The sequence below is a fragment of the Arthrobacter sedimenti genome, from assembly GCF_042652025.1.
In the GTDB taxonomy this organism is placed as follows: domain Bacteria; phylum Actinomycetota; class Actinomycetes; order Actinomycetales; family Micrococcaceae; genus Arthrobacter; species Arthrobacter sedimenti.
In genome coordinates, this window is sequence record NZ_JBHSDQ010000013.1 from 1 (window position 1) to 55,811 (window position 55,811).

Below are 55,811 nucleotides of genomic sequence, written 5' to 3' on the forward strand. Positions count from 1 at the left end.
CTTTTGCCTTAGCCACAGACGCCAAGCTTGCAGCGGTGACAGCGGGCGTCGTTACGCTCGAGTCGGAATTCCTTGCCCATGTCGTTCTCCCCGGTAACCGAACCGTCCTCGACGAACTCGAACCCGTCATCGCATCCGCCTATCGGTCCGGCCAGCGCCCCTCAATCCGTGCTGCCACGTCCCTGATTGATTAGGAAATTACCTCCCATCTACATCATCTGCAGGGACACCAGGAACTTTCGTCTTGACTGAACTCGAACCAGTCATCGCGTCCGCCTACCGGTCCGGACAGGGTCCCTCAATCGGCAATGCTGCTGTGCGGGGCGCCGATTAGATCTACTGGTCGGAGGATGATGACACTAATGGCTTCATGGTTTTCGGGCACCAGCAGGCCCGGGGTAGTAGTCCCAGCTCTTTCGCCGGTCCGGGGTCATCAAACCGGCCGCTACATCCGAGCGAGGTCGAACAACCGCGCGCCCAAGGCCGGCAACAGGGTGATGTAGCCTTCAGGCGGGCCGTGGGAAGTGCGGGTAGTCCGGTTCCCGTTGCTGGAACTGCAGCACGTCCTGGTTCAGGATCACGCCGTCGCGGATTTCGATCGCGCGGCTGATGGTTTCGTTTCCTGTCCAGGCCGTGGGGCCGGTGATCACGGTTTCCAGGAAGGGCAGCAGGGCTTCGCTGATTTCCCAACTGGAGGACTTCCAGAGGTAGGAGGGGCTGTGGTCCACCGCGTAGTAATCGATGTGGTCACCCACGGTGAACATTGGCTCAGCGAAAGTGGTGGTCTTCGCCCAGCTAAAGCCCATTCCCTCATCGCAGGAGACATCCACGATCAGGGTGCCGGGCCGGAAAGCGTCCAGGTCCTCGGTCCGCAGGTAGGTCAAGGGTGCGTTGGGGTTTTGCAGGGTGCAGTTGACCACGATGTCGCTTTCGGCCAGGAACGGCGCCAACGGGACCCGCCCGCGTTCGGTGATGACCTCGCTGAGGAACGGCGCTTGGGGGTCGTGATCGAACTGGACAATCCGCACCGAATGGATGGGCGAACCCACGGCGGCCACCCCGCGGTTGGTCAGGACCTGGACGTCATGGATGCCGTGGGCGTTGAGGGCGGTGATGGCACCGCGTGCGGTCGCGCCGAAGCCTATGACGACGGCGCTGAGTCTCGGGCCGTAGTCTCCGGTAGAGCCGGTCAGGGCCAGTGAGTGCAGCACGGAGCAGTAACCAGCCAGTTCATTGTTCTTGTGGAACACGTGCAACCCGAATCCGCCGTCGCTGGCCCAGTGGTTCATCGCCTCGAAGGCGATCAGCGTGAGTTTCTTATCGATCGCCAGCTGTGTGATTGCGCGGTCCTGGACGCAGTGCGGCCAACCCCAGAGGACCTGACCGTCGCGGAGCTCGGCGAGGTCTTCGGGCTGAGGTTTGGGCAGGAGGACGACGTCGGCCTCTGCCAGCAATTGCGCCCGCGGGACAACGCGCCCCACAAGTGGCGATAGATTGGAGTCCGAGACGCCGAAACGCTCGCCGTAGCCTTCCTCAAAAATGAGGTGTTGCCTAAGTTCGGGGGCAATGCGCTTCAAATGCAGGGGGTGTATGGGCAGGCGCCGCTCGTCAGGCTTTCGGGTGCTGGAAAGGACGCCGAGGGTGAGGTGATCGGTCATGCCGGTCACTTCTTTTTCGGGCTCGTCGACTTGGCCGCGGTGGCCTTGTCTCCTGAGCTGGGGGGTGCCGCGGCGGCCTTCTTGTCGGCGCGTTTTTCCTTGATGGTCTTGGCGGATTTCTTGGATGCTGTTTGGCGGGGGGATTTGTCAGCCATGATTGCTCCTGTAGCGGAACCGAAGGGTTCCTGACTTTGAACGATACAGGTAGCGGACCACCCCGGCCTCCCCGTCGAGCGGATCCCTCTATGCGTCCAGACCCGTGGGCGGCCGCGGCGGCAGGCTGGGCAGAGGCTACGTCGTCGCCGGCGGAGATTCCCAGGGTGCTGTGCTGCCCGCTGAGCAGATGTAAGGGCGGCGAGGATCAGAGAACCGCCAGGGCACTTTTCGCGCTTTCCACAAGAACATGGGTGGCGGCGGGAAGATGTCTGACCTCGCCGTCGATCTGGCAAGGAACAGCGTCGCGCGTACTGAATTCGTAGCTGCTGACGCTTGGCTGGTTCCCGAGTCCCAGCGTCACGGCCCGAAGAGTCATCAGGGCCATCTTCCAGCGCCCGGAGTGGGGGAGCGTCACGACCTCGAAACGGCCGTCATCGGGGCCCGCCGTCTCGCTGACCGTCCCATACTTGGCCATCCGCGAAATATTGGCCAGGATCAGGCTGTCGAAGCGGGCGATCGCCCCGTCTGCCCGGACGAGCTCGAACGGGCTCAGGTGGGAGAGCGTGCGCGCAACGGACACAAGTTCGAGGATTTTGCCCTTTCCCCCGCTCTCGATTCCGATCGCCATCAGAGGTGTCAGTCCAAAACCGATGTAGGAGTGGGCGTAGTGAACCTGTGCCTGCGGCTCCTCCCCAAACGTTATGCGCAACAGGTCGATGCGCCGGACCGGCTGGTCCCGGACCGCCTCGGGCAACGGTCTTGCCGGCATGCTGCGGTGGTGGTCGTTGGCGTTACCTGCTGCGACGACGGTGCACACCGCCTTGCTGCCCGGGACGTCCATCACCCCGTTGACAACCTCGTTGTACCCGCCGTCGCCGCTGATCGAAACAATGAGCGGGGATCCTGTGGCCGCGACGGTCCGTGCAAGGTCCCGTGCGTGCCCGGCGAATTCGGTCGGCAGTAAATCAACCTGCAGGTCCGGTGTTCCGGCGCCGAGCTCGCGTCGCAGCTCGCTAATCCTGGCGGTCATACCAGGCTTGCCGGGATTGAAGACCAGCACAATCCGATCAAAACGTGCTTCGGGCGCCCCGTTAGGGCCACTCGCTGTCATCGGCGTTTCAGCCCTGTCATTCCCCCAGGTCGTCCGCTACGCGGCGAAGGTCCTGAACCCAGCCGGTTGAACGGCTGGGCGCTCCCGAACTGGCCTCAAAGTTGCCAAGAGCTTCCGCTATGCGCTCCAGTGCTTCCGAGATATTGACCTTGACCGCCGCGTAGCCTTCCTCCGAGCGGGGGTCAGAAGACGCCGCCGACAGCTGCTCAGCTCCGGACCTAATGACCAATGAAGCCTCATACTCGTTCACACCTGTACCTCGCAGCTTCCTTGGATAGGACGTGCGGACTCTACGAGCACCACCCTACATCCGTGGTACACCGACTCCGTCGTTGGAGGCAGCACCAGCTAGTAGTTCCTGCGCGGAAATCGAAAACAGTACCGGCGGCAAAAAGTTGGAGGCCAGGGGCAGCAGCTGCCATCAGGAAGACGAGGATATTTCGGGTTTCCCATCGGGGCTTCCCGAGGAGCAGGGGCGGTGGGACCATTCCCATATGAGCGACCAACACAGCAAGGACCGGCAGGACCTAAGCCTGCATCAGCACGGGCAGTCGGCGCCAAGTACGCGGCCGATGCGTACCATCGGGCAACGTCGGCGGGAATCAGAAGAGAAGCTCGGCTCTCACCTTCGTGAAGCGCGTCAGAAAAATGAACAGCATCAAGCCGCTGAATCAGAAGGAGCCGTCACAAATGTCCGGGCTGAGGAAACAGACTCCAGTAACCTTGCCGCCATCCATAAACGATGACCAGACCCGGCGGTCGGCGTTAAGGAACAGCCCGGTGCGAGGCAGGGAAGCGCGAAGACCCTCCACAGCGAAAGTCCGACGAAGTTGGAGGTCAACCACCCGACCGCTGTGCGCCGACTCAAAGGCAAATGCGTTCCCGTGGTCGCTTTACCCAGTTGCCCGACCGGTACCGGACTGTCAATGCACGGAAGCCGTCGACGAACTCTACGATCTTGCGGTACTTGCCTCTTTTGAGCGAGGAGTTCCTTGTTTGCGAGGGGTAGGTGTGGGTGTTTCAGTTGTCGAAATGCATCAGCAGTTGAGGATCATTGGAGACGGACGCAATGGCAGCCGGCTGCTGTGAGATCAAGGTGGGTGTTGGTGATGCGGTCAGACCCTGGGGGTAGTCTCAGGACATGTCAATGACCGGCGCCGGAAGCGGCAGCCAACCCGAACCTCCCGAGACTGCCGGGACCACCGCCGGGGCGGAAGCCGCCTCGGACGTGGCAAACGAATACGGGCCCCCGGTCTGGACCGACTTGTGGGATGCAATGGGGCGCACTCGGACGAAAATCGCGAACGGGTATGAGAGGGGTTCGGATCCGGAAACCCTGAAGGCAGACATGATGGTCTTTTTTATCCTGTGCTGGAACCTTCGGGACTGGATCATGACCGATGACACGGTTCCCTTCGGTAAGGACCTGATGGGCATCGAGACTAAGGTGCCCTGCATGCGCCGGTGCTGGGCGGTGGCGAATACCGCCAACCAACGCGCAACGGCAGGGGTTCAGGGCACGGTGATCCATCACAACTCCAGGGCCAGTATCCGTTTCACTGAGGACCCGACCGATACGGTCGATGCGTTGGAACTGGCGGACGAGTGCCTGCTGTGGTGGCGCACTTACCTCAGAGCACATGGACTTACAGCACGCTGAGGGCAGTCCAACGAATTTTGGGAAGGCGTAATCGAGCGGTTTCGATCCGATTCACATCGATCCTGCTCCCGTAACTGGTTATCTCCTTGACTCATCTATCTCGCCTTTCCTTTGGCAACAGGGCGCGGTTTAGTCAAGGGTGGCCGGTGGTAAGGAATAGCCTTGATGGACACGGCGGAGCACGGCAAGCCACGATCGGCTGCGTAGCCCTCTTTGAATGGGGCGTAGCCAGGGGCTGGCCGGAGTTTGGAAGCGGACAGAACTGATTTGTAGGTTTTCACCTTTGGCGGTGCACGAGGGCGTACAGTCGGAGTATCGGGACGCCGTGACTGGACATCCGGTTTCCCGAGCAATGAAACCGACTCCGCCTCCGCGGCCGGCAAACCGGCGACTGTGACATCCCGTCACTGTAATGAACATGTGGTGATGAGTTGGGACAACGAGGGCGGCCCTGACCGTCTGCTCCGCAGGCCGGTCTCTCCGGCCCATGCCCTCCCCTTATAAGGGGCCCGGTCTCGGGTCCCTTGAACCCCAGTCACCGTCGATCCGCCCGTTTCTGCGGTTCTGACAGTGCATCTTCAAGAAACGTTGGCGCAATGCCATGACCACCACCCAAGAACAGCCGGTCCACGTTGAGGGGCGCCTTGCGCTCAGCGGCGTTCTCGCCACCGCCCTGCCTCACGACCTCGGCACGGCCACGGCCGCCTCTCGTTACACCGTCCCTGTCGTTTTCTCCCGCAGGCCCCAGCCCCGGGAACTCGATTTGCTGCATGACAAGAGCGTCACCCGGCGCTTGGCGGAGGAAGGATACAGCGACGTCGAACTGCGAGTCTCTGACCGCCGCCTCCTGATCACCAACACCAATCTGCAGGACCTTAAGTCAGGGCTTGCCCACCTTGTCGGCACGATCCTGAGCGACATTTCCGTTCAGGCCGAAGCCGAGCGCGCCCACAGGTCTGAAGAACTGGAAGCCCTGGGAATGCTGGAGGAACAACGACTCGAAGTTATCCGTCAATCCGCGGCCGAAATCCACTTCGACTAACACCCGTACCCAGCACCGGGCGTCGACACTACGGACCCTTGTTGTTCCCTTCCGGGCCGGCGCAGACTAGCAGGCTGCATCGCCTGTTCTTCCGGCTGACCGCTTAACGGCCCGGCGACCATGGGGATCATGGTGCTTCCTCGGCACGTACTTAGGGACGAGGAAGCACCACCGCCACACGGCAACCATCGGGGCCCGTTACGCGGCCAAAATTCTGGAAGTTCCGGACCCATACGCGCCCATACGCGCGCCTACTTACAGTCCCAACAAGAACCCAAAACCGGAAAGGAAACAATGACTTCCATGCACCTTGAGAAGCACTGGCACCGGCTGTCTCCGGCCAGCAAGCAGTGGCTCATCGACAACCTTGGTTGTGTAATTCTGCCCCGGACCATCTCGGCAGAAATAAATGCCGAATCCGGAGAGGACGCTGATTCTGATAGTCACGGCGAAACTGTCCTGTCAGAAGAAAACATCGATTTCATCCGATCCAAAGCACACCAGGAAAAACCGTCCTCGGCACAGCCGAGCTACCGGTTCTTCGACTCTGTACAGCCCTAAACCCCACGCCCCCGGGCCACCCAAACCCGGGCCCGGGCCGGTGTCCCAGTCACTAACGTTCGTCTCTGTTCACCGCCTCGTGGCTAGGGCTTCGAGAAAGCACTTCTGCATCGGCGCACATACGCGCCCCCGACAATACCCCCCGATCCAGAAGCGCAAATGAAACGAGCGCGCGTCAGGGTGCCCGCCGTACTCTGAGCCCATGAGCGAACGAAAAGTAACCTGGCACAGCCAACACAAGGCGGGGTTGAGCGCTGGAGAGCGGGCTGCAGATACCCTTCGCAACGGGATGGGCAGCTGGACTTTCGTGGGTGTTTTCATGGCCTTAATGGGCCTTTGGGCGTTGTTGAATCCCTTTCTCCTTGCCGGGCAGGCTTGGGATCCTTACCCCTATATCCTGCTCAACCTTTTCCTGTCGATGTTGGCCGGTTTGCAGGGGGCGATCCTCGCTGCGAAACGTCAGGATGCGATAGCGTCCGCAATGGCACAGCACGACTACGAAACGGACGTGCGAGCGGAAAATACAAATCCAGACCCTCATGGCCATTAACAGCGAACAGTTGGAGATATTGCGGGAACTGCGAGGCATCTAGGAAAGCCCTACCTCAACAGGGGACACACGAAAACCTGGAGCGTGATCCTGGCCCGCATAGTTCAGTGCACGTCCCCAGGTGCGGGCGCCATCGATGACTCGACCTGGCCGGATCCGAACGGAAGGGTCATCCCGCGACGCCCGTGATTTTTCGGTCGCGGTTACCCTGTGGGGGAGCGGGCGTCGCAGGTTCGGGCCGGACCTGCAGTAGCACCAGGTTTGCCCGGTTGATCCCGCAGTGGTCGCCATGGGCCGCCCTTGAGTCCGGCCCGCTTGGCCCCCTTGCCGGAAATGCGGCCTGGCGGGGGCATAGTTGGAGTATGGCAACCTACGATTCCCGGAGTTTTTACACGCGCGGTGACTCTTTCAGTGTTGGAGCTTCACGGGAACATATCGAACGCTCGCTTCTGGACTTTGGGGCAACCGATGTTCTTTTGAGCCAACGTGGCCACCTCAATGCCATCTCGTTCAGGGCGCGCGGAAGGCAATTTCGGATCGTCGTCTCTTTGCCGCAGCCTGAGGAAAGCCCTACTGTTCCGGGTGGAGCTTCCGGGGTGCCCGGCAGAGAAGTTACGGCGAAAGTGCTCGAACTCGATGCCCGTCGATTCTGGCATGCCTTCGCCCTGTCGACAGACGCCAAACTCGCAGCGGCGGCAGCTGGTGTTGCAACACTCGAATCCGAATTTCTGGCCCATGTGGTGCTCCCCGGGAACCATAAGGTAATGGACGAACTCGAGCCGGTCATAGCCTCTGCCTACAGGTCCGGGCAGCGTCCCTCCATGAGTACTGCTGCTAGACCACGAACCGATTGAATACATGGCCATGGTTCAGCCAGGAAGGACCCATCGTCGGGGCGGAAAAGCTCATCTTATTGGGTCCGGGGCTTGTTGCCCGGCCAGCCACTGCCGATAGGCCGAGGCCAGGTTGTCGTTGCGGAGGAGGCCTCGTTCCAGACGCGAAATGATGGAAACCCATTGGCCAAGTTCGCCGGCTACGGTCGTGATGGTGATCCCGAGTTCGCTGCGCATGCGGCGGAGGTCCGAGTTATTAGGCGCCGGCCGGGGGTTGGTGATCTGGCGGTAGATTTCTCTGGCTGCGTAGCGTTTGAGGCAGCGCATGATTTCGCGTTTGCTCTTGCCCTCGGACGTGCGTTTAGCGACGTAATCCTTGGTCCGCTGGCACGAGGCCATGCGGACCAGGACCACCTGATGCAAGGCATTATTGGCGCTGCGGTCGCCGCCCCTGCTGAGCCGGTGGCGGGTTGTCTTGCCTGATGATGCTGGTACCGGCGCGACCCCGACGAGTGAGGCGAACTGGGCTTCGTTTCCCAGACGGTCCGGGTTGTCCCCGAAGGTGATTAACAGCTGGCTGGCTACTTCGGTCCCGACTCCTGGGAGATCGCAAAGCAGCGGAGCGTAGCTGTCGAGGATTTTCTTGAGTGCCATATCAGCTGCTTCGATTTCTGCTCCCAGCGTCTGGCACCGGGCTGCCAACGCCCTGAGGGTCAGCAGGGTCACGTACTCGGGGTCAGCCAGGTGTCCCGAAGGTCTCGTCCGCTGCAGGGCAGGAATCAGCGCAGAGGTGGCCATCGCCCGGTATTTCGCCCGGATTTTGTCCGGGGCCGAAATGAGGAGCGCCTTGATCTGGTTGATGGCCGCGGTCGGTGCCTTCAACACCGACGGCGATGACGGTGCCGTAGGAGGTGATGAAGTCGATGATTTTCCGGTATCCGGATCCCACGGCCAGGAGTCACGCCGGCTCAAGGACTGTTTCAGTATTACCGTTTTTTGGCTGCTGTCCTTCGGATCGTACGTGCCCGCTCCACCCCATCTAGCCCCTCCTTCGTCGGGGCCTGCAGGCCAGGAATTTCCTTCCGGCGCTCCTGCGTCGCTTATTTCCTCCAGGAATTTCCCGCCCTTTGCCCTTGCGGGTAGACGGGCCTCCGTCGGGCACAGCTCCGCAAAGCTCCGCCAGCAGCCAAAAAACAACGGGGGGAGAGGGGAAGCTGGTCGGTCACCACTGGTCGCCCCACCCACCACAATCCTCTGCAAAAGGACGAAAACATGAACACCACACCCACGCTGGAAATGCTCGACCCCAAGACCCTGACCATCGACATCAACGTCCGCAAGGACGCAGCGCTCACCCCGGCCTTCGTGGCCAGCATCAAGGAACACGGCGTCCTCGAGCCAGTGATCGCACACCGCAAGGACGACGGCACCGTACACGTCCTGATGGGACAGCGCCGCACCCGCGCCGCCGTCGAAGCCGAACGCCCCGAGATCCCGGTCATGGTCACCGAAAGCCCCGAGGAAGCAGAACGAATCCTCACCCAGGTAGTCGAGAACATCCAACGCTCCGCGCTGACCGAGGCCGACGAGGCCGATGCCTACCACCAGCTCTCCCTGATCGGCGTGTCAGCGGCACAGATCGCCAAGAAAACCGGGCGCACCAAGATCAACGTCGAGGACGCGCTGAAAGCCAAGTCCACCACCGCCGGGGACGCCGCCCTGGGCAGGGGATGCACCATCGAAGAAGCCCTGATACTGGCTGAATTTGAAGACGACTCAGACGCGACCGAGGAACTTGAATCAGTCCTCGCCGACGAACCCGACATGCTCATGCACGTCACCCAGCGCCTCCGGGACAAGCGGGACATCGCCGCCGCCCGCGCCGCACTGGTCGCGGAACTTGAAGGCCAGGGCAAGACAATTGTGGAGGACGCGGGCCACTACGCCGACGAAGAAGCCCTGTACGTCTCGGCCGCGAACCGGGCCGACGGCGAACCGGCCACCGAGGACGACGCCAACGCCTACGTCCTCCAGCGCAACTGGCAAGGCCATTACTCAGCCAAACCTGCCATCAACGGGTGGAAGGAGCTCGGTTTCACCCCGCGCCACGAACGCTACGACGGCGGCCGCCAAGCACAGTCCGGCCCGATGACCGAGGAACAGAAAGCCGAGCGGAAGACTCTGATCGCCAATAACAAGGCTATGGAATCTGCTGGTGTCGTCCGTCGTGAGTTCGTGAAGAACCTGCTGGCCCGCAAGCAGGCACCCAAGGGCTGGCAGTACTTCACCGTCCACGCCATCACCCACCACCCCGAAACCGCCAGCGGATACCAAGGCGAAGTCGCTGCAGACATGATCGGAGCCAAAACGGAGGACAAGAATGGACGCTGGGGCTGGAACCCCCTCCGCGACCACGTAGCCAACACCACCGCACGGCCCGAGTTCTCCCTGATCGCACTGATCTGCGCTGGATACGAAAAGACCATCGCTAAAGACTCATGGCGATCACCCCACCAAAGCCACCGCGACTACCTCAACCAGCTGGTCATATGGGGCTACACCGCATCCGAGACCGAACAAATCATCATCGACAGCGGCAAGGAAACCACCGAAGCCGCCTAAAACCACGCTTTGCCGGGCGGCCAGCACAACCGCCCGGCAAGGCACCACGCACCAAGAGGCCAGCCAGGAATTTCTAAAAGTGGGGCGGTCCGCCGCCCAGGACACACCACAGCAGCCACTCACCAGCGGCGGACCGCCGCTCAACGCGACACAGCCCCAAAAACCATTCCCCGCGGGACCAGGAACAACGACGTTCCCCACCCCGGCAAAACCACCAACATTCAGCTACGCTGAAACACAGATTTCCTTTGCAGAGGGAAACTCCGAGGGGTCGGCCACCTTGGCCGGCCCCTCGATATGTTCGCTCGGGAGTTGAGTGCTTAGCCGCTCAACCCCGCGGCGGCTTCTTCGGGTTGCGTTTTTCGACGCTTTTCCACGGTCCAGGTGATGACTTCGATGCTATGAAGTTTCCTAAGCCGTCGTATTTGTCGAAGAACCCGGTTCGTTCGTTTTTCAGCTGGTAACGGTCTTTAACCTGGCCGATGCGCCTTCCGTTACCGGTGTTCTTTGCCACTTGGCCCCCTACTTTTTCTGATGCTGAAGGGAAGCATATCCGGTCAGTAGGTAGCGTCATATCCCCTGGAGCCAGCACCGACCTAGCGCGACCCACTGCATCCGGAGGTTAGGCTCCTGACCGTTCTCCAGCCTGTGGCCACGACGCGTCTGATCAATTGTTGACCGTCCCCGACGTACGCTAATGGGATGGCAGACGGTAGCGGAATCGAGTGGACAGAGGCCACGTGGAACCCCACCACGGGTTGCGACCAAATCAGCCCGGGCTGCGATAACTGCTATGCCCTCACACTGGCTAAGCGGTTGAAGGCGATGGGAAACCCGAAGTACCAGGAAGACGGTGACCCGCGAACAAGCGGTCCGGGCTTTGCCCTAACGGAACATCCTTCGGCGTTGGATATTCCACGGCGGTGGTCGGCGCCACGTCTTATCTTTGTAAACAGCATGTCTGACTTGTTCCATGCACGTGTGTCGTCATCTTTCATCAGGGATGTCTTCCAGGTCATGGAAGAGACACCTCGGCACACGTATCAGCTACTCACCAAACGACCTCGGCGTGCAATGCGCATGGCGCAGGAGCTTCCGTGGCCGAGCAACGTCTGGCTCGGCGTGAGCGTCGAGACTGCGGATCAGCTGTGGCGTCTTGATGATTTGCGCCGTGTCCCGGCCGCAACCCGCTTCGTCTCGGCTGAGCCTCTGCTCGGATCGCTCGCCGGCCTTGACCTTACGGGAATGCATTGGCTGATCGCGGGCGGGGAAAGCGGCCCGAAGCACCGCCCGCTCGATCCCACGTGGGTGCGAGAGCTTCGCGACGAGTGCTCCGACCAAGGTGTCGCTTTCTTTTTCAAGCAGTGGGGCGGGCGGACACCGAAAACAAACGGTCGTGAGTTGGACGGACGTCTATGGGATGAGATGCCTACGCCTACGCGGGCGTGAGCAGCAGCTTGTAAAGATCACTGACGCCCTTTGGATTCGTGGTTGTTTTGTTCTCCGCCAAAACCTTGTTAATGGCGGCCCGGAAGTGCATTGTACGTACAAGGCCCACTAGGTCGTTCCCGAGGATTTCGTCAGAGCGGTCGATGATTCGAAAGGCTTGGCCCTTGGCCAGTTCGGCGGTCAATCGCGAGGCGAGCGTGTCTACCCATTGGGCCTTGAGCTTTGCTTCCGCGGCCTTCCAATCAGCCTCCCAGGCATCAGCGTCGCCAAACAACGTATCTTCGGCTGCCATCTCAGCAAGACACTTGCGCCAGTGCTCCAAACCCTTGGAAGTTGCCTCGCCAAACGTCACCATCCCGTCCATATGCCGGGTGGCGAATACTAGGTAATAAATAGGCTTAAGGTCGGCCCGCGGCTTGACGTCGATGATCCAGGTCCCCGACACGCCTCCAAGCTGCCTTAGCCGCTCGGCATACCCCTCCACTACAGCCAGTTCGGCGGCCATTTTCTGATCTTCCGTGCCCTCCTTGTTAGGGCACTTCTCAAGCCAGACGTCTCGCCACCAGTCTCCTCCGAAAGCCGCGTCCAGGGTCTTCAGCGACTGCTCGATAGCTTTATCGCTGTAAAGCATTCCTGCAAACCGGCGAAGGTTAGCGGTTAGGTTGACCAACACCTCTGTCGCTGGCATGCCGACTGTGCTAGGTCGTCCGAAAATACCCGCGACCTCATTTAGAGGAATCGGCAGGCCGCACGGGTCGAGGTAGACGAATAGCGGAATGTCCTTCACCGAGTCCAGCAACACCGGTAAATGCGCGGATATGTTGTCGTCCGTGATCGTATAGGTGATCCCGACGCCCTCGGCCTCCGCCACCTCACGAAGCTTGGCAACGGTGTGGATATCGTCCTCTACGAAGTGACACTCAACCTTGCGCGGGCTGCTCATAGCCGCGAGCTCCTTGGCCTTTCGAAGCAGCATGGCACCGGAGCCTTCTTTGCCATCCTCGTACCGGCCTGGCCCCGCATATCCATCGATGAAGGCCACGCGATTGTCTATGGACGTGCTGCCGGTCTTGCTGGCAAACGGCGTCATGTAACTGTCGAGGACCGCATGTTTCAACACGGCCGCCGATTTCTTGCTCTTATGAAACTTGCTGGTGTCGCTGGACAAACAGGCCCCCCGGATCGAACATCTGCCGAGGTTAGAGTATGGCAAGCTCACTCTCCCCGTGAGCATAGACGCGCCGCCCTTCACGGACCGAGCAAGGGGCGGCCGGCCGCCCGTGTGGGCGTGGAAGATCATATGATCAAAGGCGCCGGTTTATCCGGCTTCGCATGCTTCTCTTCTTGGGGGTACTTCTTTGGCAACGACGTTCGATGTACTGCTTGACTCGTACCGTGATCTCGCGGACTCGGAGAGGATGAAGGGCAATTACTTCGAGCAGCTAGTCGGCCGGTACCTGGAGAAGGACGGAGTTCAGGCCCCCCAGTATCGCAACGTGTGGTTGTGGAGGGACTGGCCGGACCGCGACGGTAAGAAGGACAACGGCATCGATCTGGTGGCCGAACGCCAAGACGGCGGTTTCACGGCGATCCAATGTAAGTTCTATGCCGAGGGCCATAGGATCCAGAAGTCGGATATTGATTCGTTCATCTCCGCGTCGGGTAAGCCTCCATTCACACACCGACTCATCGTGGACACGACGGGTCGAGACTGGTCCCCGAACGCGGAAGAGATGCTGGACAACCAGCACATTCCCATCCAGCGCATTGGTCTCACGGACTTCCGCAACTCCAATATTGACTGGGCCACTTACGAGCTGACCGACCCCTCCAAAGCCCCGAGACTGCATGACAAAAAGCAGCTGCGCACCCACCAGCACGAAGCGGTCAACGCCGTCATGAAGGGCTTCGAAACCAATCACCGCGGCAAACTCATCATGGCCTGCGGCACCGGCAAGACCTTCACTGCGCTGAAGATTGCCGAGCGGTTCGCGGAGCAGGAAACCCACGTCCGGGTCCTCTTCCTCGTTCCCTCCCTGGCACTGATGTCCCAGTCGCTAAAGGAATGGTCGGACGAGACGACGCAGACCATGCACGCTTACGCCGTCTGTTCCGACACCAAGGTTGGCCGGCAGAAGAACTCCGACCTCACCGATGTGGCAATCCATGACCTGCAGATTCCCGCCACCACGGATGGCGCTACGCTGCTCGAAGCAATGGGTACCAGGGAGCTGGACGAGGGAATGACGGTGGTATTTTCCACCTACCAATCCATCGACGCCGTATCCCAGGCGCAGAAGGCTGGGCTACCGGACTTTGACCTGATCATCTGCGATGAGGCCCACCGCACCACCGGCGCAACCCTCGCCGGCACGGAAGAGTCCCACTTCGTCAAGGTCCACCGGAATGACGTCGTCGCCGGTACTAAGCGCCTGTACATGACGGCCACACCCCGTCTTTTCAACGACGACACCAAGAACAAGGCCCTTGAGCGGGATGCGATCTTGTGCTCGATGGACGATGAGACCATGTACGGCCCGGTGTTCTACCGAATCGGTTTCGGTGAAGCTGTCACCAAAAAACTGCTCACCGACTACAAGGTCCTGGTTCTGGGTGTGGACGAAACACAGGTAGTCTCCAGCTTCCAGGACCAACTGGCCGACTCGAACATGGAACTGCAAATCGACGATGTCGCCAAGCTCATCGGCTGCTGGAACGGACTGGCCAAACGACGCTCCGGTGCCCATGAGGTGTCCTTCGGTAACGACCTGGCACCGATGAAACGGGCCGTGGCCTTCAACCGGGACATCAAATCCTCCAAGCTCGTCGAATCGGAGTTCGAAGACCTCGTCCGGGTGCACCTCACGAACCTCGACAACGACGACCCCACGGACGACCTAAAAGTAGAAGTCAAGCACGTCGACGGCGGTTTCAACGCCATCACCCGCGCGGAACGCCTCGACTGGCTAAAAGAAGATCTCGACAGTCCCGAGGATCATCCGGTCTGCAGGATCCTCACCAACGCCCGCTGCCTAACTGAAGGCGTGGATGTCCCATCCTTGGACGCCGTTCTGTTCCTAAACCCACGCAACTCCATGGTCGACGTCATCCAGGCCGTCGGCCGAGTGATGCGGATCGCCAAAGGCAAACAATTCGGCTACATCATCCTGCCCATCGCAATCCCGGAGGGGATGTCGACCTCTGAGGCGCTCAGGGACAACAACCGCTACAAGGTCGTCTGGCAGGTCCTCCAAGCCCTCCGCGCACACGATGAGCGCATGGACGCCGCCATCAACCAGATCGAACTCAACGCAAAAGCTCCCGAATCGATCCTCGTTGACACTGTCGACCTGTCACCAAAGAAGAAAGCCCGCACGAACGTGGGCGGAAACGCCGGCGGGGGAGACCATGCAGGTGATGGCAATGGTGACAACGAAAAAGCGGATCCCGAATTCGTCCAGCCGCAGCTTCAGTTCCCGGCCGAAGAGTGGAAAGACTCTGTCTACGCCAAGATCGTGGACAAGTGCGGGAACCGCATGTACTGGGAAGACTGGTCCAAGGACATCGCGGCCATCGCCAACAAGCACATTACGCTCATCAACAATCTCCTAGCGGGGGCGGATCCGGAGCACCGCAAAGCTTTTGATGACTTCATTCAAGGCCTGCGAGAGAACTTGAACCCAGAAATCGACGAGGCCCAGGCCGTCGAAATGCTCGCCCAGCACTTGGTGACCAAGCCGGTGTTCGACGCCATGTTCGCCGATTCGAATTTTACTGAGCACAACCCGGTCTCGCTGGCAATGCAGAACATACTGAACCAGCTGGACGAGAACTCGGCCTTCGAAAAGGAACGTACCGGGCTGGAGAAGTTCTATGACTCAGTCCGCGCCCGGGTGAAGTCCATCGATAACGCTGCTGCCAAGCAGAAAATCATTCTGGAGCTCTACGACAACTTCTTCCGCAATGCCTTCCCCCGTGTTGCAGACAGGCTTGGCATTGTGTTCACGCCGGTGCCGGTGGTGGATTACATTCTGCGCTCGGCAGATGCTGCCTTGCGCTTGGAGTTCGGCAAGTCTCTCTCCGATGAGGGGGTCTCCATCCTGGAACCCTTCGTTGGCACCGGAACGTTCGTGACTAGGCTGCTTCAGTCCGGACTGATCAAGCCTGAGGACCTCCACCGGAAATACACGCAAGAACTTTTCGCCAACGAGATTGTCCTGCTCAGCTACTACATCGCTGCCATCAACATTGAGACGGTTTTTGCGGAAGAGTCGGTTAGGCATGGTCTCAATCACGGCTACATGCCCTTCGACGGCATCGCCCTGACCGACACCTTCCAGCTCAATGAATCCGACGGTGCCTTCGACACCGCGGTGTTTCCGGAGAACTCTGAGCGGGTCAAACGGCAGAAGAACGAGGACATCCGCGTCGTAGTGATGAATCCTCCCTATTCTGTGGGGCAAACCAGCGCGAACGACAACAACCAAAACCAGTCCTACACACAGCTGGATGCTTCCATCGCTGCAACTTACGTGGCCAATTCCTCCGCATCTTCCACCAAGGGACTCTACGATTCCTACATTCGGGGCATCCGCTGGGCGTCCAACCGAGTTGGGGATGACGGAGTGATTGCATTCGTGTCGAATGGCAGTTTCATCGACGGCAGCTCTGCGGATGGAATTCGGAAGACATTTGCCAAGGAATTTAGTCGTATTTTCATCTACAACCTGCGAGGGAATCAGCGTACGGCCGGAGAAGTTTCACGAAAGGAGGGCGGAAAGATTTTCGGCAGTGGTGCGCGAACTCCGATCGCTATTGCCATCCTAATCAAGAACACCAAGCACAGCGGGCCAGTTGACATCCAGTACAGAGACATCGGTGACTACCTCACGCGGGATCAGAAGCTCGACATTCTGGAAATTGAGCAGTCCATTGAAGGCACCGATTGGGAATCGATCAAGCCCAATGACCACGGAGACTGGATCAATCACCGGGACCCCAGCTACGACGCTTATCAGCCTCTCGGGGATAAGAAGGACAAACAGGCAAGCCCCATGTTTGCGACGTTTAGTCTTGGCTTAGCCACCGGAAGGGATGCGTGGGCAACAAACTTCTCCGCAACAGCAGTGCAAGAGAACATCTCGAGGATGATCGATCATTTCAACGATCAGCTGGCCGTGCCCGACTCGGCCCTGGATCTGGACCCCACGAAGATCAGTTGGAACCGCAATTTCGCGCAAGACCGAATGCGCCAGAGGAAACACGTCTTCGATTCAAGCCGGGTAGTCTCCATGGCCTACAGGCCATACACAAAACAGCGGAACTATTTCGATCGTTCCATGAATGCCATGGTGTATCAGCTTCCCCGCCTCTTCCCGACGCCGGCTCATGAAAATCTCGCTATCGGTGTCAGTACGGACTATCGAAAGGCTTGGTCTGCTCTTATTTGTCGAGATGTCCCTGACCTCACCTTCGTGGCATCGGGGCAGTTCTTTGGTCTCTATAGCTACGAGCCAGTGTCGGCAGAGCGCCAAGATGATCTCTTCTCAAACGCAGAAGGGACCATCGTCGATGGCTACAGGCGCAGGGACAACATCACTGACGAGACCTTGAGAAGCTACAGGGCTTTCTACGAGGACTCGAAGATCATTAAGGAAGACATTTTCTACTACGTCTACGGCCTGTTGCACAGCCCGACGTACAAGGAGCAGTACAAGGCAGATTTGATGAAGATGCTCCCGCGCATCCCCAAGGTCAAAGACTTCTGGGGCTTCAGCCAAGCCGGCCGGGAACTGGCCGGTCTGCACCTGGACTATGAGACAGTCGAACCGTTTCCGCTGGATGAGATCTCGTCAGCGTCGGTCGCGGAGGGATCCGAGGAAGCGTTCGACTTTTATCGCGTAAACAAGTTGTCCTTCGGGGCCCGGAAGGACCGCTCCAAGATCATCTATAACGCGCGGGTCACTTTGGCTGGCATCCCCGACGAAGTTTTCGACTATCAAGTGAATGGCAAATCGGCGCTGGAGTGGATCGTGGACCGCTACCAGGTGACCACACACAAGGAATCGCAAATCACTAATGATCCCAACGACTATTGCAGGGAAGTGGGAAATCCCCGGTACATCGTGGACCTGATAAAGCGCATCGTCACGGTGTCCTTGGAGACCAATAAGATCGTAGCTAGCTTGCCCACCCTGGAAGTTGCCGAGTAGTGAGACTGTTGCTTTCCGGGGACTAGTCAGGGGTCATCTTGTGCCCAGACGCTGGCCTCAATTTTCATTGCTGCACGTTCGGCCACGAGGCGGGGCAGCTTTGTCGGTGAGTTTTGTAGGTTAATCGGCGGATCCCATTCCTTCAGAACCGCCTTTTCCACATTGGCCAACTTGCATTGGAGGTCTCGTGGGCGTGGCCAGCACGCGAGGGTTAGATGGCTCTGCATCCATTCGGTTAGTCGACCATCGGCTTCGTCCTCCAACCCATAGTGAGCGAAGTATCCGGGTTTGAGCCTGTTCCGGGGCACGCCTCGTAGGTTTAGTGGGTTGCGGAGAAGTGCCGCGAAGGAGCGGCGTACTGTGGATGATCCTGTTTTCGGGGCGGCCTCGGGGTCCACGGCAAAATGTGAGTTAAGGTCGCGAGAGACCAAGCTGTCCTCCGCCTTGCCGACGTACAGCGGCACTTCGGCGCGATGCGCTAATCCCAGGAACGTCCAGACTTCCTCCGACGCATGGATCGCGTACAGGCCTGGGCTGTCCGGCAGAAATTCCATCGCCTCCGAGATGGGGTACCGCGGACCGGATAAGAAATGGAGGACCAAGGCCAATAGGTTTTCATCACAATCTGCCATCCCCGCACGATACCTCTCCCGTAGGGCCTCTTCGCGTCTCCGACGGTTTAAGGGGTGGCCCCGGTCGGGCCTACTGAGCTAATCAAAAACGACCGTTTGTGCGGGGCTCGTGACAGCCTGCCCGACGCATCCTTTTTGGAGCCAATTTTCCCGGAAGTGGGGTGCTATCATGTTTCATAACTCGACTACGAAAACTAAGGCGCAGGTACGTAGTCAAAACTAGGCAGTCGACCGTTTTTGATTGGGGCAGAAATGGCTTTAGAACCAACACAGTGGTTCCAACTGGTCAGCGCTGTAGTTGCGCTCTTGACTTTGGCAGTGACGATCTACAGGTTTGTGAACCGGAAGGCCACCGCCTATGAGTATGCGTCCAACCTTTTAAGCTTGGCTAAGGCCATGTCCGACATTGAAATTCCTCCGGACGGCATCAGGGAAATAGAGCAGAGGAAGGTTCTGCAGAGACGCCTGCTCCAAGGCGGCCACTATTACTCACAGCTCTACATCAGCACTACGGCGCCTGTCCTCACTAGCTACTGGCAATCCAGCCTTTTCGGGATATTGGGAGTCACACTATTCATTTCGCTCGCACTCGTCCCCCTAACGGGGTCGATCGAGGATCCGGCGTCAGTCGCAGCGCTGTTGTTGCTGCCCTCCGCCTTTGGCTTCTTTGCGTACTTCGCTCACGGCCGCGTGGGGCGCTACAAGATCGTGAACCGCGAACTCAACGAGGAAGCGAAGTTGTTCTACCCGCCGGAGGATGCGGAGGTCGATGAAGTTGGGCGCTTTGAGTCGTTGCACCGATTGTTGACCCACTCCGCTGCTCCGATCACAGCTAAGAAAGCCGGACGGTGAGATGCCGACATTGATGGGTTATGCCCGGGTCAGCACCACGGAGCAGTCTGTGGACCTGCAGCATGATGCTTTGAACGGGGCCGGATGCTTTCGTATCTGGACGGACTATGCCTCGGGCGCGACCGCGGATCGTCCGGAGTGGCAGGACTGCCTGGATCATCTGCAGCCGGGCAACATCCTGGTGGTGAACGACCTGTCCCGGCTGGGACGCAATACAGCGGACCTCGCTGGCATCGTCAAGATTTTGGCCGACCGCCACGTTGGGCTGCGGTCGTTGACTGAGACTTGGCTCGACACGACCACATCCCAGGGCGTGCTGATGTTCCACTTCTTCTCCGCTATCGCGGAGTACGAACGGAACCGCCTGCGCGAGCGAACGCTAGCCGGCCTCGCTGCAGCGAAGGCCCGCGGCCGGGTAGGAGGCCGGCCGACCAAGATGACTCCTGACAAAGCAGCCACAGCCCATCGAATGAGAAGCGAAAAACGGACCATCCGTGACATCGCGAAGACCATCGATGTCAGCGAGGCGACCGTTGTCCGCGAACTGGCACGACAGAGGAAGGGCCAGCAGACGCCGCAAGAGTAAGGGTGTGGCTGTTAATCCGCCGGAGCCTTCGTTAACGTGGAGGCAAACGGAGGGGGAGCGGCGCACATGGCACCGAGGAAATCGAAAAACCACATTGAGGGTCAGCTGAGCCTGGAGTCCTTGTGGGCCGAACCGGAAGAGGTAATCAATGAACGAGCACGGCAGACACGCCATGGAAACCATGAAGAATCACGACCCGGAGAGCTACGCGCAGATAGCGGACCCCGAGACACACTTTTCGACTTTGGGCCGGGAAATCCAGGACCGGATCTGGTCGTTGAGCGAGGACCTGATCCCGCCCCGCGGACAGGAGACGCCGCTGGAGTACGTGGGCTTGGTGAACATGGCCAAGCTCCGGGCGCGGGAGATCGTGTACCAGGAGATGATCTACGACGGACTTCCCCAGGAACCGGAGGAGATGGAACCGGTCCCCAGCCAGCAGGACGAGCAGAGCTAGAACCTGCCCAGCAGCCGGAACAGCCGGCGGCCGCCGTCGCTGTCCGGTTCCGTCCCGCGTCCCAGGCAGACCTCGCCCCGTCCGGGCAGAAGGCACGCTTCGCAGCGAACCTCGACGCAATCCGTATCGTCCGGGAGCTGCAGGAGCAGCAGCGCCCCGCCACCGAAGCCGAGCAGAGGGCCCTGGCGCAGTGGTCCAGTTGGGGAGCGGTGCCGCAGCTGTTCGACAAGGACGACTGGGCTGCCGAACGCGCCCAGCTCCGCGAGGTCCTGAGCGAGCGGGAGTACGCAGCTGCTTCCCGGACCACGACCAACGCCTACTACACCGACGCGGCCCTGGTGCAGGAAATCTGGTCAGCCGTGGACAGGCTTGGTTTCACCGGGGGAGAGGTGCTGGAACCCGGCTCCGGCGCCGGCACTTTCATCGGGTTCGCCCCCGAGACTGCACGCATGACGGGCGTGGAGCTGGACCCACTGACTGCCTCCATTTCCCGCGGCCTCTACCCGCACGCAATGATCCGCAGCGAGTCCTTCGCTGACACCCCGATCAAGCCCAACTCTTTCGACCTCGCCGTCGGGAACGTCCCGTTCAGCAAGAACTCCCTGTACGACAAGACGCACAACCCCGACTCCCGGCACTCGATGCACAACCACTTCATCCTCAAGAGCCTCGCGGCCGTGAAGCCGGGCGGCTACGTCGCCGTCCTGACGTCGAGCTTCACCATGGACGCAGCCAACCCCACCTCGAGGCGAGAGATGAGCGCGATGGCTGACCTGGTCGGCGCGGTGCGTCTGCCCACCGGCGCCCACCGCCGCGCCGCCGGCACAGAAGCCCTCACCGACCTGCTGCTGCTGCGCAAACGCGAACCCGGCCGCGAGCCGATGAACACCGAATGGGAACGGGTCACTCCCGCCATCGTCGGGGACCGCAACATCAAGATCAACGCCTACTTCGACATGAACCCCCAGAACGTCCTGGGCACGATCACCGTCGGCAACGGCATGTACGGCGATGAAACCATCAGCGTCAAAGCCGATGACCTCTCTGCCGTCCCGCAGCTGCTGGCCGACCGGCTCAACGTCATCGTCACCGACGCCCTGGACCGCGACCTGGGCCATGCCCCCGCAGAACGCGCACCAGGAAGGACCGCGGCCGCGGTGCTGCCAGACGCCGGCCCGGCGTGGGACGGCACCATCAACGCCCTGCCCGATGGGTCCTTCACCATCGTCCGTGCAGGAGAGGCAGAAGAACTGCCGGTGCCCAAGGCACACGCAGTGGAGCTGCGGGACCTGCTGGCACTGCGTGACGGCGCGCGGTCGCTGCTGGAGATGGAAGCCTCCGACAGCGAAGACACCCCCGAACTGGACTCCCTGCGCTCAGAACTGGCAACGCGCTACGCCGCGTTCGTTCAGAAGCACGGACCCGTGAACCGCTACAACGAATCAGTGCGCACGGACAAGGAGACCGGCGAAGAGATCGTCACCCGCCGGCTGTCTCCGGCGTTCCGGCTTCTGAGCGCGAAGGACCCCTTCGGTTCCCTGCCCGGCGCGCTGGAGAACTTCAACGACGAAACGCAGACCGCGACCCCGGCCGCACTGCTGCAGCACCGCCAGGTCGTGGCCCGCAAACCAATCATGGGCGCGGACAACATCGACGAAGCCCTCGCCATCACCCTGGACACCTACGGCTCCCCGGAACTGGGGCAGATCGCAGACCTGCTGGGCGTCACCGAAGAGGAAGCCCGGGACCAGCTCGGAACCCTCGTCTTCGATGACCCCGAGACCGGCAAGCTGGTCACGGCCCCGGAGTACCTGTCCGGGAACGTCCGCACCAAGCTCGACGCCGCACGGGCGGCCGCGGCCGAGGACGAACGCTGGAACATCAACGTCCAGGCCCTGGAAGACGTCCAGCCGCCAAAGGTCGGCATGGAAGACGTCGAGGCCCGGCTGGGAGCCGTCTGGATCTCGCCCGAGGAACACCAGCGCTTCGTCCAGGACATCCTGGCCGACCCCAACGCCACCGTCACCAGCGTCGGCGGCGGCATCTGGCGCGTGAAAGCCAACCGGGGGACCGTCCGCTCCACCAATGAATGGGGGACCGGTCGGCGGCCCGCCCCCGACCTGCTCCAAAGCATCCTGGAACAGAAGAGCATCCAGGTCGAGGACAAAAACGAGGACGGCAAAATGGTCGCCAACCTCGAAGAAACCGAAGCCGCCCAGGAGAAGGCAGAAGCCCTACAGGAACGCTTCGCCGAGTGGGTCTGGGAAGACCCCGAGCGCGCCAGCCGCCTCATCGAGGAGTACAACCGCCGTTTCAACTCCATAGCCCTGCGCGACTACACCAAAGAAGGCGGCCGGCTCACCCTGCCCGGGCTGGCAAAAACGTTCACGCCCCACCCTCACCAGCGCACCGCCGTCGCCCGGATCATCTCAGAACCGGCCGTCGGCCTCTTCCACGAAGTCGGAGCCGGCAAGACGGCGGAAATGGTCATGGGCGCCATGGAACTCAAACGCCTGGGCATGGCGAACAAACCGATGATCGTCGTCCCGAACCACATGCTGGAGCAGTTCACCCGCGAATGGCTGGAACTGTACCCGCAGGCGAGGCTGCTCTCGGCAGGCTCGGATGACATCAAGACCAAGAGCGGAGACCTCACCGCCCGCCGCCAGTTCGTCGCCCGGGCAGCGGCCAACGACTGGGACGGCATCATCATGACCCAACAGGCCTTCAAGAGCATCGGGGTCAAGGCCGAAACCATCGAGGCCTACCAGGAATCGATCATCGCCGACGTCCGGCAAACCATCGTCAACGCCCAAGCGGAAGGGGAGGACCGCACCACCGTCAAGAAGCTGGAAACCAAGCTTCAGGCCGAAGAAGAACGCATGAAACGCCTCATGGACACCGCCCCGGATCCCGGCCTGACCTTCGAAGACACCGGCGTCGATTACCTCTTTGTCGACGAAGCCCACGACTACAAGAACCTTCGGACCGTCACCAACATCAAGGGTGCCGAAATCGCCGGGTCCATGCGCGCCACCGACATGCATTTGAAGCTGGAGTACCTGCGCCGGACCCATGGTGAGCGGGTCGTCACCATGGCCACCGGAACCCCCATCGCCAACTCCATCACCGAAGCCCACGTCATGCAGCGCTACCTCCGCCCGGATCTGCTCCAGGCAGCAGGGGTGGAGAACTTTGACGTGTGGGGTGCGACCTTCGGCGAAACTGTCACCGCCATCGAAATGGACGCCGGCGGCCGGCTCAAGAACAAGCCCCGGTTCGCGAAGTTCAAGAACGTCCCGGAGATGCTGCGCAGCTTCCACGTCTTCGCCGACGTCAAGCTCTCCGAAGACCTGAACCTGAAAACCCCCGACCTGGTGCGCCGGCCAGGGGACGCCGAACGCCAGCCCGAGCTGGTGCTCATCCCGCAGCCGCCCGAGCTGGCCGAGTACATGAAAGGCCTCGCGGACCGCCTGGACTCCCTGTCCGGCTGGGCCGAAAAGGGCGCGGACAACGCCCTGAACGTCTACAACGACGGGCGCAAGGCCGCCCTGGACCTGCGCATGGTCGGCATAGAACCGGAATCCGGAACCAAGATCGACCAGGTTGTTGCCAAGACCCTGAAAGTCTGGGAAGAGAACCGGGACAACGAGTACGAAACCAGCTTCCGCTCCGGCACCCCCTCAACCACCAAGGGCGCCCTGCAGATCATCTTCTGCGACCTCGGAACCCCCTCCAAAGACACCGGGCCGGACGGCAAACCCGTCTGGACCGCCTACCAGCAGATCAAAGACCAACTGGTCGCCGGCGGCATCCAGCCCGAACAAATCCGCTTCATCCAGGAAGCGCCCAAACCTGACCAAAAGGCACAGCTATTCGCCCAGTGCCGCAGCGGCGAAGTCGCCGTCCTCATCGGCTCCACCGCCATGATGGGCACCGGCACCAACGTGCAGCTGCGCGCCAAAGCCATCCACCACGTCACATGCCCCTGGCGACCGGCAGACCTAACGCAGCGAGACGGGCGCATCATCCGCCAAGGCAACGCCAACGCCGAAGTCCATAACTTCCAGTACGCCACAGTCGGGAGCTACGACAGCGCGGCCTGGGACGGCATCCAGCGCAAAGCCACCATGATCCAGCAAGTCCTCCGCGGACGCCTGGACATCCGCGAAATCGAGGACGTCGGGGACCTCGCACTGAACGCGGCCCAAATCAAGGCAGCCACCAGCGGCAACCCGCTCGTGATGGAAAGGATCGAAGCGGACGCCGAACGGACCAAACTCGAACGCCTCAAGCGGGCCCACGAAAAGGGCCAAAGCACCCTTGGCTGGACCCGGGCCTCAGCCGAAACCAGCATCACCAGGGCAGAAGCAGCCCTGCCCGCGGTACAGGCAGCACTGCCCCGAACCACCTCCACGGCCGGTGAAAACTTCACCGCATCCATCGACGGGCAAACCTACACCAAACGCACAGAAGCGATCGCGGCCATCTCCGAGTGGGTACGAACCCACACCCCTGACTACGGCAATTACTACCGGCAGGAACGGGACTACGGAACCCTTGCCACCCTCGGCGGCCACCAGCTACAGGTCCGCAACGCAGGGGAGCACTCCCGGCTCGGCTCCTACCAGGACTTGGCCATCACCATCAAAGATGTCCCCGCCCCTCCACTGATCCTGACCCGGACGGAACTTCTGGAAGGAAGCAGCGGAATCATCACCAAGCTCGAAAACAAAGTGGCCGCGCTACCCGACTATGAAGCGCAGCTCCGCCAAACGATTCAAGAGAAAAAAGCCGTCCTCGCCGACGTGGAAAAGCAAGCCGGCAAACCATTCAAATACGAAGACAAACTCACCCAAGCGCGGGCCAAATGCGCAGAGCTGGACGAACGGCTCAAAGCCTCCATCGAACCAGCCCAACCGCAAGAAGCGCCAAACCCCAACGACTTGGACCCAGCAGTGGAGAAGCGCAGGCGTCTACTTGCCGCCAGCTTCCCCTCCCGGCCCGGCACCACAGGTCCCTCCGTTGGCCCTGGGCACACCCGAACTACTCAGCCGCTGCGCGACAGGAGCCCAGGTTGGGAACGATGACGCACTACTGAACCCATAGACCCAGCTCTTATCCCTATTAGGGCTAATAGGGATAAGAGCAGATAGAGAAGAACGCGAGGGACGGCGAAAGCCAGTCCCTCGCGTTTTCCCAGTTGCCTTCTACCAGTGAGGCAACTGCAGGATCATCCCGGGACGTTCCGGGGATCGTTGCCGTAGCTGTTCTTGGAACCGATCTGGCCGTCCTGGTTCTTGATGACGTGCTCCACCTTGTCCGCCTGCGCCGCCTCGCGGCCCGCGGTTACTGCTTCATCCTTGGTGCTGTAGCCGGCCCCGAAGGCGCGGTCAGTACCCTCGCGCTTGTTCTTCCATTGGCCGTCTTCGTAGTACGTCTCAATGTCACCCTGAGCCACTGCATACTCCCTCTGCCGGTAGGATCCTGACCCCGCTGCAACGCGGGTAGCGAAAAGCCCCGCAGCACTTGGGACCGCGAGGCTTTCCTAACGCCGTCCGCCTGATGGGGGTCAGGCGGCGAAGCTGACACCAACCTAATAGCAAGCATGCTTACTTTTCAAGTCTGGCGCGCCACCCCGTCCCGTAAGCTGTGCAACAAAAAGGGAACTCTTTGGGGGAGAGTATGAACGAGTCGATAGACGCTGAGCAGAAACAACAAGTAGCCGCCTGGAACAAGCAGTGTGGGAAGTTATGGCTCAAATACTTCGCCCTGGTCCTTGTGCCGCTGTTTATCCTGATGCTCCCGTTCTTTCAGGCCCTCAACTACTTCATGGCCGTAACCGGCCCCTTGGTTTCCGGGGAAATGGCCTACGGCCAACCCGGCTATTACGAGTACCAGGCGGCAAAGGATCAATCCCTGATCATTCTGGCCGCCCTGGTCGTCCTCGCAGCAGTCCACTATTACTTCTGCAACCGCTGGTGCAAGAAAGCGGTCCGCACCCTCGGGCCACCGCCGGGAGACTCCAGCAAATGGAACCGCTGGGTGTTCGGAAAGAGCCGGAACTCTTAGAAGCCAGTGCGGGCAACTTTCCCATGGTCCACGCCCTGCGCTGCCGGCATACCGGCCATCGTGGTCAACGAGCCCCAGCAGGGACGACACTTATTCATCCGGCCCAACAAGCACACGCGCGTACCTCACCGCAGCTGACCGACCCTTCTCAGGCGCCTGGGGGCTGCCGCTGGGGAAACCTGCGGGGATGACCACAGTCGCCGGCGGTGGCACGTATCGTGGGCACACCGTCAGTGAAAATGGCAGCGAGAGCAACGCGCCCTCAATGGCGAGTAGTAGCCTGCTAAAAATCCCTAGATTATGCGGCTAAAGGTCTATTCATTCAGTTGAATGATTGCTAAGATTGAGGTAGCAAGTCAGCCAGACGAACGAAACTTATTTGATACGAAACCAGGTGCTGAAAATGACTGCTTCACCCACCGCTTACACGGTCTACACCAAGCCAGACTGCCCTAACTGTGAGAAGACGAAGGACTACTTCGACTCCAAGGGCATCACCTACACGGCCGTGGACATCACCGAAGTGCCGGCAGCGCTTGAGTACATCACCGCCGAACTCGGCTACTCTCAGGCGCCCGTTGTCGTGAACAACATTGACGACGAGGACCACTGGTCGGGCCTGCGCCGCGACAAGCTTGTCCAGGCGGCCATGAGCCACAAGGCAGCGTGAGGACCGTGACCATCCTGCCCCCGGTCGTGGGATACAAACTCAGCCCACGGATCCCGTTGGAGGTGGACCTGTTCTGCCATGTCAACCCCGGCGGCAGGATTCCCACCGACGTTGTGGACCCTTACGTTGTGGAGCCTGCCATTGTGGAACCCCTCGATGTGGACCTGTACGAGGACTTCCGTCCCCTCCCGTGCGAGGAAGGGAATGACGGGTACTTCGAGGCGATCAACCGCGCCCCGCTCGGGGAGGGAGGGCTCTGGGACGCACACACGGCGGACCAGTACCAACCTAACGACCTCACCTACGAAGAACCGGAGGAATCGGACCTCAAAACGAACCCACAACACCATCGAGAATGCCAACAGCACACGGGGAAAAGGAACCATCATGGCCGGCGAAATCACCGCTAAACCTGAGGCGCTGAACGGCGTGGAGGTCTCCGTGTTCGACCAGATCGACCCGGAGAAAACCTACTTCCACGCCAGGGGAACCGTGCAGGACTGCATCGCAGAACTGACCGTCTACCGCGCAGACTTCGAGGCAGCCAACGAAGCAGCGGATCCTGAGAGCCTAAGCGAATCCCTGCGGCTCATTGACCGCTTACTTGTCCTCACCGGCCTGATCGAAAGCTCAGTCGAACCCGCCCTGGCCGTGACGAACGAGCGCACCGGTACAGCCGGACTCATCACCAGACCCCAGCAATAGCAGCACCTGATCACACCCATACGAAACCAGCAGAAAAGGAACGAAACCATGTCAGGCGAAACCACCATCACAGTCATCGGCAACCTCACCAACGACCCCGAGCTGCGGTTCACCCCGAGCGGATCAGCGGTTGCGAACTTCACTGTCGCGTCCACGCCCAGGACGTTCGACCGGCAGTCCAATGAGTGGAAGGACGGGGAGACACTGTTCCTCCGGGCCAGTGTCTGGCGGGAAGCGGCTGAGAACGTGGCCGAGTCCCTGACCAAGGGCATGCGTGTCATCGTTGCCGGCCGACTGAAGTCCCGCTCCTACGAGACCAAGGAAGGTGAGAAGCGCACCGTTATCGAGCTCGAGGTGGACGAGATTGGCCCCTCACTTCGGTATGCGAATGCCAAGGTCAACCGCACCCAGCGGGGGCAGGGGAACGGCTACCAGGGCAATGCCAGTAGCCAACCCCAGACCGGGCCTCAGGACGATCCCTGGGCGGCGCCGGCCAACAGCAATGCCGCCGGCGGGTGGGGCAACGGACCCGACTCTGAACCCCCGTTCTAAGCAGTACAACTGTCGGGGTCAGCAGATACGCTGGCCCCGACAGCCTGCGCCCTCTAATCCAGACCACGAGTAAAAAGGAACACCCAATGTCGCATGCAGATGACCTCCGCGCCTGGGCGCGGGGCATGTACCCCACTGAGGCAGCAACGGAGCTGCTGCTAAAGGCCTCTGGGGGGAAGTTCGCTGCACCCGGTAATCCCTGGGTACACACGAGCACCGAACCGGAAGGGCCCAGCCAGGTGAGGGCATGGATCGACTTCGCCGCCATCCCCGAACAGGTCGGGCCGCTCTCAGGCGGGGAGCGTCGTTTCCTCATGCTCGCTGCCTCCCTCGCTGAGGATGTTCCGGTGGTTTTGGGTGACCTCGTGTCGGGATTGGACCGGGAGAACCTTGATCTGGTCCTGGCCGCTATCGCGCACGCCGGCGGCAGCCACCAGCACTCCGATATCCGCTTCAACGAGGACGGCTCCATGTCCCTGGGGAAGGGTTACCTGGACAGCCTGCACCCGTGGCCGCGGACCCTGCGTGCCGTCTAACCAGGGCTGTTGTTGATGGTAAAGCCGAAGCGGGTTTCGGCGTTCACGCCGTACTACACGGAGGACCAGGCGGGGCAGGTCCGGGCTGCGTTCAAGGCCGCCGGGCTGCAGGAGGGCGACGCCAGTGTTTCGGACCTTATCGTCCGGGCGACGATGCGTGAAGTGAAGCGTCTGCAGCGCAAGTACAACGGCGGGAAACCGTGGCCTCCGGTGCAAGCGGGCGAGCTGCGGCGAGGGCAGAGAACGATGGATGAAATGCAGCACCGAAACGAGGAAACGTAAGCGTGGCTAAGAGGACTGAGGAAGTAACCAGGAGTGGTGCGCCCGTGGCTAACCCGTTCCCGCGGATGTTGACCCTGGACCAGGTTGAGGAGGTCCTAAACCTCGGCAAACCGTTGGTCTACGCACTGGTTCGGAGTGGAGAGTTAAGGGCAGCTCAGTTTGGCGGCCGCGGCGTTTGGCGCGTCCGGGAAGATGATCTGAGGGCGTACATCGATGCCGCGTATGAGAAGACAGCGGAGCGCATTGCATCCGGCCAGGTTCCCGAGGGGGAGACCCCCGCCGACGACTGACCCGAAGCACTTGAAGCGCGGAAGGCCGGCACCCACTGACGGGTGTCGGCCTTCCGTTTTTGCCGGGTCAGGGTCGCCGTCTTGTGAACCCTTTTGCTGCGGCTGGTGCCATTGCTTGGATCACGCGGGCCTGCGGAAGTTGGTGGTGATTAGCGCCGCCCTGCAGCTTGTGGTTGTCACCGGCCTGCACCGCCCGGGGAGCCCCCCTGTGCCTTAGAAGCCAACCCAGCGGAGTGGTTCCGACGTGCCCAAGGATGCCTCGCTGTGTGGTCCTGTGTCGTCCCTGCTGAAGAAAACCCGAGCGCTCCTTCAGGTGCGTCGGCCGCGCAGGTCTTGGACCATGGGGAAGGCTGCCGCTGGGGTGTTGATGACCTTCGAGGCTGTGCACATTCGCCGGCCCCCGGCGGTGACGTTCGTGTTCGTGGTGAGCTGGCGTCTGTGTGCAGCCGGTCAGGTGGGTCCCGTCGTGCACATGTGTGCGGGAAAAGCCCGAAGGATGTAGCTTTTGCCGTGCCCATGTGCGCGAGGGGCTAGTTCTCCTGGAAGCCGGTTTCGTCGGACGGGCTGGGGGTCTCGGCGGGCTTGACCTGGGCCTTGCGCCGGCGGCCGGCCGCGGCTGGTTCCAGGCCAAGCTTCTTCAATTCGTCGGGGCTCCAGCCATCGCGGGTCGCTTTGACGTAGGCGCGTTTGTCGTCGCGTTCCGCGGCGGCCAGTTGCTCCTTTAGGTCGCTCACGCGCTGGCGTGCCTGGACAAGCTCTTCGACGGATTTGATGCGTGAGTCGAGCAGTGCGCGCGCCTGGTTCCTGGTGGCTTCAATGTTGATGTTTGCCATTGTGGCCGTCGTCCCTTCCACTGAAATTGTTTCAGTCCCTTGAGTCTCACCCTAGCCGCCGGGCGTGCCGCCCGCCAGCCAACACGCGAAAGACGGCCGCCCTACTACTCCGGCGGAGCAAGCTGGTAACTTAGCACGGCCAAGTTAGCTCGATCCTCGACTTGTCGTCTCGGATGCGGCACACTTGGCAGTGTGATCCCCGGGTATCCGGGGTCGCTGCGCTGGCAAATTCGAAGGGCGGGATAAGTGACTGAGGGCAACGGCTTCGCCGGTTGGAAGTCCCGCCGCCGGCGTGCGAATGTCGAGGGCGGCCGGATGCACCGTCACGAGGTCAAGGTCAGCCCGGAAGAGGAAGCCAAGCTCCTTGCCCTGGCGGAGAAGCATCGCGTGACCATTCCGCGGCTTTTGATCGAGGCGGCACTCAGCGAGGGCACAGAGAATCCGTCCGAGCGGCGGGACCAGTTCATGCAGCTATCGCAGTTGCAGCGGCTCGTCGGGACCGTGGCAAACAACATCAACCAGATCGCGCGCCACGCGAATGCGACGGGGGAAGTACCTGCAGAAGCTGCCGCATCCATCGCCCATGCCCGCTCCGTGATCATCCGGATCGACCGTCAGCTCGCCGAGATGGCCGGGCGGTAGCTGCTCCATGATTCCGAACATCACCCAGGGCGACCGCATGGCGGGTCTGATGATCTACCTCGCCGGACCAGGGCGCGCCAACGAGCACGAAGAACCGCACCTTGTTGCCGGTGATTCGGCTCTCATGGCGTGGCACGACGACAACGAGCTGAACCGCGATGCTGCCCTTGACATCGCCAACGCACTTGACCGGGCCAAGCAGTTCTTCGGTACCGAAGTGGACGGCGGACACGTCTTCCACTGCTCGCTGAGTCTGGGCGCCGAAGAAGGCCAGCTCAGCGATGAGCGTTGGCGCGCTATCGCGGACGACTTCATGAAGGAAATGGACTTCACCGAGGACGGCGGAAAGGCGCCCGCCCGGTGGGTTGCAGTCCGTCACGGGCTGAGCAAGAACGGCAACGATCACATCCACATCGTTGCGTCGATGGTCCGGGACGACGGCACCAAATGGAACGCTTGGAAGAGTAAGTACAAGGCACAGCAGGCTGCCAGGACTCTGGAGAAGAAGTACGGACTGAACGCTCTCGGGGCCCTACGCGCGGAGCGCGGATTCACTCCGGCTGAACAGTCCAAGGCCGTTCGCCAGGGGCTGCCGGAAGTCGAGCGGCACAGCCTCGCCCGCAAGGTGCGCGTGTGCGCAGCGGCATCGACAGACGAGGCGGAGTTTGTCCGGCGTGCACGCCAGGAGGGCATGCTCGTGCGCCCCCGCTACGCGGCGGGACGTACCGACGTCGTGACCGGTTACTCTGTGGCTGAACGACCCCAAAAGGGTGAACGTGCCGTGTGGTTCGGCGGCAACTCGCTGGGACGTGACCTGGCGCTGCCCAAGCTCCGGGCAGAGTGGGAGAGTACCCCGGAGTCAGCGACCGCCGCGGTCGCTGAATGGAACGCTGCGGCGCGCAATCGCCGACCGGTACGACCCGGCCGGGAAACGCTGCAACCATCTGCTGAGCTGTGGAGCAAGTACGCCAATGACGTCAGTTCCCTCCGGGAGAAGCTGGCTACCACCCCGCACGACGATCATGCCGCCTGGGCGCAGGCAGCCCGCGAGACTGCGGCTGCCTTCGGGGCATGGTCCAAGCGGATCGAACCGACGCCGGGACCGCTGGCAGATGCCGCCAGGGAGCTGGCCAAGTCCGCCCAGCTGCGCCGTTACCCGGCACGCCCCGCAGTGTCCTTGCCGTCGGCGCGCGGAGCCACAATGATCATCCTGGCCGCGACGTCCAAGAGCGACCGTGCCGCATACGCACTCATGTTCCGGCAGCTCGCCCTGACGGCCCGGGCCATCCACGACATGCACAAGGCCACCGACGATCTGCGCCGGGTCCGGGGACTGTCCACAGCCGTCCAGGCGGCCAGCAAGGCAGTCGAAGCCAGCGCCACCGCGCACACACTCAGGGCACAGCCGATGTCGATGGAGGCGCTGCGCCAGCAGCACCCGGAAGCGTCCGAAGAAACCCTCAAAGCGAGGCTCCTGGTCGAACGTTCGCGAGGCGGCTCACCGCTGCCTCCCGTTCTGACTCGACCGGACCAAGCACAGCTGCAGGAAGCGCAGTCGAGGACCGAAGAGACCCACCGGCAGAACAGTCCAGGCATCGAGCGATAGGGGAAGAGCATGAGCGAGTCAGATGGAATCGAAGAGGCAGCCGACGGGGCGATGCGTACCGGCCTGATGGTTGCAGCCCGCATCGGCGAGCAGCTTGCCAGAATGCGCGAAGAGCAGCTGCGCACCATCGCCGCAGCCGAGGAGCAACGTGCGCGGGAGCTGCAGGAACGTTTCGACGCCCAGCGGGCTGCGGCCCGGGCACAGCTGGCGCCGGTCTCCCGCGAGGACTGGTGGGACAAAGCCACCCCTGAAATGATCGAACGGGTACACGAGACGGCCACGGCATGGAAAGCCTATGACCCCGAAGCTGCCCAAGCCGCCGAGAAAATCAGTGAAGAGGTCAAAGGCCGTTACGGCATCGACGTGAACAACCCCGGTGCGGACGAGGCGTCCGTGTCGGAGGCCCTTGCCCGGGCACAGCAAGCACGGTCCGAAGCCGAAAGTGAGCGGACCAAAGCGTCGGCCGCGCGGACTGATGAGGTCGTGGCAGGCGCAGCGGTCGCCGGCGCCAACCGGCAGGACCGGGCCAACAGCAGCGAACCGGCGTGGGATACAGCAGAACGGCGCCAGCAGCTGGCCGAAAACCTGGACGGCAAAGGTGACCGCGAAGCCGTGAACTCCCGGCTCCTGGCGGACAAGCACCAGGGCACCCACCCTTCGGCCGCCGTTGCCCAGAAACCTTCGGTAGCCAAGACATCAAAGATGGCCAGGCAAGGCGCCAAGGGCCGAACGCTTGAACGCGGAGGACTCGAACGCTGAGACCGGATGTAGCAATAAATGAGGACCGCCACGGCGGTCCTCATTTTTGTTTTGCCACATCCTGGCCGTCCTGAGATTTGGCCGCACACAGTCAGGGTGAGCCGGTTGTCATGGCCGGCCCACTCATCGGTGTGCACTTTTTGGAGCTGCGCCGCACACATGGTGAGCGAGAGGGTTCCCCGGGACCGGCTCACCACGAAATGCCCACAACGAAAGGTTGATTATGACCACCCTGCTCGCCCTGGCCGTTGCTGCCGCCGGAATCGCGGCTATCGCCGTTGGAATCTGGCTGTTTGGCCGTCTCGTCCCCGCAATCCGGGTGTCCGGCTCGCCGTACAACTGGCCCCTGCCGCTCCAGATCCTGATGGTGACCTCCGTCGCCCTCACGATCGGGGGAGCGATCATCCTGGGCGGCGTCTTCCCCGCTATCGGCTGATAGCACTTGTGGCTCCCCCCGGAAACCCGGGGGGAGCCACAAGACCTTCGAAGCTGATTCAGTCGAAAATGCCGCGTTCAGGTACAACGTGAGGCAGTGCCGTCTTGTCGGCGCTGCGGGCAATATGGCGGTTGTCGTGGGCGCACTTCTTGAAGGGGCCCTTGGTGTCCATGAGGACACGCATATGGGGGTCTGCGTGGTTGAGCCACCAGCTGCTCATTCCCAGCGCCGGCTCCAGGCGGAGGTGTTCCCAGGACCGCCACAGGGCTTCCATCCGGATCAAAGCCTCGGGGTGTTTGTACCACTCGGGGCACCACGCCAGCTCGGCACCCTCGTTGACGTCGCGGACGTAGGACGGCGCCAGCAGCTCGGCGAAGAACTCAATGGCGTTGTCATAGAACAACTCTGCAGCGGGCTCTCCATGGGAGTGTTCCGGCGCTGCCGGATGGGCTTCTTCATCGGCGAAGGCGTCCCCTCCGAAGTCTTCGCTCATTTCCTGGCCCCGTCGGTCCAGGGGTTGTGCGCCGGAACCGTCACCGGTTCCTGCGGCTGCTGCTTTGGAGCGGCGAGGGAGTCCTTGACCTTCTGCGCATGGGGGCCGTTCATCCACGGAATGGTTTCGATCATCGTTGCCGGGGCTCCGGAGGCGAGCAGGATCGCCCGGAACCTGGGCAGTGCCGTCAGGTCGGCCACGGACAGGATCTCGTCTTTGTTCTCCTGCCGCGAGGACGAGGATCCATGCTTGCTGTGGCTGCGGGAGACGTTGATGTAGCTGTACTGACCAATCAACCGCGAGAGTTCATCGAGGTAGGCGACTTCGGAAACGCCGCCGCCGTAGATTTTCACGTTCGACGCGGACCAGAGTTTCCGCATGCCTTCGAGGGACCAGACCTCCACGCCCTGGGACCAGGACTGGAGGATAGTCATGAGGATGATCCCGCGCGAGCCGTAGTGGCTGTACTGATCGGGCAGGGCCTTCCAGCGGCAGACGTTTGCAGCTTCATCGAGGATCCCCAGCAGCGGGGTGGCGAGACGGCCGCCGGGCTGGGAGGTGGCGTACTTTTCGGCTGCCTCCACCACGGCAACGGTCAGGGCGGTGACGAGGGGGCCGGCGGTGCCGACACCTTCGCGGGAGAGGCTGTAGAGCGTGCCTTTGCCCCGGACGAAGTCTTCGGGGACGAACTGCGGCCGCGGGTCCGTGTCTACTGTCGTGCCGTGCTGGGGCGTGACCCATTGGCTGACCTCGCGGTCAGTCAGGCAGGAAACCATTTGCCGGGCGGTGCCGTAGACGCCGGCACGCTGCTTTTCCGGTTCTCGGATGTGTCCCATCACCATGTCCGCGAGCAGGTCGTAGCCGGCGTTCCTGAGCAGTTCTGCAGGGGCCTCGTCGTGGGGGCGGGTGAGCCAGGTGTACACCTGTGTGACCGGGGCGGAGCCGAGGGAGGCGGCGAGCAAAAAGGCTTTGAGCAGGTTCTGCCCCGCCGGGTCGAAGTAGGCATCGGGTTTGGCCCCGGGTTCCTTGGAGCCGTTGGCGAAGTGCTGCGCCATGTTTCCGGCCGTGGCTTCGTTCTTCACGTAGGACAACGGGTTCCACCACCAGGTGGGCTCTTCCTCCGCGACGGCCTGCGGGTCAAAGACCCACACGTCGCCGGCCTCTGAACGGATCGGCCGCGTTACGTCCACGATGTCGCGCTTATTCGATGTCGCGATCACCGCACCGGGTGCGTCGAGGATGGCCGGGACAGCATAGGAGGTGGTCTTCATCGTCCGAGGTCCGGCAATGAGGATCAGCATGTCCTCCCACGAGGCCCACAGCGGGCGCTTCCCGGCAACGCTGCGACCAAGCCGGACCCCTGTCGAGTTCTCCACGCCGAGGCGCACCGCCGTGGCCGTGGCCCCTTTGGTGCCGAGATGATCAAGGTCTTTACCCCGGCCCATGTGGACGGCGGCCTTATCCACCCGGGTGCGTTTGTGCGCTGTCCGGGAGCGGATCACCAGCACCGTGATCGTCAGGGCAAGCAATACTCCGAACAGCACGCAGGCGACGATGGTGGACTGGACCGGCCAGGGCACCCGGCCCTTGGCAAGACCGGCCACCAGGTCAATTGGGTGGGCCGGTGGGGCAGCAAGGCCGGCCATCCAGGACCCGAGATGTGCCGAGACCCAGCTGCCGCCCCCAATGACGACAGCTGCGCCGATGGCCAGCCAGATCCCCAGCCCGTCGCCGAGCCCAGTGCCTTTACGGTTCGGAGCACTCATGCCGCCCCCTCCTCCTGGATCGGAGCTGCCGCTTCCAGCAGGGATTCTGCCGGAGCGTGCCAGCGCTTGTTGGTGTCGTTCAGGGAGGCCTCGATGGAAGTCAGTCCGATCTGGACGGGGATGCCCGGGCGGCCGCCGACCTTGATCAGGAATTTCCCGCGCCCCGGAGGTTCGACGTCGCCGCCGCGGGAGTCCCATGCAGGCGGGTCCTGCCAGGAGATGAGCTTTTGCTGTTCCTGCCGGGACAGCGGTATCGCTGAGGTCAGCAGCGGCATTTCGGAGGCGGGGAGGCCGCCGCAGATGACCATGCCGGAGCGTTCGACGAACCCCCGGGCCTTCATCCGGTCCTCTTCCGCCGGGAGCGCCAGCAGGTCGGACATGGTGTGGGAAATCATGATCTGCCCGACACCAACGGACCGGTTGAGCCTCGTGAGGGCATCCACCCGGTCCACCATGCCCTTGCCGGCGCGCAGGGCCCGCCACAGCTCATCCAGAACGACGAAGTAGTTCCTGCGCGGTTCCAGCCCTGCGTCGGCGAGGGCGTTGGCGACGTTGACGGTGCCGAAGCCGTAGGACCAGCAGGCCAGCAGCACGGCTGCCTGTAGGTCCGTTTCTGTCTCGTCAATGCTGGAGACATCGAAGACCACGGCCCGGTCACGCCGCATCGGGTTCGTGGTGTGACGGGAAAATATCTCTCCGAGTTTGCCGCCGCCGGTCAGGCCCAGCAGGGTCGCTTCCAGTGCCCGGGTCTCCTGCAGGTAGACGTTCATGTCGCCGCGGTCCAGCGCGACCTGGCGCAGCTCGTCCGGAGCGGCGGTGATGACGTCGAGCAGGTCTTTCAGGACGGGAACACCGTCGAAGGAGTCATCGAGGAAGCGCAGGGCGCGGTCCAGGATGGTCTGTTCCTGATCGGTCGGCGGGTTGTTCCGGCTGATCGTAATGAGGGAAACGACCATGTTCAGGCGACGGCCGTGGGCATCGGCCCGGACCCGGACGGCTGCTTCGTGGTGTCCTCGTTCCTCGAGGAGCTGCGCGACCTCGATGGCCTGTCCCGGGTCCAGGATGTTCAGGTAGCCGCGTCCTCGGCCGAGTTCGATGACCTGCCCTCCGATTGCGCCAATGGCGTCCACGTGCTCGCCCTTCAAATCCCCAAGCACCAGCGGATGAACGCCTTGGCCGGACAGGCCCAGCATCATCCGGCGCACGAGGGTGGACTTCCCCAAGCCCGGTTTGCCGAGGACGAACGCGGAGGGGTTGGAAATCAGGTGAGCGCGCTGGAACCAGCTGATCGGATCACAGCAGACCGTCGCCTGTGTTTCTTCGTGCCGCCCCAGGGGGACGCCGACCATGGGAGATGACGCACCGGAGGAAAACGGCCACAGGCCGCAAACTTGCACTGTCGTCCCACGGTACTCACGTACCGCCGGGACCAAGGCCGCAGCTCCGCCACCGCGGCCGGCCCAGCCACGGGACCCGGGACCACGCAAGCGGGCCGGGCGATCCGCGGACACGCGGCGGGTGCGGGCCTCAGATTCCACACCGTCAAGGAACGGATTCTTCTTCTTCCGTCGAAAGAGCTTCTGCATCACAGGGCCTCTCTGATTTCGGTGGGCAGCAGGATGTGCTTGGGCAGGACCAGTCCGAGCGGCAGGGACGCGGCGAACGCGGTGTCCTGGGAGCCGTACGCACGCCGCAGGAGCACCCGGGCCGTACCGGATGTCTGCTCCACCGCGGCGACCGCATCGGGAAGCCGAGCCGGGTCGGTCACGGTGGCGGTGACGACCATGCCGAAGTTCACCAGCCCGGCACCTTGTGCTTCTTCCTGAGCAGTTTGTGCAGCGGAGCGGGCGTCGACCAGCGCGCGGGCTGAGGGGCGACCTCCCGAGGTGATGCGGACGTTGGCGTTGTTCTGATCCCGCTCGACTACCGCAGCGGCCCGGGCTGAATCCATCGGGCGGTAGAGCAGGGACACGCGCTTGCGGTCAATGTCCCCGTGCGGAGCCAACAGTCGGGAGAGAACTGAGGAATTCACCGAGCCGCGGGGTGCGCCCGTCATGGTCCAGGAGACCGAGAAGGCGGAATCGTGGCGGTAGTCATCCCAGCTCGCCTGCGTCGCAGAGGGGCCGACTTCGCTCCAAGTGAGCGCGACCGGGGATCCGGCGGCGTGGGCTTCATCGATGATCAAAGCCGCGGGCGGGTCGTAAGCGATGCGAACGACCTCGCAGAGCTCCTGTGCCGACATCGGCCGGGCGATGCCGGCCCCAGTGGTCTGCAGCCGGGCACCGAGTCCGGGGATGCGGGATGCAAGGTCTCGGGCGACTTCTTCGGGTTCGCGCTTCCGGGACCCAGAGCGGAGTGCTGCGGTGAACGTCAGGGATACCCAGGCCCGCACGGTGGCCGAGCCTTCCGGGTAGGTGCGGACGACCTCGCGGAGGATTGCCTTCGCGGCCTCCGGGGCATCGGGGTGGATGTTCATTTCGACCTCGTTGCGCAGCCGGTAGCCGGAGTCCGGGGCGGTCTCCACGGTCACGGCCGCGGCCTCAAGGCCGGCTTCATCCCCAAGCCCGGCGATCCAGCCGCCCCAGTTCGCAACCCAGGCATCAACCTGTTCCGGATCTACCAGGGAAGCGCCGTCAGGTTCGGTGGAGAAGACCACGGTGAAGTGGTTTGTGGTGGGGACATGAAGCATGGCGAACGGGCGGTTGTAGGAGTCGTTGAACTCGTACAGCCGGGACTTAGCCGCAAGGCCGGGGAGCTGGAACATCCCCCACTCGGTGACCCCAAGCGGGCCGGAACGGTAGAGGTTGGTCCCAGCGGAACGCGCGAGACGGAAGTTCATCCGCGTCGCAAACCGGTCCACGATGGACTGCCCATGCTTGTCCTTGACCGTCAGCAGCAGCACGAGCAGTCCGGCAACGGCCAACACGCTCAGCCCCGGCAGGAGGCCCCAGATCGCGAAGGTAATGATGCCGGCCAACAGGCCGGTCATGACGATGCCCGTGCCGATGGCCCCCAGGCTCCCCAGCCCGGCGGAACGGGGAACCCGCCAGTTGCCGTACGACGGTTCCTTGTATTCGGTATTAATTGCTGCCACTGGGGCCCTCCCCGGTTGAGTCCTGTGCGGTTTGTTGTGCGGCCTGAGAGACCTTTGACGCTGCCTGTGCTCCTGCGGCGACTGCAATTCCGGCCGGCCCGGCGGCCTTCGCCGCTCCCGACGCGGCACCGGCACCGGCGGAACCTGCTCCTGCGCCGGCCCCTGACCCCGCGGTAGCGGGGCCCCCTGCGCCCTTGCCCGGTGCCCCTCCAGGACCCGATGAGCCGGGGGTGGGCTTGCCGTTGCCGCCGTTACTGCCGCCCGCCCCCTTGCTGCCCTGTGCGCCGGCGCTCTGGCCAGGCTGACTGGGCGGCGTGGGCGACGCGTTACCGCGTCCACTGCCGGAACGGCCCATCGAGACAGCGCCCGTGGCTACCGCTCCCACCGCCGCACCCGCTGCCGCGCCGGAACCGGAAGCGACAGCTCCGACCATCGGGGTAACGAAACGCATCAGGGCTGGAAGGGCGAGAAGGGCAACGATCATCAACGTGAACCCCGTGATGGAACCGATCAGGGCATCCTTCCCGCTGGTCTTGCTCATCAACAGGAACGCGACCGAATACACAACGGCGGCGGCCGGCTTATAGAGAATGAAGGCGATGGTCCAACCAATTGCCTTCTGGAACCACTGCCTGCCCATCTCGGTATTCGTGAAGGCGGCCGTGGTGGGCAAGATGCCGGCCAGGATCACCAACATGCCGCTGCGCACGACCATGAGGACGATCTGGACCAGGGAGGCAATCAACCCGATCAAGCCGAGGATGATGAGGATGAAGACCGCATCGCTTGTGTGAACAGCGGTGATTTTCTGGAACGCATCGGCGAACCCTTTGCCGTCCGTTGATCTTTCGATGATGACGTTCGCGAAGAAATCGGCGGCGGTCACCAGAATCGAGATCGTGGCAAGGCCAATGGCCGACACCAAAGTAAGGGTGAGCAGGGAACGGAGCAGGTCTTTTAGGGGTGCCCCGCGTTGCTCCCAAATCATCCGGATGCCGCCGAGGATGACAGCCAGGACTGCCAGGGTCAGCGTCCAAGGCATCAACTCGCTGTTTACAACGGATACGACTGGGCTGGCGGTCGCCCCGTCCTCGCTGGTGAGGTTCACAGTAGGCATGGACACCCAGAAGGTAGACAGTGTCGTCACCATCTGGCTCATTCCCTCCATGATCGACTTCGCCAAATTCCCGATCGAATCGTTGGCTATGTCTTCGATGACGTTGCCGATGCCGCATCCCAAGTCTCCGAATTTGCACTCGGCCATGTCAGACTCCGGACCAGAGAATCAGGCCGCTGAGGTCCCTGATTTGAGTCGCCCCCATGTATGTGGTGCCATCGTCAGCTGGCTTTACTTTCCAGTCACCGTCCATCCATCGCATTGATAACGTCGTGCGTCCGAGTGCGCCTTTGTCGGTTTCAAAGGCAAGATCGATGTTTGCCTCACCGGGGGTGTACGACTTGATGAGGAATCCTCGAACCTGAATGGGGGTACTGGAGCCCGTAGTGCGCGAATCGGCTGCCGCCTGACGCATTGCTGCATCCCTGCCAGCTCCCGGTACTAGGAGCTTGTCGGCTAGCTTCTGTTCCAGGTCAGTAGAACCAGAGGACCCAAGAGCAACGATATTCATTGCCGCATACAGGGCGCCGGTTGGTGAGTGCGCGAAGCAAGTGCGAAAGCCGGAGCTGTCGGACTCCCCCGGGCCGAAAGTCTTTGGGTCCGTTGGGGTCGCTATGCGCCCCACTAACTCCCACTTTGATTGCGGTGCCGTACCCAGCGTGGTTTCCGCTGATCCGGGCAGCCCACAAATGCTCTTGCCTCCGTCACTTGAAGCGCTGGGGCTGGCGGTGACTGTGCTGCTCGAAGCCGGCGCGGGCTCCGCACTGCTCTGTCCTTTAGGGAGCAGGAAGATGACGATCCCTACCGCAACCAGCGCAACCACCATCGCGGCCGCGACGATGAACCCAGGTCTGGTGAACGGATTGCTCTCGGTTGTGCTCTCTGTTGACTGGCTCATACGGAACCTCCCGTTGATGATGCTGGTTTAGACGAAGGCGCGGACGATACCGGAGGCGCCGGTGATGATGATGCAGCCAGCCAGGACCCAGCCGAGTTTGCCGATGGACTCGCCGCCTTCGCCGCGGCGGAGCTGGATGACCATGCCGATGCCGACGATGATGACGCCCAGGACGCCGAGGACCAAGCCGATGCCGGAGGCCCAGTTCAGAACGGTCAGTAGGCCTTTGGCCTGTTCCGGGACGGTGGGTGTCGGGTTTGGGATGACGCTTGCTGCAAATGCGGAGAAGGAGTTCATGGTGAGACCTTTCAGTTGGTGTTGCTGTGGGTGGTGTCGATAGCCAGGGCGGCTAGGTCAGTGATGAAGCGTTGGTATTCGCGGGCCGGCGGGGTGGTGGAATCTCCATGCCGCCATTCCTCTACCCAGGGCAGGGTCCAGTAGCGGGGGGCTCCCCCGCCGACTATGGCGGTGAAGTCCCGCAAGGGTTTGGGGGTCTTCCCGGGTGCGTCCGCGAGGACGGCGAGGCCGAGCAGCTCGAGCTCCGGTGCCGCACCTGATGCCCACTGGGTCAGGGCGCTCCGGGCCGCTGTCAGGCCGCGCATGTCTGCACGGCAGACCAGCAGCACCCGCGGCTTGCCACCGTCCTGGAGGATGGGCCAGCAGTGACCGGTGGCGCGTGCACCGCCGATGAGGTCGGCAATTCGGCTTTCGCCGGATCCACCGTGGGTGCCGGTGATCCACAGCGTCGCGAAGCCCGCGACCACACGGCGGCCAAGCCGGTCAGCGGCATCTGGTTCGACCATTCCCCTCAGCGGCGCATTGATCACGGCCGCCGGCGGCACGGGCACCTCCGGAGCTGCCGTGTCCGCGGTGCCGGCCGGAGCTGGGCGGGTGATCCAAGGGTTCAGGGATTGTTGCATGGTTGCCTCCTTTCAGGGTCCGGTGGCGGGTGGTTCAGAAGCCTTTGGCGACGGCGGCCGCGGCCGCGAGCCATGCCCGCTGGGTCGCGGGCTGGAGCGCTTCGTAGCGGATGGGTCCGTTGACCAGGGCGGGGTCGTACGGGATCCGGACGACGGCGCGCACGAACGGCTCGAAGCCGTCCGCGATGCGCTGGGCCTCGGCTTTCGCCCGTTTGAGGGCATCCCCGGTCATGCTCCGTTTGGCGTCGGTGGATTCGGAGACGATCACGACGGCGTTGCGTGCCAGCTCGGCGTCGTGGCCGCCACGGGATTCGAGGGTCTGCAGCGTCAGCCGTGCGGCTTCTGCGCGGTCCTCGATGGCGGTGACCGGGACGACGAGCTGGTTGGTGTGGTCGATCATCCGCCGCCAGTTCGCTGCGCGGGCGGTGTTGCCGGAGTCCATGATGACCAGGCGGTAGTAGCGGGTGAGGACCTGGTGGGCGATGTCCACTTCCTCGGCGGTGACTTCGTGGTCGCCTTCCTCGTTTTCGTCTGAGCGCAGCACGTCGAACTTGTCGGCGGTCTGGTGGTGGACGAACTTGGCGATTTCTGCCGCGTTTGTGGACGGGGACAGCAGCTCGGTGGAGGAATCGATCAGGTCCAAAACGCTGCGGTCGTGGGCGCCTTTCTCGGTCCGCCATCCCAAGGTGCCCTGGGATTCGTTGTTGTCCCACGCCACCGTGGCTGCGCCGCTGTAGCGGGCAAGGATTGCCGAGAGCATCACCACGGTCGGGGTCTTGTTGGCCCCACCCTTGCGGTTGACCACGGCGATGGTTCGCGGGCCGGGCCAGTGCTGGCTTACGGTGCGGATGTCTTCGCGCTCGGCCAGCTCCTCCGCTGAAGGGTCCATGCGGAAGCCCAGCCGGGTCAGGGTCCCGCGCCAGCCCTGCGTGGCGGGCTCCAGCACTGGGGCGCTGACCAGGAAGGAGGTCTCCTTCAAACTACGCCGGGTCACCGGAGCATCAGCTTCAACAGCTTGCTGCGGTGCCTCGCTAGCGGGGGCAGCTTCTTCGGCCGGCAGAGTGTCCACGGCAAGCGGCGGCCAGGGCTGACGTTCAACCACGGGCTGGGCCGGCTCTGGTTTCACCAGAGGCGCTGCGGCGGGAGCGGTGTCGCTGACCTTCGGGGCGGCCGCCGCGGATGCGCCGGTGCGGCGGCGAGCAGGCCGCGGTTCGTAGGAGACGGATTCGACGTTTCCGTCCGGGTGGACGATCAGTTCGCCGTGGCCCTCGGGATCTTCGATGCGGACCCGGACGGGGCGTTGCAGCGTCCTGGCTTCGGCTACGACGAGGGCCAGGGCGTTGTCGCGCAGGTCCTGCAGGGTCTCCCCTGCCGGGACGACGCGCGAGTTGCCTGCCACGATGACTTCGGCGGTGCCGTTGTCGCTGATGATGGCCTTGATGTTCGGGAAGGCCAGGACCTCTGTTGGTGTGGTGCTCATGAAACCTGTTTCCTTTACGTTGACGGGGTTAGTGAGGTGCGGGCGTTCAGGATGTGGGTGGGGTGAGTCGGTTGACCTTCCACGGGGCTTCCGGGCCGGTGCGGAGCAGCTGCACGGTGTAGGTGCCGGCGTCGGTTGGAACGGCTGCCATGACGCCGTAGCCGTTGGCCTCATCGACTGTCAGCGTTGCGGGGCCGGTGACCCTGGTGGCGGGGACGTTGGCGGGGTCCACGGCGGAGTAGTCCGCGGTGGCCTGGGGTGTGAGCCAGCGGGCGAGGTCGTTGGCCCACTGCTTCTCCTCCAGGCCCGGGCGGGCGAAGTCCGTCATTGCCTTTTGGGCGGTGTCTGCGGCGGCGTCCTTGCTGGCCTGATCCCAGCTGATGCCGATGGTGGCCGGGACAGTGCCGCCCGGGGCCTGCGGGCCGCTGCCCGCGCTCAGGGAGACCGGTGCCGAGGCTGTGGCGGCTGCGCTGGTCGCCGGGGCCGGTGTGGTGTCCGCTGCCGGTGCGCAGGCCGTGCACAACAGGACCATCGCGGTCAGTGCCAGTGGCTTTTTCACTTCTTCTCCTCTTGGGTGGGCAGATACAGGAAGGCTGACGGGACCGTATTGCTCACGGTGCGGGTGTAGTAGTTGTGGTCATCCGGTGGCGGGTTGCCGTTGTAGCCCTCTTCGACGTAGGTCCCGTTGTCCTTGACTTCCTTGACCACAGCGACGTGCCCATAGGTGGGGTCCGCTCCCCCGGCGCCGGGCGCGTACCAAACCACCGCGCCCACCTTGGGTGTGCTGCCAGTGGCCCAGCCCTTGGCGTCCCAGCCGGCCTTCCAGGTCAGGGCGGAACCGAGGCCCTGTCCGTCCGGGCGGAAGGTGCCGTTGAGGAATTTGAACGGTGCGCTGGTGGATCCCATCTGCTGATTCACCCGCCACAGGGCAAAGTCCACGCATTCGCGATAGAACATGCCCAGCGGCGAGGCCGCCGCTGCTCCCGCTCCGGCCTGCATCCACGTGGGTGAGTTCTTCCACGGGTAGTCATCCCCGGCGCCCGACTGCCCTGGAATGGCGCAGCCGCCGCCTTCCAGCGAGAACTTGCCGTCCGAGAGTGCCTGGACGAGTTTCACGGCTTCGGGCCAGTACTTCTGGTAGTGGTAGGGGTCCGCGTTCCGCTGGACCTTGTTGCCGGCAATGGTGGGCTCCAGCAGTTCCCATCCGGCTACCTTCTGCAGCGCCTTGATGAAGTTGGTCGCGCTGATGGTGGGGTCCATACGGTCCGAGTACGAGCCCCAGGCACCGTTTCCACGCTGTTGGAACAACCCGCGGGAATCCGGCCCCGCGCTGTCTCCGCGGTCCAGAACGCGCAGCCCAGACTCCCCCAGGGCGACCATGACGCTGATCATCTGGCCCTTCGCGGGCAGATTCCGTGCCTTGCCAGCACCCATGATCGCCGCGGCATTCTTCAACTGCTCCTGGGAGTACCCCTCGACCTTTGTATCGCTGTTGATGGTGACTGAGACGGTCGGGCCGCAGTCGGCAGCGGCCGGCTTCGCCGGGGCAAGGAGCAAGAGGATGGAAAAGACTAATCCGAACAAGATGCCGGGGACCACGATCAGGGCCACGAGGCCAAGCGACTTCCGCTGCATCACGACGGACCCTTGCTGCGGAGGCAGACGGGCCAGTTGGCGTCGAACAGCGTCGTCATCCTGCTTCCCCCCAATTTGAACCTGCCTTCACCTGATGGCGACTGACTTCTACCTTGAGCATAGCGGCTAATTTAATTACCCGCTACAGTGTTGCTATGCGAGCACACACGCAGGTACGGCAAGATTGCAGGTATGCCCAGGTATGCCCATCCGAAGACCGCTGCTCATTTGGAGCCGGTCATTAATGCGTTCGGGAACCTGACCAGAGTGGCCATCATTGGGTTCCTGGCGCAGCACGGTCCTGCCACGCGGGGCGAGGTCGCGACGGGCCTCAGCATCGGGGTGGCGACGGCGAAGCACAATCTGCAGTTGCTCACCGACGAGGGAATTACCTCCCAGGATCCGCCGGCTACGGAAGAGCGCAATGGGATGAGGGTGCAGTATTTGCTGGCGCGGGAAGAGGTTGAGCGGCGCTACAGGCTGCTGGGCGAAGCTTTGGGTGTAGTTACGGAGGGCGACTAAACGCCCCCTGCCACCGGCTCCACTGCCACCCCTGGCTGGGTGGTGATAGTCAGGACGGCCCGAAGAACGGCTTCCGGCGGCCTGCAGGTAGCGGCGCATACACCAATCCTACTGAAATAATTTCAGTAGTGAATTTCTTTCAGTCGGGCGTGGTGCCTTCAGGTCGGGGCCGGGCTGGAAGATTCCTTAAGGCCTCCGTTACTGCGCGGACAGCGTCGATGTTCACTTCGCCCAGGACGCGAGCAGCAAAATGTTCTACCTCTGAGATGCGCAGCGCTTCGATCAGCCGAAGTTCGGCTTCGACCCTCTCGGGAACAGGGCCGCTGCGCTGCAGCAGGTAATCGGGGTCCACATCGAAGAAGTACGCGAGAGCTTTCAGCAGCTCGGGGTCCCACCGGTTATCCGGGGACCCCGCCAGGAGCCGATGCCACCGGGTCTTCGTCAGATTGAAGCCCTGTTCGGCCAGGCCGGCGCGGATCTCTTCGTAGGTGAAGCTGGCGGCACCCTTGGCGTGCACGATGTCGAGAAGGAGTTGCAGCTTGGACGCCAAGACCTCCCGGTCTGTCCTGCTGTCAACGGGGTCGGTGCCCTCAGTCATTTTTCCTGCTCTCGGAGCTGCATCTGGCCGTTCGTTGTACCGGTCTGCTGTTCCAAAACTGGGGACCCTGAACGTTCAGAAAAAATACTATGTCAGTTCAGAATCAGCACGCAGGCTGATCCGAATACGACAAGCCCTGTTACGAACCCGGCCAGCACCTGCGAGAGCGTGTGATCCTTCAGATAGACCCTTGACCAGCACACCAAAGGCGCGGCGATCACAAACGGGATTGACCAGACTCCGAAGAGTATTGCCGATGAGATCGTCGCTCCCCCAAGAGTCATGGCGTGCCCGGACACTTTCCAAAACGGGCTGACGATAATGAGTGCCAGGATTCCCCCAAGAATCCCGGCAATCAGCGCCCACACCGTTAGCGGGGTGTCGATCAGCGTCAGTATTCCGCAGCCAACAAGAGCCGATGCCAGCGTCCACAGCATCACCGGCCGGCGCTGCTTTTTGTCCCCCACATGGTGATCGGTAAGTGTCCCTCGGCGGGCAAGAATGACCACCACCAGCAACGGCGCCAGACAGATCGTCACGGCAGCCACTAGCCCAGGAATCAGTGCGGCCACCCCTCCCCCACCACGCGCTGAAGCGAGAACGAGCAGCAGCGAGAGAACGAGAGGCGGCTGGGCCACTTCCGTTGAAATGCGCGCGATTCGTTGAATCACCGAAGGGGTAACGACCGCGAATTGGGTGTCTGTAGCCACCTAGATTTCCGCCCTTTTCCTAAGCTCCAGCCCGAGGGGCTCGAATGTGTTGGTCAACCGTCGCTGAGCCAGGACAAGCGCCCTCTCAGCCGGCGGGGAATACTTTGCTTGCTGGCCCGCGGCGCGAAGGTCCCCTATGGCAATAACCAAGGTGTATAGCCGCTCGGCCGGGCGCGGGCCCAGGACGTCCACCGCAAAAGCGAAGCGTTCTCCCTGGGCCTTTAGGGCAGGGAACTTGCAGTGGAGGACGAGAATCCAGAACCGATCCACGAGAGCCAGCCTGCGCCAGAGCCGCAGCATTGGCGGAATGCCGAGGCCCAGCGATGTGAGCAGGATTCCGCTGTAGAAGAAGGGCGTGAACAGCAGGTACGCCAGATCAGTTAGGGAACTGCTGAAACCGGCGAAACGGAGGCTCATGTAAATGATTTCGTCAATACAGCCCAGGACCATGAGGCCCATTCCGATACCAACGACCGTGGCGCTGGCGCGCACCGTTCGGCTGTCACGTGGACCAATGCTGACCCGCAGGACGGACAGGCCCAGACCGCCAAGGATCGCCATGTAGACCGTTGCGTAAACATAGACCGCTGGCTGGTGCACGGTTTCCGGTATGAAGGCATCCGTCGTCGGGACGAAGGATTGAAGCGTGAACGGGATGACTATGGCCAGCAAGAGTGCGGCCAGAAACAGTGGCCTGCGAGTCACGCGCTGCTTGGTCTCCGGTTCCGTGGACAGTGCACTGAAAACACCCTCCCGGACCAGCCACACCGCAGCGGTAACGAGGAGGTTCCTCACCAGGTGGAGCCAGTTTGTCCCCCCGATGAGAGCGTCAAGGGTGCTTTCAGGGACGATTTGGCCGGTACAGAAGAGACCCACGACGCCGACGCCGGTTGCTCCCAGGAACGCCGTCGATGCGTTGTGGCGCGCCACGAGGTACAACCGTGCCACGAAGACAATCGTTAGCAGCCAGAATGCAGCTTGAATCACAGTCCAAAAATCCGTTCTGCGTTGGAGACGCAGGTGTCCTGGCCTGTGACCAGGCGTTGAGCCAGTGCATAGGCGAGGTTTTCCGCCGCCTGCTCCGCCTCTTCCAGGGGAATCGCAGCGGGCCGGCACATCCAACTGATCCCGCGGCGCTTGCCAATTCCCGAGAAGAAACCGGCCGACTCCAGCCCGTCAGCCGGTTCGCCCTTGTGCCCCAACAGGATGTGCCCGAATTCGTGCAGAATGACGTGCCGACACCAGAATGCGTGACCGCGGCGGTATTGAATGAGACCTCGATCGGGCATATCGACCCAGCGGCCGGTGACACCGGCTGCTAGGACCTCGTCTGCGACTTCGTCGAACTCCAACGGTTTGCCGTAGGCGCGCTCTACTGCGCTGATCAGGTGTGGGAGGGTGGGCGAGGCCGGCAGCTGCAAGGACTCGATCGTTCGCAGGGACAATTCAGTAGGTTCTAACAATTGGTTCCCCATCAGTTCCCACCCCAGTGAACATGCCACTGAAATAATTTCAGTGATGTGTAGTATTGGTTTAGCGCCTGACTCGACTAGTCAGGCAAGGGCAAACCATACCAAGGTGCCCTTAACTCTGCTTGTCACGCGGCGCTCATCTGTCATTTCCCCACGTCAGATAGGTAAACGATGCGACACGCTGTACTTGTCGACCTTTGTACCTCGCCACGGTCATGGGTTTCGGAGAAGCTGCAGGATGGTGAAGTGGCACCGAAACCGGGGCCGGCCGACAATAAGCGCGACACGCCGAAAGCCATCCCACTTAAACGAATCTGATTCATGTTGGGTATGAGAAGTAACTTCGGTCCTGGGGAGGGAAAATGGCACAGCGAAGCAAGGGCGAACGCCACGTGATCACAGCACGGCTGCCTATCTCCGATGCAGAGAAACTGGCGGCCGTTGTGGACGCCACCAAGGAAAGTCGGAGCGATCTAATTGCCAGGCTTGTCCACGCTCATCTGAAGACCGTAGATCTTGACCGCCTTCGGCACCACCAGGAGGCTTTGCCTATCGCGAAGGCCAGTTAACGAAGAAGGCCCGCTTGCGCGGGCCTTCGAAAAGTATTTGTTCAGATCCTCATCTTGGCGGATCGGCGATCTGAACTTTTTCCAACGCCTACGAGTAGGTGCCGTTTTTCGTACCCTCCGGAGAGGAGTAACTGCTGTCTATGGTACAGCCCTACCCATGCGCGTCAACAACGACGCGGCCCGAACGCCTTGCTGAGCCGTCGCCGGTCGAGGCATGGGCGCTGGCGCCCCTGATCGCGGGGCAGCCCACTTACCGGACTGGCCGGTGGATCGGTCCCCGGTTCCAGTACCCGCGGCCGGCAACTCTTCCCGCCATCACGAAGTCGCTGCCCGAGCGTCCTGCAGCGGTCATGATTCACGGCGCGGACGGATCCGTGAGCACGCTCTGCATCGACTTGGATACCTCCAAGGCACTGAAGAGCGTCGTGGACGCAGACGCGGCACGACTCAGAAAGCTTTTGGGCGAAGCCAACGTCGGTTACGTGGAGGACTTCTCCCCCAGCGGCGGCAGGCACCTCTACGTTCCCCTGCAACGACGCCTCACGGCCGCCGAAGCCCGTGAGCTCGTCGAGGCCCTCAGCCTTCTCGCCCCAAGCCTTGACCCGAGCCCCCACCAGAACATCACCGACGGATGCATCCGTGTCCCTGGCTCAAGGCATAAGACCGGTGGTCACCAGACCCTTGTCACTCCCCTGGCAAAGGCGTACGCCACACTCCGCGTTCGTAACTCGCCACGTGCCGTGGCAGCACTTCGTGCGGCCCTTGCCCCGGAGCTGGCCCGCAACAAGGCCATCCACCAGCGCCAGGCCAAAGCAGCAACGACAGCCAGGGCTACTGGCGCCCAGCTCTCCATGGCCGGCGGCAGTGAGACGCCCCTGCGCCGGATTGCACGCACCGGGCTCTATGACACTGCCAAGTACGCCAGCCCCTCAGAGGCCCGTCTGGGCGTACTGAACCACTTCGCTGGCTGCGGCTGGTCACTGCAAGACGTAGAAAACGAACTCAGCGGCCAGTTCCCCGGTCTGGCAGCCCTCTACGGCACGCAAGCAAACCAAGCCAGGCTCCTCCCCTTCGAATGGTCCAAAGCTCAGGCCTACACCAACGCCGGCAGCACCCAAAAGCGCAGGTCCCGCGAAACCGGGAAAAACAATGCCCTTATTAACAACACAAGCCCTACTGAACTCACAGGGGGGGCCACCAACCGAAGCTCCGCTTCAATCCACCAACTCGTCAACGACTTGGAAAACGTTCTGTACGCCGTACTGGACCACCGGCTATCAGCTAGGGGCCGGGAAGGACTTAGTCTGCGACTCTTGATCCGCGGGCTGCTGGGCTACATGCGGGCGAAAGAGACAGATTTGCTCGACGTCGGTTGCCGAACCCTCGCCGTCGCCTTGGGCAAACATCACGTCACCATTGCCCGGCTGCTGCCCGTGCTGGCCCAGGCTTCAGACGGGATCCTTACCAAAGTCGCGGACGCCCGCCACAAGGCGGCAGACGTCTACCTCATCCAGTTGCCCCAGCACTACCAACAACTAGCGAGGGAGCTGACATGGCGCAAAGGACGTATTCATGCTGTGCGGCCCGTCTTCCGCCACCTTGGGGATGTTGCAGCTCTCGTATACGAGGCCATTGAACGGGAACGCCGCTCCCCCACCACCGCAGACCTTGTCCGCTCCACAAGCATTAGCCGAAACGCCGTATCAACGGCGCTGGCAGAAATGGAAGCCCTGGGCATGATCCAGCGCGTCCACGGCCAGTGGAAGACCGTGGCGGTCAACCTCACCAATTTGGCCGCCCGGTTGGGTGTCCTGGAGGACTACCAGAGCCATATCAGCCGCAACCGGTTTGAACGCGCTGCCTGGCACGCATACCTGGACCGGTTCCTCATCAAGCACCTCGAGGAACAAGACCTGTACGACCCCGAGCGGGACGAATACTGGCTGCCGCCTGACGAGTCACACATTTGGGACGCTGCATAGGTAACCAGAGCGCCACACCGCGCCTGGGAAGGCGTATGCAGCTTTTACCGGCAAATAGGTCTAATCGGGTGATTAGGTATAAAAGTCCTAAAGGGTGGTATATAGTTTTTATACCTAATAGATATCCATCCGCCGGGCGCCTGACTCGGTAGGGGATCGGCCTCGGGGCTGGGCCTATTAGGGACATAAGCGTTAATAGAGCCTTTAGGGCGCGTGTCGCTATAAGCGACATTAGGGACATTGAATACATTGGGACCATCACCGATTGGAGATTCCATGGCAGCGACCATCTACGCCCTCATCAATCAGAAGGGCGGCGTCGGTAAGACGACAGAAACCTACAACCTGACCAGGGCGTTGGTTGCCTCCGGCAAACGCGTCCTGGCAATAGACGCCGACCCGCAGGGCAACCTCAGCGGCATCCTGTCTGCAGACAGCGTGGAAGCTGACCAGCTCACGTTTGCTGATGTTCTGCTGGGGGAGAAGGTCCACGACGTGGAAGTGGACGGCATCTGGGAGGGACTCGTTGTTCTACCCGGCAACTCCAACACGACCAAAGCCATCCAGCAGCTGCACACTGAGCACGGCCGCGAGTACCGGCTCAAGGAAGCCCTGACGGACAGCCTGGACCGCTACGACATCGTCCTGATCGACTGTGCACCCAGTTTGGAGCTCCACACCATCAACGCGCTTGCGGCTGCTCACCGCGCCCTCGTCATCTGCCAGCCGGGCAAGTTCTCCCTTGACGGTTTGAGCCAGCTGCAGCTGAGTTTCGACAGCGTTTCCCGTTACTACAACCCCCTACTCACAGTGGCCGGAGTGATAGTCAACGGAAACCGCAACACGCTTACGCATCGGGCCTGGATTGGCGATCTCGCCGAAGCCTCACCCTGGAGGGTATTCGAGCCCTACGTGCCTTATTGGAGCGTCATCCAGGACGCCATGGAGGCCGGCCTGGGCCTGGACGAATGGCCCGGAGACGATAAGGCGCGGCAAGCCTACGAAATTTACGCACGACATCTGGCGCACCTCGATGAAATCGAGCTTCGCCCACACCTGGAGAAGATGTTCCCAAAGCACGACTACAGCACTCTGGAGAGCTGACATGGCACAACGACCTGCACGGCGAAAGAGCACCCTCGGGGCAGCGCACCCGATCGAGCATCAAAACAATCAGACGTCAGTGGCGACGAAACAAGAAGATGTGGACCTTCCCGCCGAGACTACGGGCCTGACCCCTCCACCTTCGCCGGCAAAGGAAGAACCTGCCGCTCCGGTGGCTACGTCCAAGGGTGCCAATAGGGCCGGCAAGGCGCAGCCCAAGGGAGCCTTCTACGCGGACGAGGACGTACTGGAACGCATCCGGGCCGCATGGTTTCACACCCCAACGACCGCGGCCGAGCGCGAAGCATCATTTTCAGACTTCCTCCGGGAAGCTGCGTTGGAACGAATGCAGCGGCGCGAGAAAACCTACAACGACGGCAATCCGTTTCCCTTCGTCCCCTCCGGCAAAATCGCCCGCGGGCGACGCTAAAGCATGGGTCTGTTATCTCTATTAGGCCTAATAGAGATAACAGACCTTATAACGCGGGCCAGGACTAGACTGGGCCGGTGATAATCACCGGCACAGTCACCACATCGGACGGAACCTTCGACTACCTCAGCGCTGAAGCAGCGACCTATGAGGAAGCCCGGGCACAGCTGGACGCGCTCCTGTCGCCGGATCAAAAGCTCATTGTCATTCGCACCGACAAGGACTAAGCCGTAGGGCGACACTTCCCAGGGAACCGAGTTTTGCCCCTGGGGGGGTTATGCTCCGGAGCTGCCATGCAAAGGCCACTGTTCCGGCAGCACGACGCTCTCCGCCTCTAGTTCCGGGCGCGGGCGGACGTATCTCACCGCATGGCGGAACGCGTTGCCCGTCCAGGCGGCGTCGGCGGAAATCTCCACCACCAGGGGCTCCACCAAAGTCAGGGACACGGGCCCTTTGGTTTTGCTGAACCTATTCAGCATGGTTTCGGTGATTACCTCCGGCCATGGATGAGTGCCCTGCGGCCGATGCAGGTAGGCGGACAGTTCGCGTGCAGCCTTCGCGGTAAGTGGCGTGGAACGTCCAACAATCCGCAGTCGGCCCTCAATGGGCAGGCCGGCGACAATGTATTGGGGCCGGTCCAGTGGGCCTATGACGGCAGCGCACACCACGTCCAGGGATTCGCGGCGCTTGACCTTTACCCACTGGCGCACGGGCTGATAGTTCTGGGCGGCGCCTTTGACGACGAGCCCTTCCAGGCCAGCGTGGTGTAGTTCCTCGAACCATTTGAGGGCCTGGGGGCGGTCCCTGGTTGCGGGGGAGAGGTTCAGCGGAGGCTCCCATTCGCCGGCGAGCTGCTCCAGCAACTCCCGCCGCTGCGACAGGGGCGCTTCCCTGATGTCGTGTCCTGCGACGGCCAGCAAATCGAAGGCAACGAACGAGGCCGGGTGTTCCCTGACCAGGGCGGGCAGGCTGGCTTTTGAGGTCACAAGACGCCGCTGCAGCGCGTCAAAATCGAGCCTGTCAGCGGTCCACATGACCGCTTCTCCGTCGAGAACACACCCGGGCGGAACCTGGTCCGCCAAAGCCTCCGCGAGGTCCGGAAAATAGGGGGTCAGGTCCTTGCCCTGGCGCGACCACAAAGAAACGCCGGCGGTTCCTATCAGGGCGCACATTCGGAAGCCATCCCACTTCGGCTCATAGACGCTGCCGCCCGGCAGCGCCGCCTCAGCCGGGACCGATTCAACTGCTTTCGCAAGTGCCAGAGGCACGGGCGGCTGCAGCGTGGCCGGGACGTCCTCAGTCATGACAGCCACGCTACCGCCGCCAGCCCCAAGAGGAGTTCAGGCGGCTGCCGCCCCCGCGTCCGTGATGCCAGCCAGCAACCATTGCTCCGACAGCGGCTCCCGGCGCAGCTCGAACGTGCGCAGCGCCGAGGTCGAGGTCAGGCGGACCTGCACCTGCCAATGCTCCACACTCACCAGGTCACCGCACCCGACAGGTGCCCGCTTGGCGGTGTTCCACCAGTCCGCACGGGTGAACCAGCGCACCGGGTCCGCGGCGACAGCCCAAATGCGCCCGTCGTACCTGACGGCCAAGGGAATGCCCTTTGCCGTGAACCGGACCTGCACCGGCAGGTCCAGAGTCTCATCACTTGCTGTTCTTGCCACGGGTCCGCTCTCCCAAGTTCCTGTTCATCATTTCCTCCCGACGGGTAACCGCCGAACTCCACACCCAAGTCCGGTACGTCACCGGCCCGTCCTTCCACGTGACCTCAGCTGCTTTCGCTGTCCAGGCGAAGACCTCACCGTCCACCAGCTCAGCGCAGTTCGGGAACCGAATCCACGCTTTCACCGGGATGCCCGGATAGCCGTTCTTGACCGGGAAGTGCTCGAAATCGAGCTCTTCCACGGTCAACCCGATTGGGCCGGCCCGCCGTGCGTACTGCGCCTGCAGCGCGGCCGCAAAACTCTCGGAGGACATACCACAACCTTAGAACACATATTCGAATAGACACGCCAATAGAAGGTGGCCAATGGTTTGGCCGCCACTGCTCATCTTCACCTAGGGGTCCGACAAATGGACCCGGGTTATACCCAATGGGGACAGGGCGGTTTCTCACGGACGTTGCAACAGGGGGGTGCCTTGAACATACCTGCTGAGGCGGGGATCGAATACCAGTACTACTCCGGGTGTGACGTTGGCCCTTCGGGCATCGTTCGCCCCAGTCAGGGAGCTAGGTTGCCGTGAGGAAACCGTTACCAGCCCTAGTATTGTGGTGCTCTTTCCCACGGCATACTCTTTGAGCCTGATCGGGAATTGGGGTGCGGTCGGATGGCCGGAAAAATCAGACTCTCGCTATTGGTCGCTACGCTATTGGCCGTTCTGGTTGCTGCGTGCGCAGGTCCTGTCACGCCGTTGGCAGACGCCTCGTCCGAATCGCCGGCCCCTACTGCTTCCGGCCTGCCAACCATGCTCTATACACACTGCGGCATCAAGGAATTGCAGGTCGATGACACGTTCTTCCTCGCCGAAACACCATTGGACGACGGCCAGGGCAATCCCCCTCCTGGATGGGGAAACCCTTATCAGGCCGGCACTGTGACCGTGTCCGGCTCAAAAGCTGTATTTCGGGATGACAATGGCCACATCTTCACTTTCCTGGCTCGTCCGGGTGCCACAGGCTTTCTCAATATCTGTTCCTAAGGGCCGACAGGCCGCGCGGTAAGGGAGCCTTTAGCTGGCGCCCTCAGTTAAAGGTGACCTGAACGGGCTTGAACCTGAAAGGCCCTCCACATCCGACTCCGAAGGGATGTTCTCCGGTGGATTCAGTTTCTACTGGCAGTTCAGCCGCGGTTTGGCCGCCAAGCGCAGTTGCGGCCTCAACATGAATCGAAGTGACGCTTACAGGCGCGATCAGATAGGGCGCGGATTGGGGCACTAGCCATTTCCGCTCATCATTCTGTGCCACCGGCTCAGGCACGCACCCTTCCCCAAAACATGCTGCAACTGATGTCGGCGGGCTGGAAAATACTGACTCCACGGGACCCGTATAGGCATAACCAATGGCTGGGCACACACGGGGGACAGGGGATACGCCGCCTATCACAGCGAGGACCGCCAACACTGCGACAACGCTGCCGACTGCAAGGAGTAGTGCCCACCGACGCTTCATGGAGTGAGACTAGCGTTCGACGGGACAAGCTTCGAGCATTGGGGCGTTTAGGTAAAGGATCTCCTTACGAGACGGAGGAACCGGA

The 55,811-nt window shown here is 62.1% G+C and carries 59 protein-coding genes and 2 pseudogenes (1 of these 61 running past the window's edge); 32 read left to right on the forward strand and 29 right to left on the reverse strand.

Annotated features, from left to right (window positions below; all coding sequences use genetic code 11):
- A pseudogene (locus ACFO0G_RS19215) lies at positions 1-194 on the forward strand (hypothetical protein); the annotation flags it as partial.
- 312 nt (positions 195-506) lie between these two features.
- Here the strand turns inward: ACFO0G_RS19215 and ACFO0G_RS19220 are convergent.
- The 4 genes from ACFO0G_RS19220 to ACFO0G_RS19235 form a co-directional block, all read right to left on the reverse strand.
- On the reverse strand, positions 507-1,658 hold the full coding sequence (locus ACFO0G_RS19220; RefSeq protein WP_376979598.1) for a N(5)-(carboxyethyl)ornithine synthase: 1,152 nt from the start codon (positions 1,656-1,658) through the stop codon (positions 507-509).
- 5 nt (positions 1,659-1,663) lie between these two features.
- The gene (locus ACFO0G_RS19225) at positions 1,664-1,813 is read right to left on the reverse strand and encodes a hypothetical protein (protein ID WP_376979600.1); all 150 of its coding nucleotides are present in this window, start codon (positions 1,811-1,813) and stop codon (positions 1,664-1,666) included.
- Positions 1,814-2,019: 206 nt separating this feature from the next.
- Positions 2,020-2,925, reverse strand: a complete 906-nt coding sequence (locus ACFO0G_RS19230) for a diacylglycerol/lipid kinase family protein (RefSeq protein WP_376979602.1) — start codon at positions 2,923-2,925, stop codon at positions 2,020-2,022.
- Positions 2,926-2,941: 16 nt separating this feature from the next.
- Positions 2,942-3,175 (reverse strand): hypothetical protein, encoded by a 234-nt coding sequence (locus tag ACFO0G_RS19235; protein ID WP_376979604.1) that lies wholly within the window; start codon positions 3,173-3,175, stop codon positions 2,942-2,944.
- A 244-nt stretch (positions 3,176-3,419) separates the two neighbouring features.
- Between ACFO0G_RS19235 and ACFO0G_RS19240 the strand changes: the two genes are divergently transcribed.
- From ACFO0G_RS19240 to ACFO0G_RS19265, 6 genes are all read left to right on the forward strand, one after another.
- Positions 3,420-3,671, forward strand: coding sequence for a hypothetical protein (locus ACFO0G_RS19240; RefSeq protein ID WP_376979606.1), 252 nt, complete (start codon positions 3,420-3,422; stop codon positions 3,669-3,671).
- A 395-nt stretch (positions 3,672-4,066) separates the two neighbouring features.
- On the forward strand, positions 4,067-4,585 hold the full coding sequence (locus ACFO0G_RS19245; RefSeq protein ID WP_376979608.1) for a hypothetical protein: 519 nt from the start codon (positions 4,067-4,069) through the stop codon (positions 4,583-4,585).
- A gap of 601 nt (positions 4,586-5,186) precedes the next feature.
- Positions 5,187-5,627 (forward strand): hypothetical protein, encoded by a 441-nt coding sequence (locus ACFO0G_RS19250; protein WP_376979609.1) that lies wholly within the window; start codon positions 5,187-5,189, stop codon positions 5,625-5,627.
- Between the two features lie 303 nt (positions 5,628-5,930).
- The gene (locus tag ACFO0G_RS19255) at positions 5,931-6,188 is read left to right on the forward strand and encodes a hypothetical protein (RefSeq protein ID WP_376979611.1); all 258 of its coding nucleotides are present in this window, start codon (positions 5,931-5,933) and stop codon (positions 6,186-6,188) included.
- 202 nt (positions 6,189-6,390) lie between these two features.
- Positions 6,391-6,738, forward strand: coding sequence for a DUF1003 domain-containing protein (locus ACFO0G_RS19260; RefSeq protein WP_376979613.1), 348 nt, complete (start codon positions 6,391-6,393; stop codon positions 6,736-6,738).
- Between the two features lie 362 nt (positions 6,739-7,100).
- Positions 7,101-7,592, forward strand: coding sequence for a hypothetical protein (locus ACFO0G_RS19265; protein ID WP_376979615.1), 492 nt, complete (start codon positions 7,101-7,103; stop codon positions 7,590-7,592).
- A 267-nt stretch (positions 7,593-7,859) separates the two neighbouring features.
- On the opposite strand, the pseudogene ACFO0G_RS19930 reads toward ACFO0G_RS19265, so the two are convergent.
- Positions 7,860-8,171: pseudogene (locus tag ACFO0G_RS19930) on the reverse strand (transposase); the annotation flags it as partial.
- A gap of 672 nt (positions 8,172-8,843) precedes the next feature.
- Between ACFO0G_RS19930 and ACFO0G_RS19275 the strand changes: the two are divergent.
- A complete protein-coding gene (locus ACFO0G_RS19275; protein WP_376979619.1) occupies positions 8,844-10,193 on the forward strand; it encodes a ParB/RepB/Spo0J family partition protein in 1,350 nt (449 codons plus the stop codon).
- A 328-nt stretch (positions 10,194-10,521) separates the two neighbouring features.
- On the opposite strand, the gene ACFO0G_RS19280 is transcribed toward ACFO0G_RS19275, so the two are convergent.
- Entirely contained in the window at positions 10,522-10,707 is a 186-nt protein-coding gene (locus tag ACFO0G_RS19280; protein ID WP_376979621.1) for a hypothetical protein, read from the reverse strand.
- 188 nt (positions 10,708-10,895) lie between these two features.
- Here ACFO0G_RS19280 and ACFO0G_RS19285 point away from each other — a divergent pair, with 188 nt between their 5' ends.
- Complete coding sequence (locus ACFO0G_RS19285) at positions 10,896-11,642, forward strand: DUF5131 family protein (protein ID WP_376979623.1); 747 nt, start codon at positions 10,896-10,898, stop codon at positions 11,640-11,642.
- Here ACFO0G_RS19285 and tcmP read toward each other — a convergent pair.
- Positions 11,629-12,810 carry a three-Cys-motif partner protein TcmP gene (gene tcmP / locus ACFO0G_RS19290; protein ID WP_376979625.1) on the reverse strand — a complete coding sequence of 394 codons (1,182 nt, stop codon included), beginning with the start codon at positions 12,808-12,810 and terminating at the stop codon, positions 11,629-11,631. The two genes, ACFO0G_RS19285 and tcmP, sit on opposite strands and share 14 nt — an antisense overlap.
- Before the next feature lie 250 nt (positions 12,811-13,060).
- Between tcmP and ACFO0G_RS19295 the strand changes: the two genes are divergently transcribed.
- Positions 13,061-17,854 (forward strand): DEAD/DEAH box helicase, encoded by a 4,794-nt coding sequence (locus ACFO0G_RS19295; RefSeq protein ID WP_376979627.1) that lies wholly within the window; start codon positions 13,061-13,063, stop codon positions 17,852-17,854.
- A gap of 26 nt (positions 17,855-17,880) precedes the next feature.
- Here ACFO0G_RS19295 and ACFO0G_RS19300 read toward each other — a convergent pair whose 3' ends face one another.
- The gene (locus ACFO0G_RS19300) at positions 17,881-18,486 is read right to left on the reverse strand and encodes a GIY-YIG nuclease family protein (RefSeq protein ID WP_376979629.1); all 606 of its coding nucleotides are present in this window, start codon (positions 18,484-18,486) and stop codon (positions 17,881-17,883) included.
- A 318-nt stretch (positions 18,487-18,804) separates the two neighbouring features.
- Between ACFO0G_RS19300 and ACFO0G_RS19305 the strand changes: the two genes are divergently transcribed.
- From ACFO0G_RS19305 to ACFO0G_RS19320, 4 genes are all read left to right on the forward strand, one after another.
- A complete protein-coding gene (locus tag ACFO0G_RS19305; RefSeq protein WP_376979631.1) occupies positions 18,805-19,338 on the forward strand; it encodes a hypothetical protein in 534 nt (177 codons plus the stop codon).
- 13 nt (positions 19,339-19,351) lie between these two features.
- A complete protein-coding gene (locus tag ACFO0G_RS19310) occupies positions 19,352-19,924 on the forward strand; it encodes a recombinase family protein (protein ID WP_376979714.1) in 573 nt (190 codons plus the stop codon).
- 148 nt (positions 19,925-20,072) lie between these two features.
- Positions 20,073-20,381, forward strand: coding sequence for a hypothetical protein (locus ACFO0G_RS19315; protein WP_376979633.1), 309 nt, complete (start codon positions 20,073-20,075; stop codon positions 20,379-20,381).
- Positions 20,382-20,590: 209 nt separating this feature from the next.
- Positions 20,591-25,471, forward strand: coding sequence for a helicase (locus ACFO0G_RS19320; protein WP_376979635.1), 4,881 nt, complete (start codon positions 20,591-20,593; stop codon positions 25,469-25,471).
- A gap of 143 nt (positions 25,472-25,614) precedes the next feature.
- Here the strand turns inward: ACFO0G_RS19320 and ACFO0G_RS19325 are convergent, their stop codons facing one another.
- Entirely contained in the window at positions 25,615-25,842 is a 228-nt protein-coding gene (locus ACFO0G_RS19325; protein WP_376979637.1) for a DUF2188 domain-containing protein, read from the reverse strand.
- A gap of 224 nt (positions 25,843-26,066) precedes the next feature.
- On the opposite strand from ACFO0G_RS19325, the gene ACFO0G_RS19330 reads away from it, so the two are divergent.
- The 8 genes from ACFO0G_RS19330 to ACFO0G_RS19365 all read left to right on the forward strand — a co-directional run bounded on the left by ACFO0G_RS19330 (position 26,067) and on the right by ACFO0G_RS19365 (position 29,488).
- Positions 26,067-26,453 carry a hypothetical protein gene (locus tag ACFO0G_RS19330; RefSeq protein WP_376979639.1) on the forward strand — a complete coding sequence of 129 codons (387 nt, stop codon included), beginning with the start codon at positions 26,067-26,069 and terminating at the stop codon, positions 26,451-26,453.
- 403 nt (positions 26,454-26,856) lie between these two features.
- Positions 26,857-27,123, forward strand: coding sequence for a glutaredoxin family protein (locus ACFO0G_RS19335; RefSeq protein ID WP_376979641.1), 267 nt, complete (start codon positions 26,857-26,859; stop codon positions 27,121-27,123).
- Positions 27,124-27,128: 5 nt separating this feature from the next.
- Positions 27,129-27,533 carry a hypothetical protein gene (locus tag ACFO0G_RS19340; protein ID WP_376979643.1) on the forward strand — a complete coding sequence of 135 codons (405 nt, stop codon included), beginning with the start codon at positions 27,129-27,131 and terminating at the stop codon, positions 27,531-27,533.
- Positions 27,511-27,828 (forward strand): hypothetical protein, encoded by a 318-nt coding sequence (locus tag ACFO0G_RS19345; protein WP_376979645.1) that lies wholly within the window; start codon positions 27,511-27,513, stop codon positions 27,826-27,828. Before ACFO0G_RS19340 ends, ACFO0G_RS19345 begins: the two co-directional genes overlap by 23 nt.
- Positions 27,829-27,876: 48 nt before the next feature.
- Entirely contained in the window at positions 27,877-28,380 is a 504-nt protein-coding gene (locus ACFO0G_RS19350) for a single-stranded DNA-binding protein (protein ID WP_376979647.1), read from the forward strand.
- Positions 28,381-28,466: 86 nt separating this feature from the next.
- Complete coding sequence (locus ACFO0G_RS19355) at positions 28,467-28,916, forward strand: ATP-binding cassette domain-containing protein (RefSeq protein WP_376979649.1); 450 nt, start codon at positions 28,467-28,469, stop codon at positions 28,914-28,916.
- A 15-nt stretch (positions 28,917-28,931) separates the two neighbouring features.
- Positions 28,932-29,198 carry a ParB family protein gene (locus ACFO0G_RS19360; protein WP_376979651.1) on the forward strand — a complete coding sequence of 89 codons (267 nt, stop codon included), beginning with the start codon at positions 28,932-28,934 and terminating at the stop codon, positions 29,196-29,198.
- Positions 29,199-29,200: 2 nt separating this feature from the next.
- Positions 29,201-29,488, forward strand: coding sequence for a helix-turn-helix domain-containing protein (locus ACFO0G_RS19365; protein WP_376979653.1), 288 nt, complete (start codon positions 29,201-29,203; stop codon positions 29,486-29,488).
- A gap of 530 nt (positions 29,489-30,018) precedes the next feature.
- Here the strand turns inward: ACFO0G_RS19365 and ACFO0G_RS19370 are convergent.
- Positions 30,019-30,321 (reverse strand): hypothetical protein, encoded by a 303-nt coding sequence (locus tag ACFO0G_RS19370; protein WP_376979655.1) that lies wholly within the window; start codon positions 30,319-30,321, stop codon positions 30,019-30,021.
- Positions 30,322-30,567: 246 nt separating this feature from the next.
- Here ACFO0G_RS19370 and ACFO0G_RS19375 point away from each other — a divergent pair, with 246 nt between their 5' ends.
- The 4 genes from ACFO0G_RS19375 (at position 30,568) to ACFO0G_RS19390 (ending at position 33,764) form a co-directional block, all read left to right on the forward strand.
- Positions 30,568-30,963 (forward strand): plasmid mobilization protein, encoded by a 396-nt coding sequence (locus tag ACFO0G_RS19375; RefSeq protein ID WP_364316527.1) that lies wholly within the window; start codon positions 30,568-30,570, stop codon positions 30,961-30,963.
- 7 nt (positions 30,964-30,970) lie between these two features.
- Positions 30,971-32,569 (forward strand): relaxase/mobilization nuclease domain-containing protein, encoded by a 1,599-nt coding sequence (locus ACFO0G_RS19380; RefSeq protein WP_376979657.1) that lies wholly within the window; start codon positions 30,971-30,973, stop codon positions 32,567-32,569.
- 9 nt (positions 32,570-32,578) lie between these two features.
- Positions 32,579-33,328, forward strand: coding sequence for a hypothetical protein (locus ACFO0G_RS19385; protein WP_376979659.1), 750 nt, complete (start codon positions 32,579-32,581; stop codon positions 33,326-33,328).
- Between the two features lie 223 nt (positions 33,329-33,551).
- Entirely contained in the window at positions 33,552-33,764 is a 213-nt protein-coding gene (locus tag ACFO0G_RS19390; protein ID WP_376979661.1) for a hypothetical protein, read from the forward strand.
- Between the two features lie 58 nt (positions 33,765-33,822).
- On the opposite strand, the gene ACFO0G_RS19395 is transcribed toward ACFO0G_RS19390, so the two are convergent.
- From ACFO0G_RS19395 to ACFO0G_RS19445, 11 genes are read right to left on the reverse strand one after another with little or no spacing between them, the layout of a single operon-like run.
- Positions 33,823-34,257 carry a DUF4913 domain-containing protein gene (locus tag ACFO0G_RS19395; protein ID WP_376979663.1) on the reverse strand — a complete coding sequence of 145 codons (435 nt, stop codon included), beginning with the start codon at positions 34,255-34,257 and terminating at the stop codon, positions 33,823-33,825.
- Positions 34,254-36,023: a type IV secretory system conjugative DNA transfer family protein gene (locus ACFO0G_RS19400; protein ID WP_376979665.1), complete on the reverse strand. Its 1,770-nt coding sequence runs from the start codon at positions 36,021-36,023 to the stop codon at positions 34,254-34,256. The genes ACFO0G_RS19395 and ACFO0G_RS19400 overlap by 4 nt, the downstream gene beginning before the upstream one ends.
- Positions 36,020-37,609 (reverse strand): helicase HerA domain-containing protein, encoded by a 1,590-nt coding sequence (locus ACFO0G_RS19405; protein WP_376979667.1) that lies wholly within the window; start codon positions 37,607-37,609, stop codon positions 36,020-36,022. The genes ACFO0G_RS19400 and ACFO0G_RS19405 overlap by 4 nt, the downstream gene beginning before the upstream one ends.
- Positions 37,609-39,117: an SCO6880 family protein gene (locus ACFO0G_RS19410; protein ID WP_376979669.1), complete on the reverse strand. Its 1,509-nt coding sequence runs from the start codon at positions 39,115-39,117 to the stop codon at positions 37,609-37,611. The genes ACFO0G_RS19405 and ACFO0G_RS19410 overlap by 1 nt, the downstream gene beginning before the upstream one ends.
- Positions 39,104-40,381 (reverse strand): hypothetical protein, encoded by a 1,278-nt coding sequence (locus tag ACFO0G_RS19415; protein WP_376979671.1) that lies wholly within the window; start codon positions 40,379-40,381, stop codon positions 39,104-39,106. Before ACFO0G_RS19415 ends, ACFO0G_RS19410 begins: the two co-directional genes overlap by 14 nt.
- 1 nt (position 40,382) lies before the next feature.
- Positions 40,383-41,132 carry a DUF8175 domain-containg protein gene (locus tag ACFO0G_RS19420; RefSeq protein WP_376979673.1) on the reverse strand — a complete coding sequence of 250 codons (750 nt, stop codon included), beginning with the start codon at positions 41,130-41,132 and terminating at the stop codon, positions 40,383-40,385.
- A gap of 27 nt (positions 41,133-41,159) precedes the next feature.
- Positions 41,160-41,429, reverse strand: a complete 270-nt coding sequence (locus tag ACFO0G_RS19425) for a TrbC/VirB2 family protein (RefSeq protein ID WP_066435403.1) — start codon at positions 41,427-41,429, stop codon at positions 41,160-41,162.
- An 11-nt stretch (positions 41,430-41,440) separates the two neighbouring features.
- Entirely contained in the window at positions 41,441-42,052 is a 612-nt protein-coding gene (locus tag ACFO0G_RS19430) for a DUF6668 family protein (protein WP_376979676.1), read from the reverse strand.
- Between the two features lie 34 nt (positions 42,053-42,086).
- The gene (locus ACFO0G_RS19435; protein ID WP_376979678.1) at positions 42,087-43,532 is read right to left on the reverse strand and encodes a chromosome partitioning protein ParA; all 1,446 of its coding nucleotides are present in this window, start codon (positions 43,530-43,532) and stop codon (positions 42,087-42,089) included.
- 46 nt (positions 43,533-43,578) lie between these two features.
- A complete protein-coding gene (locus ACFO0G_RS19440; RefSeq protein WP_376979680.1) occupies positions 43,579-44,091 on the reverse strand; it encodes a hypothetical protein in 513 nt (170 codons plus the stop codon).
- Complete coding sequence (locus ACFO0G_RS19445) at positions 44,088-45,167, reverse strand: CHAP domain-containing protein (protein ID WP_376979716.1); 1,080 nt, start codon at positions 45,165-45,167, stop codon at positions 44,088-44,090. Before ACFO0G_RS19445 ends, ACFO0G_RS19440 begins: the two co-directional genes overlap by 4 nt.
- A 192-nt stretch (positions 45,168-45,359) precedes the next feature.
- Between ACFO0G_RS19445 and ACFO0G_RS19450 the strand changes: the two genes are divergently transcribed.
- Positions 45,360-45,689 (forward strand): ArsR/SmtB family transcription factor, encoded by a 330-nt coding sequence (locus tag ACFO0G_RS19450; protein ID WP_364316557.1) that lies wholly within the window; start codon positions 45,360-45,362, stop codon positions 45,687-45,689.
- 139 nt (positions 45,690-45,828) lie between these two features.
- On the opposite strand, the gene ACFO0G_RS19455 is transcribed toward ACFO0G_RS19450, so the two are convergent.
- The 4 genes from ACFO0G_RS19455 to ACFO0G_RS19470 all read right to left on the reverse strand — a co-directional run bounded on the left by ACFO0G_RS19455 (position 45,829) and on the right by ACFO0G_RS19470 (position 48,418).
- Positions 45,829-46,287 (reverse strand): hypothetical protein, encoded by a 459-nt coding sequence (locus tag ACFO0G_RS19455; RefSeq protein WP_376979682.1) that lies wholly within the window; start codon positions 46,285-46,287, stop codon positions 45,829-45,831.
- A 92-nt stretch (positions 46,288-46,379) separates the two neighbouring features.
- Positions 46,380-46,997 carry a phosphatase PAP2 family protein gene (locus tag ACFO0G_RS19460; protein WP_376979684.1) on the reverse strand — a complete coding sequence of 206 codons (618 nt, stop codon included), beginning with the start codon at positions 46,995-46,997 and terminating at the stop codon, positions 46,380-46,382.
- On the reverse strand, positions 46,998-47,945 hold the full coding sequence (locus ACFO0G_RS19465) for a hypothetical protein (protein ID WP_376979686.1): 948 nt from the start codon (positions 47,943-47,945) through the stop codon (positions 46,998-47,000).
- Positions 47,946-47,980: 35 nt separating this feature from the next.
- Positions 47,981-48,418 carry a hypothetical protein gene (locus ACFO0G_RS19470; protein WP_376979688.1) on the reverse strand — a complete coding sequence of 146 codons (438 nt, stop codon included), beginning with the start codon at positions 48,416-48,418 and terminating at the stop codon, positions 47,981-47,983.
- 760 nt (positions 48,419-49,178) lie between these two features.
- Here ACFO0G_RS19470 and ACFO0G_RS19475 point away from each other — a divergent pair.
- The 4 genes from ACFO0G_RS19475 (at position 49,179) to ACFO0G_RS19490 (ending at position 52,781) form a co-directional block, all read left to right on the forward strand.
- Complete coding sequence (locus ACFO0G_RS19475) at positions 49,179-51,020, forward strand: hypothetical protein (RefSeq protein ID WP_376979690.1); 1,842 nt, start codon at positions 49,179-49,181, stop codon at positions 51,018-51,020.
- 276 nt (positions 51,021-51,296) lie between these two features.
- A complete protein-coding gene (locus tag ACFO0G_RS19480; protein WP_376979692.1) occupies positions 51,297-52,124 on the forward strand; it encodes a ParA family protein in 828 nt (275 codons plus the stop codon).
- A gap of 1 nt (position 52,125) precedes the next feature.
- On the forward strand, positions 52,126-52,554 hold the full coding sequence (locus ACFO0G_RS19485; RefSeq protein ID WP_376979694.1) for a hypothetical protein: 429 nt from the start codon (positions 52,126-52,128) through the stop codon (positions 52,552-52,554).
- A 77-nt stretch (positions 52,555-52,631) separates the two neighbouring features.
- Complete coding sequence (locus tag ACFO0G_RS19490) at positions 52,632-52,781, forward strand: hypothetical protein (protein ID WP_376979696.1); 150 nt, start codon at positions 52,632-52,634, stop codon at positions 52,779-52,781.
- Positions 52,782-52,829: 48 nt separating this feature from the next.
- Here ACFO0G_RS19490 and ACFO0G_RS19495 read toward each other — a convergent pair whose 3' ends face one another.
- From ACFO0G_RS19495 to ACFO0G_RS19505, 3 genes are read right to left on the reverse strand one after another with little or no spacing between them, the layout of a single operon-like run.
- A complete protein-coding gene (locus ACFO0G_RS19495; protein ID WP_376979698.1) occupies positions 52,830-53,858 on the reverse strand; it encodes an ATP-dependent DNA ligase in 1,029 nt (342 codons plus the stop codon).
- 36 nt (positions 53,859-53,894) lie between these two features.
- On the reverse strand, positions 53,895-54,221 hold the full coding sequence (locus ACFO0G_RS19500) for a hypothetical protein (protein WP_376979700.1): 327 nt from the start codon (positions 54,219-54,221) through the stop codon (positions 53,895-53,897).
- A complete protein-coding gene (locus tag ACFO0G_RS19505) occupies positions 54,202-54,534 on the reverse strand; it encodes a hypothetical protein (RefSeq protein ID WP_191036494.1) in 333 nt (110 codons plus the stop codon). Before ACFO0G_RS19505 ends, ACFO0G_RS19500 begins: the two co-directional genes overlap by 20 nt.
- A gap of 351 nt (positions 54,535-54,885) precedes the next feature.
- On the opposite strand from ACFO0G_RS19505, the gene ACFO0G_RS19510 reads away from it, so the two are divergent.
- Positions 54,886-55,257 (forward strand): hypothetical protein, encoded by a 372-nt coding sequence (locus ACFO0G_RS19510; RefSeq protein ID WP_376979702.1) that lies wholly within the window; start codon positions 54,886-54,888, stop codon positions 55,255-55,257.
- A 533-nt stretch (positions 55,258-55,790) separates the two neighbouring features.
- Here ACFO0G_RS19510 and ACFO0G_RS19515 read toward each other — a convergent pair.
- Positions 55,791-55,811: the final stretch of an IS30 family transposase gene (locus ACFO0G_RS19515; protein WP_376979704.1), read on the reverse strand. Its footprint extends 1,236 nt past the window's final position; 21 of the gene's 1,257 nt are visible here — the last part of the coding sequence; the start codon falls outside the window, past its right edge; it ends in the stop codon at positions 55,791-55,793.

Coding starts and splice junctions, on each gene's coding strand:
- ACFO0G_RS19220 (WP_376979598.1), bottom strand. CDS start 1,658: ATGACCGATCACCTCACCCTCGGCGTCCTTTCCAGCACCCGAAAGCCT.
- ACFO0G_RS19225 (WP_376979600.1), bottom strand. CDS start 1,813: ATGGCTGACAAATCCCCCCGCCAAACAGCATCCAAGAAATCCGCCAAG.
- ACFO0G_RS19230 (WP_376979602.1), bottom strand. CDS start 2,925: ATGACAGCGAGTGGCCCTAACGGGGCGCCCGAAGCACGTTTTGATCGG.
- ACFO0G_RS19240 (WP_376979606.1), top strand. CDS start 3,420: ATGAGCGACCAACACAGCAAGGACCGGCAGGACCTAAGCCTGCATCAG.
- ACFO0G_RS19245 (WP_376979608.1), top strand. CDS start 4,067: ATGTCAATGACCGGCGCCGGAAGCGGCAGCCAACCCGAACCTCCCGAG.
- ACFO0G_RS19250 (WP_376979609.1), top strand. CDS start 5,187: ATGACCACCACCCAAGAACAGCCGGTCCACGTTGAGGGGCGCCTTGCG.
- ACFO0G_RS19255 (WP_376979611.1), top strand. CDS start 5,931: ATGCACCTTGAGAAGCACTGGCACCGGCTGTCTCCGGCCAGCAAGCAG.
- ACFO0G_RS19260 (WP_376979613.1), top strand. CDS start 6,391: ATGAGCGAACGAAAAGTAACCTGGCACAGCCAACACAAGGCGGGGTTG.
- ACFO0G_RS19265 (WP_376979615.1), top strand. CDS start 7,101: ATGGCAACCTACGATTCCCGGAGTTTTTACACGCGCGGTGACTCTTTC.
- ACFO0G_RS19275 (WP_376979619.1), top strand. CDS start 8,844: ATGAACACCACACCCACGCTGGAAATGCTCGACCCCAAGACCCTGACC.
- ACFO0G_RS19285 (WP_376979623.1), top strand. CDS start 10,896: ATGGCAGACGGTAGCGGAATCGAGTGGACAGAGGCCACGTGGAACCCC.
- ACFO0G_RS19295 (WP_376979627.1), top strand. CDS start 13,061: ATGAAGGGCAATTACTTCGAGCAGCTAGTCGGCCGGTACCTGGAGAAG.
- ACFO0G_RS19300 (WP_376979629.1), bottom strand. CDS start 18,486: ATGGCAGATTGTGATGAAAACCTATTGGCCTTGGTCCTCCATTTCTTA.
- ACFO0G_RS19310 (WP_376979714.1), top strand. CDS start 19,352: ATGGGTTATGCCCGGGTCAGCACCACGGAGCAGTCTGTGGACCTGCAG.
- ACFO0G_RS19315 (WP_376979633.1), top strand. CDS start 20,073: ATGAACGAGCACGGCAGACACGCCATGGAAACCATGAAGAATCACGAC.
- ACFO0G_RS19330 (WP_376979639.1), top strand. CDS start 26,067: ATGAACGAGTCGATAGACGCTGAGCAGAAACAACAAGTAGCCGCCTGG.
- ACFO0G_RS19335 (WP_376979641.1), top strand. CDS start 26,857: ATGACTGCTTCACCCACCGCTTACACGGTCTACACCAAGCCAGACTGC.
- ACFO0G_RS19345 (WP_376979645.1), top strand. CDS start 27,511: ATGGCCGGCGAAATCACCGCTAAACCTGAGGCGCTGAACGGCGTGGAG.
- ACFO0G_RS19350 (WP_376979647.1), top strand. CDS start 27,877: ATGTCAGGCGAAACCACCATCACAGTCATCGGCAACCTCACCAACGAC.
- ACFO0G_RS19355 (WP_376979649.1), top strand. CDS start 28,467: ATGTCGCATGCAGATGACCTCCGCGCCTGGGCGCGGGGCATGTACCCC.
- ACFO0G_RS19360 (WP_376979651.1), top strand. CDS start 28,932: ATGGTAAAGCCGAAGCGGGTTTCGGCGTTCACGCCGTACTACACGGAG.
- ACFO0G_RS19370 (WP_376979655.1), bottom strand. CDS start 30,321: ATGGCAAACATCAACATTGAAGCCACCAGGAACCAGGCGCGCGCACTG.
- ACFO0G_RS19380 (WP_376979657.1), top strand. CDS start 30,971: ATGATTCCGAACATCACCCAGGGCGACCGCATGGCGGGTCTGATGATC.
- ACFO0G_RS19385 (WP_376979659.1), top strand. CDS start 32,579: ATGAGCGAGTCAGATGGAATCGAAGAGGCAGCCGACGGGGCGATGCGT.
- ACFO0G_RS19390 (WP_376979661.1), top strand. CDS start 33,552: ATGACCACCCTGCTCGCCCTGGCCGTTGCTGCCGCCGGAATCGCGGCT.
- ACFO0G_RS19395 (WP_376979663.1), bottom strand. CDS start 34,257: ATGAGCGAAGACTTCGGAGGGGACGCCTTCGCCGATGAAGAAGCCCAT.
- ACFO0G_RS19400 (WP_376979665.1), bottom strand. CDS start 36,023: ATGAGTGCTCCGAACCGTAAAGGCACTGGGCTCGGCGACGGGCTGGGG.
- ACFO0G_RS19405 (WP_376979667.1), bottom strand. CDS start 37,609: ATGCAGAAGCTCTTTCGACGGAAGAAGAAGAATCCGTTCCTTGACGGT.
- ACFO0G_RS19415 (WP_376979671.1), bottom strand. CDS start 40,381: ATGGCCGAGTGCAAATTCGGAGACTTGGGATGCGGCATCGGCAACGTC.
- ACFO0G_RS19420 (WP_376979673.1), bottom strand. CDS start 41,132: ATGAGCCAGTCAACAGAGAGCACAACCGAGAGCAATCCGTTCACCAGA.
- ACFO0G_RS19425 (WP_066435403.1), bottom strand. CDS start 41,429: ATGAACTCCTTCTCCGCATTTGCAGCAAGCGTCATCCCAAACCCGACA.
- ACFO0G_RS19430 (WP_376979676.1), bottom strand. CDS start 42,052: ATGCAACAATCCCTGAACCCTTGGATCACCCGCCCAGCTCCGGCCGGC.
- ACFO0G_RS19435 (WP_376979678.1), bottom strand. CDS start 43,532: ATGAGCACCACACCAACAGAGGTCCTGGCCTTCCCGAACATCAAGGCC.
- ACFO0G_RS19445 (WP_376979716.1), bottom strand. CDS start 45,167: ATGCAGCGGAAGTCGCTTGGCCTCGTGGCCCTGATCGTGGTCCCCGGC.
- ACFO0G_RS19450 (WP_364316557.1), top strand. CDS start 45,360: ATGCCCAGGTATGCCCATCCGAAGACCGCTGCTCATTTGGAGCCGGTC.
- ACFO0G_RS19455 (WP_376979682.1), bottom strand. CDS start 46,287: ATGACTGAGGGCACCGACCCCGTTGACAGCAGGACAGACCGGGAGGTC.
- ACFO0G_RS19475 (WP_376979690.1), top strand. CDS start 49,179: ATGGTACAGCCCTACCCATGCGCGTCAACAACGACGCGGCCCGAACGC.
- ACFO0G_RS19480 (WP_376979692.1), top strand. CDS start 51,297: ATGGCAGCGACCATCTACGCCCTCATCAATCAGAAGGGCGGCGTCGGT.
- ACFO0G_RS19485 (WP_376979694.1), top strand. CDS start 52,126: ATGGCACAACGACCTGCACGGCGAAAGAGCACCCTCGGGGCAGCGCAC.
- ACFO0G_RS19495 (WP_376979698.1), bottom strand. CDS start 53,858: ATGACTGAGGACGTCCCGGCCACGCTGCAGCCGCCCGTGCCTCTGGCA.
- ACFO0G_RS19505 (WP_191036494.1), bottom strand. CDS start 54,534: ATGTCCTCCGAGAGTTTTGCGGCCGCGCTGCAGGCGCAGTACGCACGG.
- ACFO0G_RS19510 (WP_376979702.1), top strand. CDS start 54,886: ATGGCCGGAAAAATCAGACTCTCGCTATTGGTCGCTACGCTATTGGCC.